Source organism: Kluyvera ascorbata, from assembly GCF_023195735.1.
Classification (GTDB): Bacteria; Pseudomonadota; Gammaproteobacteria; order Enterobacterales; family Enterobacteriaceae; genus Kluyvera; species Kluyvera ascorbata.
On the sequence record NZ_CP096201.1, the window covers coordinates 2,641,668 to 2,698,999 of the forward strand.

The window sequence follows — 57,332 nt, forward strand, 5'->3', positions numbered from 1 at the left end:
GTTTTCCTTTCGATTTTATCAGGGGCAGGCCAGGGTCTGGAGTGAAATGGAATGGCAACTATTAAAGATGTAGCGAAGCGCGCAAACGTTTCCACTACAACCGTATCACATGTAATTAACAAGACGCGTTTTGTTGCTGAAGAGACGCGTGAAGCCGTCTGGGCGGCAATCAAAGAGCTGCACTACTCGCCAAGCGCCGTTGCCCGTAGCCTCAAGGTTAACCATACCAAATCGATTGGTTTACTGGCGACCAGCAGCGAAGCGGCCTACTTTGCCGAAATTATCGAAGCCGTTGAGAAAAACTGCTTTGAGAAAGGCTATACCCTGATTCTGGGTAACGCCTGGAACAACCTGGAAAAGCAGCGCGCCTACCTGTCAATGATGGCGCAAAAGCGCGTCGATGGCCTGCTGGTCATGTGCTCTGAGTACCCAGAGTCGCTGCTGTCGATGCTGGAAGAGTACCGTCACATCCCGATGGTCGTCATGGACTGGGGCGAAGCCAAAGCAGACTTTACCGACTCCGTTATTGATAACGCATTTGAAGGTGGTTACACCGCGGGCCGTTACCTGATTGAGCGCGGACACCGCGATATTGGCGTGATCCCAGGCCCTCTGGAGCGTAACACCGGCGCAGGCCGTCTTGCGGGCTTTATGAAAGCCATGGAAGAAGCGCAAATTAACGTGCCAGCCAACTGGATTGTGCAGGGTGACTTTGAGCCAGAGTCAGGTTATCGCGCCATGCAACAAATTCTGTCACAGCATCCGCGCCCTACCGCTATCTTCTGCGGCGGGGACATTATGGCGATGGGTGCCCTGTGTGCGGCAGATGAGATGGGGCTGCGCGTGCCGCAGGATATTTCGCTCATCGGCTATGATAACGTGCGCAACTCACGTTTCTTCACCCCAGCGCTGACCACCATTCATCAGCCGAAAGATTCACTCGGCGAAACGGCCTTCAATATGCTGATGGATCGCATCGTCAGCAAACGCGAGACGTCTCAATCGATTGAGGTGCATCCGCGCCTTATCGAACGTCGTTCCGTGGCCGACGGTCCGTTCCGCGACTATCGCCGCTAAGCATGACCCGCGGACACCCTACTCGGGTGTCCGCAGCCACTCTTCATTTAACGTTTCGCTATCCCCCAGATACTCCAGCAACCAGTTAAGCGCCGGCGACGCTTCGCTTTGCTGCCACGTCAGACAACAGGCGGCATCCGGGAACGGGTTCTCAAGCTGTAACACGACCCACTCTCCGCTTTCCAGCCACGGCTGCGCCTGATGTCCTGGCACCATCGCCGCACAAAGCCCCGCCGAGATACAGGTTTCCGCTGAGGCCCAATCCGGCACGACCACGCGTTTTTGGTTATCGAGCAGCCAGGTCGTTCGCTTCGGCAGAGATCGCGACGTATCTTCACGCACCAGCGACGGCCAGTTGCGCAACACGTCGTCGCTCAGTGGACCGTCCATTCGAGCCAACGGATGCGTACTGGCGACCACGCAATGCCAGTTGAGCATCCCCATATCACGGAAAGCGAAACGGCCACCGACCGGAATCGCCTGGGTTGCGCCAATCGCCAGTTCCACACGACCGTCCGCCAGCGCATCCCAGACGCCGTTGAATACCTCCTGGTAAACAATCAGTTCCACATCGCTGAAATGACGATAGAAATCGACGATCAGCTGGCGAGTTCGCTGGGGCTTCACGATATTATCGACCGCAATCGCCAGCTGCCCTCGCCAACCGTTAGCAATTTGCTGGCACTGCTGACGGGTGATCTGCATTTTTTTGATAACAGAACGTCCCTCTTTCAAAAACCATGCCCCCGCTGGGGTCAGTTCTACGTCGCGATGACGACGTTCGAACAGCGGCACGGCTAGCCACTCCTCTAGCTGGCGTACCGTGTAGCTCACCGCAGAAGGCACACGGTGCAGTTCCTGCGCCGCGGCGCTAAAGCTGCCGTTGCGCGCCACCGCATCAACGACTTCCAGAGAATATTCAGACCACATTTTTTGCCTTCAAATATTTTGAATCCATGGCGCAAATATTAGCGTTTCACAAGCCGTTATGCACTCTCTACACTCAGCGGCATTGTTTACTCATGATAAAAAGGGCGAAGTTTATGCAACCTGGGAAAGGATTTTTAGTCTGGCTCGCGGGATTGAGCGTATTAGGCTTTCTGGCCACCGATATGTATCTCCCCGCTTTTGCCGCCATTCAGGAAGACCTGCAAACGCCGGCTTCCGCCGTCAGTGCGAGCCTCAGCCTGTTTCTGGCAGGCTTTGCCGTCGCGCAGCTTTTGTGGGGACCGCTGTCAGATCGCTATGGTCGCAAGCCTATTTTGCTGACTGGGTTAACCATTTTTGCTATTGGCTGCATTGGTATGCTGTGGGTGCGCGATGGCACCACGCTGCTGGTGCTGCGCTTTGTACAGGCCGTTGGCGTCTGTGCGGCTGCGGTGACCTGGCAGGCCATGGTCACCGATTACTATCCGGCCCAGCGTACTAACCGTATTTTCGCCACCATCATGCCGCTGGTTGGGCTATCACCGGCGCTCGCCCCGCTGCTGGGTAGCTGGCTGCTGGCACACTTTGACTGGCAGGCTATTTTCGCCACGCTGTTTATTATTACGCTGCTCCTGATGCTGCCGGCATTCCGCCTGAAACCGGCGCACAAAAAGCACGCCGCGAGCGAAGAGAAGCTCACCTTTATGCGTCTGTTACGCAGCAAAGACTATCGTGGCAACGTACTTATCTACGCCGCTTGTTCGGCAAGCTTCTTCGCGTGGCTTACCGGTTCGCCGTTTATTCTGCATGAGATGGGCTACAGCCCAACGGTGATAGGCCTAAGCTATGTACCGCAAACCATCGCCTTCCTGATTGGCGGCTACGGCTGTCGCGCGGCCTTGCAGAAATGGCGTGGCGCACAAATGCTGCCATGGCTTTTGGTTATCTACGCGCTGAGCGTGGTGGGCACCTGGGCAGTAGGTCTGGCTGAGAATGCGTCGCTGACTGCCCTGCTGATTCCATTCTGCGTAATGGCTATTGCGAACGGTGCTATTTATCCGATCGTCGTCGCTCAGGCTCTGAAGCCTTTCCCACAGGCTACGGGGCGCGCCGCAGCGCTGCAGAACACCCTGCAATTAGGACTGTGCTTCCTCGCAAGCCTGGCGGTCTCTACGCTGATTGCGACGCCGCTGTTGACCACTACCAGCGTAATGTTGGTCACCGTGCTGCTTGCTGGCGTCGGTTACAAAATTCAGCTGGCCGCGCGCCGCGCTGAACGCGATATGGAACACGCCACTTCCCACGCCTAAACATCACCGATATCAATATCTCAGGAAATGATTAGGGCGCTAAGATTTTTAGTTGAATCAACAAACTTAGCGTCCTATACTGGATCCGCATCACATAAATAATATAGATTTAACTTATTAAGCGGGAGCAGGATAGCTTCCCGTTGGACCATGGATAGGCTTTCGGCAAGGGATACTTCCCTTCCTCTGTGCTACGTCGGATAGCAGGCTCACGAATTTCGTGAGATTTCTCACAAACCCATAAAAAGCGTCTACGCTGTTTTAAGGTTCTGATCATCAGGTCGGGATGGAGAAGCTATGAGCTCATCGTGTATAGAAGAAGTAAATGTACCGGATGACGACTGGTATCGTATCGTTAGCGAGCTGCTAAGCCGAGCAGGCATTGAGATTAACGGCAATGCTTCCTGCGATATTCAAGTCAAAAATCCGCGTTTGTTTAAACGTGTTTTACAAGAAGGTTCGCTGGGTCTTGGCGAAAGTTATATGGACGGTTGGTGGGAATGCGATCGTCTGGATATCTTTTTCGACAAGGTACTGCGCGCCGGATTAGAAACGCAACTCCCTCACAATATTAAAGATACGCTTCGCATTGCCGCCGCGCGTCTTTTTAACCTACAAAGCCGTAAGCGTGCCTGGCAGGTCGGTAAAGAACACTACGACCTCGGCAACGATCTCTTTAGCCGCATGCTCGACCCGTTTATGCAGTATTCCTGTGGCTACTGGAAAGATGCGCAGACGCTGGAAGCAGCTCAAGAAGCCAAACTGGACCTTATCTGCCAGAAATTACAGCTCCAACCCGGCATGAAAGTACTGGATATCGGCTGCGGCTGGGGCGGTCTGGCCGAATTTATGGCCAAAAATTACGGCGTGAGCGTTAAGGGCGTGACCATTTCAGCGGAGCAGCAAAAAATGGCGCAGGCGCGCTGTGAAGGGCTGGATGTCGAAATACTGCTGCAGGATTACCGCGACCTTAACGATCAGTTTGACCGCATTGTTTCCGTCGGGATGTTCGAGCACGTTGGTCCGAAAAACTATGACACCTATTTTTCCGTCGTCGACAGAAACCTGAAGCCCGACGGACTGTTCTTACTGCACACTATCGGCTCGAAAAAAACGGACAATAATGTCGATCCCTGGATCAATAAATACATCTTTCCGAATGGCTGTTTACCCTCAGTACGCCAGATTGCGCACGCCAGCGAACCTCACTTTGTGATGGAAGACTGGCACAACTTTGGCGCTGACTACGATACGACGTTGATGGCATGGCATGAACGCTTCCTCGAATGCTGGCCGGAAATCGCGGACAACTATTCTGAACGATTCAAACGCATGTTTAGCTACTATCTCAACGCCTGCGCGGGTGCGTTCCGTGCACGAGATATTCAGCTATGGCAGGTGATGTTCTCACGCGGCGTAGAGAGCGGTTTGCGCGTCGCCCGATAAATAAAAAGCCCGGAGCACACAGCCCCGGGCTTTTTTTTCTGCCTATTCCGCTTCAGCTTGCTGCTGTGCCGCTTCTTTTGCCGCCATCACACGCTCAACGGTATCGACTACCGCCTGCGTTTGCGGATCAATTTCAATGTTGACGCGGTCGCCCAGGCGTTTTTTGCCAAGCGTAGTGCGCTCCAGGGTTTCCGGGATCAGGTGGACGCAGAAACGCGTCGCCGTCACTTCACCGACCGTCAGGCTGATGCCATCAATACCGATAAAGCCCTTGTACAGGACGTACTTCATCAGCGTCGGGTCCTGAATTTTAAACCAGATCTGCTTATTATTTTCAGAGGTCAGGATTTTAGAGACTTCCGCCGTGGTCATAATATGACCGGACATTAAATGACCACCGATTTCGTCACTGAATTTCGCCGCGCGCTCAACGTTCACGAGGTCGCCCTCTTTCACATCGCCAAGATTAGTGATGCGCAGCGTCTCTTTCATCAGATCAAAGCTTATCTGGTCGCCGTTAATTTCCGTCACCGTTAAGCAGCAGCCGTTGTGCGCAACCGATGCGCCCGTCTCAAGACCCGCCAGCATGTGTTCCGGCAGCGCCACAACGTGGGTACGGAAGTTCGGTTTCTCATCAATGGACACGATTTTTGCCGTGCCCTGCACAATACCAGTGAACATGCAGTTAACTCCTGTTGATAATCATTACGGTACGTCTACCGATTCGTCTGCTACGCACAATAGCAGTTGATAAAACAGGTTGCTACCTTCCCCGCCGCTCCACCTATTTTTTGACTAGATTAAAAGCAAATCCTCGCTACAATGATGGAGCAAATCCTCTATTTATTCTTCTTGCTGCCGGTTAAGGCGGCTTTTCTGTCTCCCGTACCCAGCGTACGGCGAGAATAAATAACAACAATACAGGTGTTCACGTGCAGAAGTACTTTAGTGAAGCGCGGCAGTTATTAGCGCTGGCTATCCCAGTTATCCTCGCGCAGGTTGCCCAAACCGCGATGGGCTTTGTCGATACGGTTATGGCAGGCGGCTATAGCGCTACCGACATGGCTGCCGTCGCCATTGGTACCTCTATCTGGTTGCCAGCCATCCTCTTTGGTCACGGCTTACTGCTGGCCCTCACCCCGGTGATTGCCCAGCTCAACGGTTCCGGTCGTCGCGACCGAATCGCACAACAGGTGCGCCAGGGATTCTGGCTGGCGGGACTTGTCTCCGTGTTGATTATGGTGGTGCTGTGGAACGCGGGATACATCATCCGCTCAATGCATAACATTGACCCTGCGCTGGCGGATAAAGCGGTCGGCTACCTCCGTGCCCTGTTATGGGGTGCACCGGGCTACCTCTGTTTCCAGGTTGCACGTAACCAGTGTGAAGGCCTTGCCAAAACCAAGCCCGGAATGGTGATGGGCTTTATTGGTCTGCTGGTGAATATTCCCGTGAACTACATCTTTATTTACGGCCATTTTGGCATGCCGGAACTCGGCGGCGTGGGCTGCGGTGTCGCCACCGCATCGGTCTACTGGGTGATGTTCTTCAGCATGTTCTACTACGTTCGCCATGCGGGCTCGATGCGCGACATCCGTAACAAAGAACACTTTGCCCGCCCAGATACGGCCATCCTGAAACGACTGGTCTCTTTAGGGCTGCCCATCGCGCTGGCGTTATTCTTTGAAGTGACTCTGTTCGCCGTGGTGGCGCTGCTCGTCTCTCCGCTGGGAATCGTCGACGTCGCCGGCCACCAGATTGCCCTGAACTTCAGCTCGCTGATGTTCGTACTGCCAATGTCGCTGGCGGCGGCGGTTACCATCCGCGTCGGCTTCCGCCTTGGGCAGGGCTCTACGCCGGATGCGCAGGTTTCCGCCCGCACCGGGCTCGGCGTCGGGGTGTGTATGGCAATGTGCACGGCGATTTTCACCACATTGATGCGCACGCACATCGCACTGCTGTACAACGACAATCCGGAAGTGGTGACGCTTGCCGCTCAGTTGATGCTGCTGGCAGCGCTGTACCAGATTTCTGACTCGGTGCAGGTTATCGGTAGCGGTATTCTGCGTGGTTATAAAGATACGCGGTCGATCTTCTTTATTACCTTTATCGCGTATTGGGTTCTCGGCCTACCGTGCGGCTACGTGCTGGCGCTGACCGATATCGTGGTACCGCGAATGGGCCCGGCGGGCTTCTGGTGGGGCTTTATTATTGGTCTGACATCGGCCGCGGTGCTGATGATGCTGAGAATGCGTTTCCTGCAACGCCAACCGGACGTGGTGATTCTTCAGCGCGCCTCGCGTTAACATTTCCAGGCGGCATTTCGCCTGGCCGGGCTACACTCAAAGGTAGCCCGGCCGAGGTGCAACGCGGCGCTACCGCTTAGTGGTGTAGCATCTCGTCTACCACCTGCTGTTTCGTTAACTGGAACGGATAATAGGTCGGCCAGTTATCCATTTCTGCCAACAGCGCTTCCTGAGACTGATTCCCCATAAAGATATGGAAATGACTGGACTTGCGCGGGCCAATAATATGGTCGCTGAACTGCACGAATTTCGGTGCCTCGCTCTTCGCGTCCTGGCATTCAAATAGATAGCGCACGCCCTTCTTGCCGGAGGTGTAAGTCAGGATTTTGTGCCCCGCGTAACGGTACTGGCAGGCACTCACCTTGTCACCCACGTGAAACTCCATGGTGCCGTTTTCGATACCAATCATATTCACATCGGTAGCATAGCCTTTACGGTAGTATTCTTTAATCTGGGCAAAGGTTTTACTCTTGTCTTTATTAGCCTTTTGCTGGAAAACCGGGTCGAGATCGCCAGAAAGCAGCAGTGCGTTTACCGACTCCCAAACGCCATCCCAATCTTTCAGTTCACGATCCTTAACATCGCTATTGCTAAAAACCCCCTCTGCCGCCTTTTGTTCTACTGCCGTGAGTGGTTGACCGTGGTCATGATGCCCGTGTGACAGCGCCTGCCCGCTGACGACCAGCGCGCCAACTGCCAGCGTTACTTTTCCCAGAAGTTTCATTGCTATTTATCCTTATATGATGTGAGAAAAAATGAGATGTTATATTATAACAATTCATTTCTCAACCACACAGACCTTCCTGTTTTGTCTATGCGTTCGGTCTTCAGGGTCGCGCCGTTGGATAAATAAAATGCAGACAGATCAATGAATTTTATCAACCGCGTTAAAACGCGAGCAATGTGGGCAAAAGTTCTCCAGTCGGGTGAAATCACACATTTTCCGCTTGCCACCGACCGCCGCTGCCGCTAATATTCGTCCCCGTTGTCGCAAGCAACAATGCGTCTGTAGCTCAGTTGGTTAGAGCACCACCTTGACATGGTGGGGGTCGATGGTTCGAGTCCATTCAGACGCACCATTAATGCGTTTATAGCTCAGTTGGTTAGAGCACCACCTTGACATGGTGGGGGTCGTTGGTTCGAGTCCAATTAAACGCACCATTATGCGTCTGTAGCTCAGTTGGTTAGAGCACCACCTTGACATGGTGGGGGTCGATGGTTCGAGTCCATTCAGACGCACCATTCCGCTTTATCTCCGAATTTTCTTACCGCTATCCCCTATCGAGTTGATTCATCACGCAGCAATCTCGCGTCATGACGTGGGAAGATATTTTCACCTCCCCACTACAACGATTCGCTACTCCGCTGTTTCAATACGAATTGTGCTGTTGTCGAAATCTGTAGTCACCGTTTCAGGACTTACCACCATCACATCAATCTCGTCGCAGGGAACCACTTTGTAGCGGGCCACCTGAGACATTTTTTCTGCCGTGACGGCGACAATGACCTCGTTACTCTGCGCGATAACCTCTTTCTTAAAGCACGCATCTTCATAGTACACGGCACTCAAGCCAGCCTGCTGATCCAGACCGCACACCCCAATAAAAGCCTGGTCGAAGACCATTTCGCGTACCAGATTTACCGTATCTGAACTGAGCGTACTGCCGGTTTTCGGATTCACCTTACCGCCGAGAAGTATCAGTTCTCCGTTCGTTCTGGCCCCTAATGCCGCGGCTATCTGCGGGCAGTTAGTGACTATCGTCAGTTCAATATCCTCGGGAATAAACGCCGCCATCGCCAGGTAGGTCGAACCTGAATCAATAAAGATGCAGGATTCCGGCTTCAGCAGCTCGGCACATTTTTTACCCACCAGCGACTTTTCACTGACGTTCTGTTCAATCCGCGTGGCCAGCGAACTTGACGCAATAAGCTGACTAACAGCGCCGCCGTAGACCTTCTTACACACCCCTTTTCTGGCGAGTTCCTGCAGATCACGGCGAATAGTGTGTTCCGAGACCCCGAGCTGCCGCGCAACATCAGCGCCAATCACCCGACCGGTGGTCATCAATAGCTGATGAATAAACGCCTGTCTCTGGTCAGGTAAAGCATCATAATCAATCAAGAGAACCTCCAATGACCGAGCAACATATTGCACAATCTATCACAATGTATCATAGTGGCGCTATCTTTCAGGCCGTGCTGAAAAGCTTAGCCGGACAAAACTCTCCCGATAACCAGGAGCATCGCGTGCACATCACCTTATCTCAGGGTCTCAGCGCTTATCTACAGCAGCTTGAACAGCGAACGCATACCTGGTTTATCGCCCAGGATATCAACGCAACGGAAGAGATATTTATCCGCTATTACTACGAAGCGCGACGCGGCAGCCTGAAGCCGCTGTATGCGCAACTGATGCAGCATGCCAGTGAACATCAGCTTGCCGTTCAGCCCGCAATCACTGACTGTCTGACCCGCGTGGTCTCTGGCATCGTACCTGCATCAGGGCGCGCCATTCGCCTGATTCTGGGGATGCTGACCTACTGGCTCTCGCAATATCACTGTGGCCAACATCGCGAGTTACCCGAGGCACGAGAGGCTCGCGATATCATCGCGGGGATCTTACACAACCAGGTGATTTCAGTAGGCTGACCCTTTATCTCAGCGCTTATCTTTACCGACCAGGAGTTCAAATGAGCAATCAACCTATTGGCAAAATTATCCTCGATGAAGCCGCCATTGCCTCCGGCGTGCGTCAGGTCGCCGCACAGCTAAACCGTGATTTCAGCGATGCGGTCGTGATAACCGTGGTTCCGGGCGGAATACTGTTCACCGCAGACCTGACCCGGCAGTTAGATTTTGATATCAGCATGGACTATATTTCATGCCCTCATACCCCCGGTGAGCGGCATAACGACTCAACCATCGTCTATCACCAGAATATTGATATCACCAACCGGCATGTCATCGTTATTGACGACGCGATTGAATCCGGCGGCACGATGAAGCGGCTGGTCGCGCACCTGGCAGACAACTATCACCCCGCTTCCGTTTCGGTTGCCGTACTTTTTGTGAAGCCCGGCCGCGTCGCGATCCCGGTCAAACAATACTACGCCTATGAAATGGAAAGTGACTGTCTTCTGGTTGGCTACGGGATGCCGTGGGAGAATAAATACCGTAACCGGCCGAATGTCGCCCGACTGATAAAATAGATCCCGTCTGAGCGTTGGTTTTCTTTACCCATTAGAAAGACGCGTGGCAAAGACCTTTTGCCACGCGTCATTTAGGTTGGCTTTAGTCAGTCTCATCAAACTGCAATAACCGGCCGGTATTGAGCAACACCAGCAACGTGCTCAGGTTATGCAGCACCGCCGCAATCAGCGCCCCGGCGGCACCCAGCAGGCCCATGGCTGCGGCGGCGACAATCAAAATTGTCCAACCGAGCCCGATAAAGACGTTTACCTGCAGCGTGGCGCGGCATTTGCGGCTCAGCCGAATCGCCGTGGGTAAACGCCTGAGATCGCCACCGGCAAGCACCACGTCTGCCGAAGCCAGTGCGATGTCAGCACCGTTACCGCCCATCGCAATACCGACGGCCCCCGCTTTTAATGCAAGCGCATCGTTGATACCGTCGCCCACCACCATCGGTCGCCAGCCTTCATCCACCATGTTCTGAACCTGGCGCAACTTTTCTGCTGGCAGCGCTTCACCCGCAAGTTCATCAATGCCCGCCTGCTGCGCCACGCGCTCAGCAACGGACATCCGATCGCCGGTCAACAACTGCACACGGCCAATACCCAGCGATTTAAGTTCGTCAACGACCGCGGGCGCTTCGGCACGCAGCGTATCATCCAGAAGGAACCAGCCGAGGAACACGCCGTTCAGCGCCAGGCCAACGACCGGCCCTTCATGCGCTGGCAACGGTGTCGTCTTGACGCTGTAGCGCGTAAAGAGCGCCTGTCGCCCCAACAATGCGATGCCGTCATCGGTCGTCGCCACAATCCCCACGCCCTGAATCTCTTCGACATCACGAAGTGCGTGCCCGCCGGTATCAGATAAGGTTTCGGCCAGTACCCGGCTAACCGGATGGTTACTGGTCGCCCCCAGCGCCGCCGCAAGCGCAAGCGCCTGCTCGCGAGGCATCTCGGTTACCAATAGCGCATCGACAAAACTGAGTCGGCCCTCGGTTAAGGTACCCGTTTTATCGACAATCAGCGCATCAACATCCGCCAGTTCTTCAAGAAACGCCGCGTTGCGGATCAGAATCCCGTGACGCGCGGCCACGGCAATGCCCGCCATCGCCGTGGCGGGCGCTGAGAGCACCAGCGCGCAGGGACATGCCGCCACCAGCACCGCCAGCATCGCCTGGCTGTTGTAGGTTAAAAACCAGGTGGTCGCCGCAATCAGCAGCACCAGAATAAGATAGTGACCGGCATAGCGCTCAAGCATACGGGTGATCGGCGGTTTTGCCTGCTCAGCGTCCTTCATCAGCGCGATGACTTTGCCGAGCGTCGACTGGTCGCCCGTGTGGGTCACTTCAACGCGCAGCAGACCGTTCAGGTTAATACTGCCGGCAAAAACGTTCATACCCGTTACGGCTTCAACCGGCACCGATTCACCGGTGATGTGCCCCACGTCCAGACTGGCCTGCCCGGAAAGTATGCGCCCGTCAGCAGGGAGCCGGTCACCGGCTCTCACCTCAACCACCTCTCCAGCACGCAAATGCTGGCTATCGATCAACTCCATCTCGCCGTCTGCCCGCACGCGCCGCGCCTGGCTATGCGTCAGTTTACTCAGCCCGGCGATCGCCTGCCGGGTTCCCATCACGCTTCGCTCTTCGAGGATATGACCGAAAATCATGATGACCGGCAGCAGCGCAGCGGTCATTAAATCCCCCAACGCCCACGCCCCCAGCATGGCCAACACCACCAGCAGGTCGGTCACGCCATGCAGGTCAGGGTGCAGCAAACTGTGCCATCCGGCACGGAAAACCGGCACCGCCACCAGCAGCCAGGCCACCCCGGCGAGAATGTCGCTAATGCCGGGCTGATCCGGCGCAATGGCTCGCCAGAGCAAGCTGAGCAGCAGCAGACCAATGGTTATCATCGTAAGCGTAAGCTGGCGCTGCATCCGCCGCTGTTCCTCGGGGGTTTGCAGATTGCCGCTAAAATGGATATGCCCGTGGCTACACTGATGACTCATGGTTGTTTCTCGCTATTGGTCGGCGTGGCAGGCTGAGCCGGTAGCCCCTGCAAAATCAATCGACTATCGTCACCGGGTGCGACGGTAATCACCTGTCCCGCCTGGGCCAGAATACGGGTCACTTTATCGCGCCAGATACGCTGCAACAGCCCGCCATCGAGCCCCGCACGGCGAGCGTCGGCCAGTTGTGTAATGGTTTGGGTATCCACGTTGGCCTGCGCCAGTATTTCTTGACGGCTAGCCTCAGCCTGCTGGAGCGTGCGGTCCGCCTGCTGCTGCGCCTGTTGGGTTCGCAATGCCGCGGTGGTGCGGGCGCTGGCAACGGCCTGCTCCGCCTGCTGCCCGGCGGCCAGCACGGCGTTAAACGCGGCGACGGCATTTTCCGGTAGCGATGAGGTGATATCCACGCGTTCAATACGAATGCCCGGATCGTTGCCCCCATCAGCCAGCTTCAGCAGGCTTTGCGTCATGGCCTGTTTAAAATCGCTGCGCAGCTGGATGCGTTCCTGCCCGCATGGCTGTCATTTTGTAAGGTCTCCGGGCGAGTAACCAGAATGGAGTCGAGATCGCGCCCCACGCAAACCACTGCCGCCGCCCGCTCCGTCAAACGGTCGATCAGCGGGTCAATATGCGGTTGCTGTAGCGCAAACTGTACCGGGTCGCTCACGCGCCAGAACACCCGCACATTAAGCTGCACTACGCCCGCATCGCCGGTTAACAGATAACCGGCCCCCGCCCCAGCGTCGTTGTCACGATCCCAACTGTTAATCTGGCTCAGCTGCTGCTCGCGCTGTAATGCCAGCACGTCGCGTTCCAGTATGCGCTCTGCGCCCGGTACCCGTTCTACACGTTCAATGGGATACGGCCACGCAAACAGCAACCCGGCACCTTCAACCCGAACGGGCTTGCCGAAGCGATAGACAATCGCTCTGCTGTCAGGCGCAATCTGGTAAATACTGGAAAACAGCCACGCGCAGGCCGCCATTATCGCCGCTGCGTAAAGGGTGAAAAAAGCTATCCGGTACGACTGCCCCCAGGGCGTCGCCTTTGGCGATTCGCGCATCATGGTTTGGCGCTCTCTTGTAACTGCTCCGGCCCTTGCACCAGTGCCTTAAACGGTTCTGCGTCGGTACGCAGCACCAGCCGCGTGTTGCTATTCACGATGGTGCTCAGCGTATCCAGTGAACGCAGCAGGCTATACAGCTGCGGGTCGCTGGCCCAGGCTTTACCATAAATAGAGGCCGCGTCGCGTTGCGCATTGGCCATAATCGTCGCCGCTTTTACCGAGGCGTCCGCTTCCACAATACGCCCATCGCGATCCGCCTGAGAATGAATCTCCGCCGCCAGACGCTTGCCTTCCGCCGTCCGCTCTGCGGCGATGGTTTCACGTTCAGCACGCATGCGATCGACGGTAGCGTTTAGGGTGACCGCCGGAAGCGTCAGCCGCTCGATGCCGGTCTGAATCACCTCAATACCATAGCTGTTGAGCAATTGGCTTTTCAGCTGCGCTTGCAACCCCTGCTCGAGCTGGTCAATTTTGACCTTGTTACGATCTACGTTGACGATATCCGCCAGCGCGTAGTTACTGGTGGTGGTTTCCAGCGCAGAACCAATAAAAGTCCGTATCTGACGCGCCGCTTCATCCGGCTGATTCTGCACGGCGCGAATAAAGCGCAGCACATTGTTATCATCCGGCTTCACCTTCCAGATAACCCACGCCTGCACCAGTACGCGCAGACCGTCCCGGGTTCCCACATCCTGCAAACCGCTGGAGGTCGAGCGCACGCGCAGGTCGACATTAATCGGCGTTTCAAACGGTGCCGGTAGACGCCATGCCAGACCCGGCGACAGCAGCACACGCTCCGGGTTACCAAAACGCGTAACAACCGTCGCACTGCCGGCGCTCACGTTGAGCAGACAGGCCGTCAGGACGGCAAGCGTCAGCAAAAAGGCCGCAATGCCGAGGCGCAGCGCCCGCTTATGCCGCAGCGGCTGGGGCGACGGTATCTGACGCACGCCAATTTTTTCCGTCGGTTGCGGAGGAACGATTGAATGGATCTTCATGGTTTGCTGGCCTTCTGTGGTGCGGTGCTATCCGTAAGCGCGGGATACTGGCGCATATCGAGGACGGGTTCATTCGTGCCCTGGAGATGGCTATCCAGGATTAATAACGGCGTGTGCGCCAGCGTCTGGCTAAGAATGTGGTAACGACGCTCAAGAATAAAGGCCTGACCGGCCTGCTGCCAGGACTGGCTATCCGCGGCAAACTGCACCGCAGCGGCCCGGGCGCGCGACAGGTTTTCTGCGGCAAAGGCCTCGGCGCCATTCTCGCGGGTTTGCGCATTTTGGCGGGCGTTGATGGTCATCGTAGCCGCATAACCCCGTTCACGGGCTACTCGTGCGCTGGCGGCAATTTGCGCCGCCTGAACGCCGTGATAGGCATCAGCGGCCCCCGCTGGCGGATGAATAGCTTCAATACGGGTAGAAAGCAACTCGACACCGGTATGCAGCGCCGTTAAACGCTGCTGAATTTGCTGATTAAGCGCGGTTGCCAGGCTTGCACGTTGCTCATTAAGCAGTTCATCGAGCTGCTTACTGGCAAACTCAGCCACCAGCACCTGGCGGGCAATGCTGCGCACCAGTACCGGGAGATCCTCTGCCTGATACTGGCTGTTTAACGCATCCTGATTGCTCAGCCCTACGCGCCAGATAAGACGAATATCCATATTCACTATCTGAAAACTCTGGTTATCCGCCGCCTGGCTGGCGATCACCTGAGATTGATCGGTCAGGTGGCTGCTGTCCCATAGACGCCAGCTGTTTTGTGGTGCCGGGCCTTCTGCGGTATCGGGCTCTGCTCTGCTTGCCTGTTGCTCTGGTTCGTCGCTCAGCCGTAGTTCATGTACCGCGCCGAATTCCACGGCACGCACCCGACCAAACGGCCAGGGCAATCCGGCATGCAGCCCTGGAGAAAGCACCGCCATCGGTCGGCCAAAACGTTCGTAAATCCCCCGCTGATGCAGCGGCACCTGCGTCAGACCGCTCAATAACCAGCCGACAATGGCCAGACCGAGCACAACCGGTAACAAGGTTTTCCCCATCAGGCGAAAGGCCTGAACCTGGCGAAGATCGATACCGAAACGTTGCTCAAGGGTATTCAGCACCAGAGTCAGGGGCCGCAGCGGCCAACGATACTGGGCGGCAAACAGACTACGGGTCAGGAGCCGCGGAGCAAGGTCTGCTGAAAGCGGCGACGCCATCACCATTATCGTGCGCAGGAAATACTCCAGCGCCACCAGCAGAATCATCAAACAGCCCAGCTTGATAAGCCACAGCGTCAGCGTCGGCGAATAGGTGACCAGCAGCAGCGCAGAAGCAAGCAAAACCAGCAGGCTGAGCATCATCCGCGCCAGCCCGACATACTCCTGCTGATAGCGCCAGTGACGCAGCGCTTTAAAGCTAATCGTGCGCTCAATCACCAGCAGGCCAAAGCTTAATGCCAGCAGCACGCCGGGAATGACGCGGCTAATTGCCGTATCGGCTTCGCTGGCGGGACTGCGGTCGGCAAGGCCCGCGATAGCAAACGCCATCGCCAGTAGCGACAGCACGGCGGGCATCGCCAGATTTTGCTGGAAATAGGTCCACCAGGTCTGGAGTGCTGGCGGTATCGGCAACCACTTGTTTGCCACCGTCGCGGGTTCGCCCTCCGGCGTAGGTGGCGGCGGGTTTTCAAAACGAATAGCGTTATCAATGAAAGCCAGTGCGACCAGCACCACCGCCAGCAGCAGGCGAAACGCGGGCAACCAGATGCCCGTGCCGGCAATCATCGAGAGAAAGGCGTAGATCAAACCGACCAGCATCAGCAGGCCAGCGAGAGAGATTTTGATGATGGTAAGACGCAGAAGCAGGCGGCTACGTTGAGCGCCCTTCGGCAATAATGGTGGTAATGACACCCTGATGCTCCCAATGGGCTCGCCTGACCGGCTGCAACACATAAGGTAATAGCAGGAATGGCAAACCGACGCGAATTTTTGCGTTACGATATAACATCATGGCAATATACAAAACAGAATATAATTAGCCGTCGGAATCATTTTGGTATCAATATGTAACCGGATGTTCCGTACGGCTTTTCGTGTCTGAATTCGCAGGCCCTACCCGCGCTTTCCCTTCATCACCATCACAAAACACAGCAGCGTGAACGTCATCATAATCCACGCCATCGCCCACGGTGTGCCATCGCTAAAGATAGATAACAGCAACGAAGAGACAATCCCGCTGCCGTACTGTAATGAGCCAATCAGCGCTGAGGCGGAGCCCACCATGTTTCCGGGTACGGTATCCAACGCCGCGGCGGTAGAAGCAGCGGCAACAATGCCGTTCATCGAGAAGAAGATAAAGATGGTCAGCACCATCATCAGCATCCCACCGAGGTGCATTTTCACCGACAGCGCCAGCACAACGGTCGCCAGCGCGGCCACGCAGGACGCTATGCGCAGCAAAGTATGCAGCGGGTGACGCTGCACCAGACGGCGGTTCACCGAGCTCAGCGCCATCACGCCGACAATATTCACCGCAAACAGCCAACCGTAGTGCTGCGGGTCAACGTGGTAGTAGCGGATATACACAAACGGAGAACCGGCAATAAACGCGTACGCCGCCACGTAGAAAAAGCTTACGCACAGGGTGTAACGCATAAATTCGCGGTTTTTTAGCAGCGTACCGTAATTGCCAAAGGCGCTGCTGATTGGCGTCGTCAGCCGCCTTTCCACAGGCAGCGTTTCCGGCAGCCACCAGAGGGCAATAAACATCGCCGCCCCCATCACCACCAGCAGCCAGAACACCATTCGCCAGGAGGCAACGGTAACAATCTGACCGCCCAACAGCGGGCCGATAACCGGCGCAATTGCGCTGATAATCACCAGTGTTGAAAGCATCTGTGCGGCGCGTGTACGCGCATAAAGGTCGCGAATCATCGCGCGCGCCAGCATCGGCCCGGTACAGGCACCAAACGCCTGGAACACGCGCCAGAACACAATCTGCGGCATATCACTCGACAGCGCACAGCCCGCAGAGCCAATCACAAACAGGACCATCCCGATAAACAGCGGAATGCGACGCCCGATACGGTCGCTTATCGGCCCCCAGACCAGCTGAGCAAAGGAGAAACCAATCAAAAAACCGGTAATCGTCAACTCGACATTACCCTGAAGCTGCGCGGCCATCATTGGCATCGCAGGCAGATAAATGTCAGTAGAAAGGGAAGTAAACGCCATCAGCGCGCCAAGAATGACGATGAAAAAGACGCCGGAAGTGGCAGCACGTTTATTCGGTGCGGAATGTTCTGTTCGACTCATAATATCCTGGAAAAAGAAGAAACCGGCAGTGTGTCGCTGCCGGTGATCGACGAGGGCTAAGGTATGGAGATATGCACCAAATAAAGCGTCAAACGCCCTCACCGTTACGCTTAAGCGGACGGTATCTCATCAAGAAATTGCGCCAGCATCGCATTAGCGTTTGCGGCAATATCCGGTGCACATTTTGCCACCAGCACCGCAATAAACGCGTGGAATTGTTCCGGGCTGATGCCGTTATGCTGGCTGATAGCAAAGTGGCTTTTGAGCTGGCTTTCCGCACCGGGAATAGCAGCCAGCGCGGAAATGGTTGCCAGTTCGCGCGTCTGCCAGTCCAGCACGTCACGCTGGAAAATATCACCGAACAGATGCGCTTTCAGGTAGGTATCGATAGCAGGAGCAAAATCGAACAGCGGCCCGCTGACGGTTCTTCCCACTAGCGCAGTCTGCGTATCACGTCCGGCAGTCAGGCTATCCCACCCCGCTGCGGCCAGGGTGGCTTCCTTCCCTGCTTCATCCACAATCCCTTGCGCCTGACGGGTGTTCATCACCGACATAAAACAGCCAAGGCCATTCAGGCTGCGCGGGAAACCGCAGTAGGCGTAAAGCTGAACCAGCACTTCTTTGATTTCATTGACGGTCAGACCGGCATCGAGGCCTTCGTGAAGCGCGGTGGTGAGCCGGGCCATATCGCCGCAGGCGGTCAGTGCCGCAATCGGGATAATCGCCTGCTGGCAGGTATTCAGTGGGTTTTGCATCGTGGCATCTCCGAAGGGAGCCCTGAGGCTCCCGTATAAACGAGTAAATGGGAAAAGTATAGGGCGTTGGTATTAGGTTGATTAGGGCGTAAATTCAGAACTGAGCTATGAATCAATTTCATTAATACCCTCACTTTTTCATGCTGCCTTTCCTCGTGTTATGCCGCACGCAGCTCGGCGGCAAACCGTGTCTGGAACTCGCTGAGTTTGTCTTTATTGCGCGCCGCCACCTCATAGAACGCCAGCGGTTGACGGTAGCGCATGCCCACGTAGCGGGCGCTGGCTTTCATTGGCGTCAGAACCTCTTCCATCGTGCTGTTGAGTAGCCCATCGTGGGAGTACGTGAACTCACTCGCTCCCGCCGTGGTCACGATTTGCAGCTGTTTATCTTTAAGTGCCTCACCGCTGGGGCCAAACGCCCAGCCGTAGGTCCAGACCGCATTCAGGTACGCTTTGAGCATCGGGGTCAGGTTGAACCAGTGCGTGGGATAGAGAAATACCACCCGATCGGCGTTGGCATACGCTGCTTGTTCTGCCGCGACGTCGATGGCATCCGGGGAGTCGCCATACAACGTTTCCAGATTACGTACCGTTACGTTTTCCGCTGCTTCGGCGGTTTCCTGCAGGGCGTGAATCGCCCGGGACTGAGAGAAATAGGGATGTGAAACAATCACCAGCGTTTTCATGTATCGATAACCTTGTCGTGTTTATTGCGAATGACAAGCAGTATGCGACGAGAGATTGATAACTTTAATAGCGCCTATAGTTGATACACTTTCAACTCAAGGTTAATAATAAAGATTATTTACCCGAGACCGGAGTTACATATGGATCTCTCACAGCGCGTGCGCGCCATTACCTCTTTCATCGATGCCGCCGATGCGGGCAGCTTTGCCGCCGCCGCAAGACTTCAGGGGGTGAGCGCGGCCGCCATCAGTAAAAACATCGCCGGGCTGGAGCAGGCGCTCGGGGTACGACTGATGAACCGCACCACCCGGAAGCTCAGTCTGACCGAAGAAGGCACGCTCTTCCTCCAGCAGGCGCGAATCGCCGTAGAAGCGCTGGATACCGCAGTAGATACGGTGGTTGCCGGGAAAATGGAGACGCGAGGCCACGTGCGTATCTCTACCAGCGCCGCTTTTGGCCGTGAGCAGCTTTTGCCCGCCCTTCCGGGACTTCGCCAGCGCTATCCTGGCCTTTCCGTTGAAGTTGATTTCGACGATCGGGTGACGGATATTGTCCGCGACGGTTACGACCTGGCCATCCGCGGCGGGCGTATCGTCGATTCGTCGCTGATTTCCCGTCCGGTGTGCCTGCTGAATATGGTGCTGGTGGCCTCACCGGCATACCTTGCTGAATATGGCGTTCCGACCACGCCCGAAGCGCTTAAACACCATCATCTGATTGCCCGCCGTTTTCTCGGCGGCAAAGTGTCCCCCTGGAACTTCCACGGACCCGACGGCAGCCTGATAACCCTCGAACCGGATGCCGCCGTTGTCACGTTGTCCGCCCCGGAAGCGCAGCTTCAGGCCGCCCTGCTGGGGCTTGGTATCGCGCAGGTCGGTGTACATCATGCGCTCTCGCATCTGCAAAGCGGGCAGCTAAAAACGCTGCTTTTTGGCCAGCACGATACCGGCAGCTACGAGATGGTGATTCAGTATCCGCATCGGGCGCTGGTGGCACCGCGGGTTAAGGCGACCGTTGAATACCTGTTGGAAACCTTTCGTCAGGACAGTAGGTTGCATTTCCCCGTTGCCAGACTGGCAGAGTTTGTAGCATAGTTCAGGGACCATGCATTCATCACACAAATAATGCATTTCATGCCGTATTTTCGGCATTTCATGCCCATTTTCAGGCCGTTAATGCCGGGAACCGCCGTCGAGCGACAAAAAGACCTACAGTAGCGTTTATTTGCAGGTGTAACCTATGCCGAAGTCTCTGTATCATCGCGAAAACCTGTTATCCGGTTTTCAGTGGTTCTTCTTTATTTTCTGCAATACCGTGGTGGTGCCGCCGACGCTAGTCTCCGCCTTCCATCTGCCGGACAGCAGCCTGCTGATGCTGACGCAGTATGCATTTCTCAGCACCGCCGTGGCCTGCCTGTTACAGGTGTTTTTCGGCCATCGCCGCGCCATTATGGAAGGCCCAACCGGCTTGTGGTGGGGAACGATTCTGACCATCACTCTTGCGGAAGCCTCGCGCGGTACGCCGCTTAACGACATCGCCAGCAGCCTGGCCGTCGGTATCGCGATTTCTGCCGTGCTGACCATCCTTATTGGCGTCAGCGGGCTTGGCAACCGTCTGGCTCGCCTGTTTACCCCAACGGTAATGGTCGCGTTTATGCTGCTGCTCGGCGCGCAGCTTACCGCCATCTTCTTTAAGGGCATGTTGGGACTACCGTTTGGCATCGCTAAATCTGACGTCAGCCTTCAACTGGCGCCGTTCGGCGTTTCCGCCGCGGTGATGTTCTTCGTGATTGGCCTGATTGTCTTTCTGCCTCAGCGCATTTCCCGCTATGCGCTGTTGATTGGCACTGTGGTGGGTTGGCTCGTCTGGCGTCTGTGCTTTGGCGCATCAACGGTCGCCTTTGGCGAACTGCATTGGCAGCTGTTCCCCTTAGGCAGCCACGGTACGCTCTCGCCGGGGATTATCCTCACGGCGGTCATGACCGGGTTGGTCAACATCAGTAATACCTACGGTGCCATCCGTGGCACCGATGTGTTCTACCCGCAAAGTCCAGCAACCGGCGTCCACTACCGCCGGAGTTTTGTGGTCTCCGGAGTCATTACGCTCATCACCGTCCCGCTGGCGGTGATCCCGTTTTCACCTTTTGTCTCTTCTGTGGGTTTATTAACCCAGACCGGCGATAGCTCCCGAAGGTCATTTTTCTACGGTTCGCTGCTGTTTCTGCTGGTGGCGATTATCACCCCGCTCTCGCGCTTCTTCTGCGCCATCCCATTAGGGGTCAGTAGTGCAGTCATGCTGGTTTCTTATCTGCCGTTACTTTATTCCAGCCTGGTATTCAGCCAGCAGGTGAAGTTCACTTCACGCAATATTTATCGTCTGGCACTCCCGTTATTTATAGGGTTATTTTTAATGGCGCTGCCTCCCATGTATTTACAGGATGTTCCACTGACTATTCGCCCGTTGTTAAGTAATGGCTTATTGATGGGAATTTTGCTGTCCGTATTGTTAGATAATATTATTCCTTGGGACCGTTTTAAATAATTCCCATTTCGCTTCCTGTGCCGTGGGGAGCATGCCCTTCCGCTTCCCACGCTGACCGCTTTACATACCCTCATAATGTGCTATTAATAACGGTGTTGTCTGGCAAGAGAATAATACAACACCCCTTCACGCAAGCGTTTCCTGTTGCATAAGAGAGAACGGTAAGAAGCTTTTTATCCCTTCCATAAAGATGTGAATAAAGTGTTTCCTTACGTAACCAAATAATAGGCAAATCGTAATGAAAAAACGTATTGATAGCGATAAAATAACAAAAACATTTCTCGAATATACCTTAATCAACACCACTTCCGTCCCAACCAGTCAGAATTTACCGAGCAGTGAGAATCAATTTAAACTCGCCCAACACGTTGTCAGTCAATTTGCCCACCATGCCGGTGTCTCCGTTGAGATAAAAGACAACGCTATCACTACGATTACCCTTCCCGCGAATATTTCCAACGCCCCGTCAATCGTATTCTTTGGCCACCTCGATACCGCGCCGGACCACACCGGTGATACCCATGCGGTGCGCGTAAACCATTACGACGGCAAAGCCATTGTGCTGCCGGGAAGCGGCGAGGTGTTCTCCCCGGAAAACCACCCGGAGCTGCTGGACTACGTTGGCCAGGATCTCATTACCACCGACGGCACCAGCCTGTTAGGTGCCGATGATAAAGCAGCCATCGCCGCAGGAGCCGAAGCGCTGCAATATCTGATTGCTCACCCGGAAGTGCCGCACGGCGATATCCGCCTGGTACTGTTGCCGGACGAAGAAATTGGCATTCGCGGGGCGAAAGCGCTGGATGTAGCTGAGCTAAACGCCGACTTCGGTATTTGCCTCGACTGCTGCGGCGTGGGCGAATACGTTGTTGAAAACTGGTATGCCGGCAGCGCGCAGATTACGGTGAAAGGCATGACGGCCCACCCGATGAGCGCCAAAGGCAAACTGGTTAACGCGCTGTGCATCGCCACCGAGGTGATTACCGCCCTGCCGCCAAAAGAGCGCCCGGAGCACACTGAAGGTCGCGAAGGTTACTACTGGCCACACAAGCTAAGCGGTGATACCGCCAGCGCGACGCTGGATATTGCCATCCGTGATTTTGAAATCGACGGCTATCAGCAACGTAAAGCCACGCTGCAAGCGATTGTCGCCGACCTCAAGCAGCGCTGGGGCGAAGAACGTGTCTCCATCACGCTGAATGATATTTACGACAACGTGAAGCCAAGCCTCGACCGTTCGCCGGAAATTCTCGAGAACGTGAAACGGGCAATGCATAACCTCGGCATTACGCCAAAACCGCTGATTATGCGCGGCGGATACGATGGCAGCGTGATTACGCCAAAAGGCCTACCAACCATCAATATCTTTACCGGCGCCCACAATTTCCACTCCACCAAAGAGTTTTTACCCGTTGAATCTCTGCGTCTGGCAAGCGAGATGCTGCTGGAGATGGTTGAACTGAGCATCAGTGAGGCTCGCGCGTGAAAAAATGGACCATTGAATTTGTACTCTACGCCGTCTACATGGTGTTTGGCGCAGCATGGGCCACTACCGGCTCGGTGATGCCGCAGATCATGCATGACTTCAACGTCGACGTGTCGCACGCGGCGCTGATGTCGAACGTGATTCTGTGGGCCAAAATCGTGGGCGCCGTGTGCACCGCGGTGCTGGTTGCCCGTATGGGCACCCGCAGGTCATATCTGCTGGGCTGCGTGATGATTGGGGTATCGGTATTTATTCCGTTTATTGATAACTTCACGCTACTGCTGATTATCCGCTTTCTCGGCGGCCTCGGCGGTGCGGTATGTCTGGTCTCCCTGGTGCCGACGGTGGCCCGCTTCTTTGATAACAAGATGGCCGCCACGCTTAACAGCATCAACTGTACCTCGAACATCATCGGCACCATTATTGCGCTGACCCTGGCAGGCTACCTGTCTACGCTGTTTGGCGGCTGGCGCAATCTGCTAGCAGGCTATGGCGTTATCACGCTGCTGCTGGGCGTGGTATGGATGCTGTGCTTTACCGACGAAGAGCGCAGTGAGGAAAATGCCGCGAGCCAGAGCCGTGAAAGTAAAATGGCGGTGCTGAAAGAGGCCATTTTCAGCCGTATCGTGTGGGGGATGATTGCGCAGTATGCCGGAGCGATGATCATGATGGTCTTTATGTTCACCTTCTTGCCGCTCTACTACGCCAAATACGCGCATCTACCGGCGGATTCGCACGCGCATCTTAGCGGGACGGTAAACCAGGTGGGGATCATGCTGGGCGCACTGGTGGGGCCTTACTTTAAGAACCGTGGCTATCACTATAAAAACTGGCTGTTTATCTCCAGTATTTTTATGGCGGTCACCACCTTTGCCATGCTATTTGCCACCAACGACATCGTGATTCTGGTCTGTTCGTTCCTGACCGGCGGTATCTTCGCGACCTGGTTTGCGTTTATCTTCTCGATTCCTAAAGAGGGGCTCAAAAACGCCACCACGCAGACCGTCACCTATGCCATGTCAACCTTCTGGGTCTGCACCTTCCTGCTGGCAACCATCAACAGCCAGCTCATCGGCTGGTCGGTTGACCTGACGGGCGGCTTTAGCGTGGGCTTTACCTACGTCTTCGCCCTGATGGTGGTTTCACCGATTGTGGCGCTGCTGGTCTTTCCTAAAAAAGCACGTTAATCAGAAACAACAACGGGCACGTTTTGTGCCCGCTTACCATCAAAAACGGGCCACCAGGCCCGTTAACGATCAATACACTTCAACTACCTGCTGCTTTGCGCTTTCTGCCTGTGTTCGGTAGTACTCATACCGCGCACAGAACCATATTCTCTGCTGCTCGTTCATATTGCCGGTTACCGCGCAAATATCGACAGGGCGGCCTCGCGACTGCATTTGGGCAAAACTGCGGGCCAAGAAATCAAAACTCATTAACGTTTGTTGATCCTGTTGTTGCATTGCATATCCCTCCGGTCTGATACTCGTTTTCAAGGCTATATGCTCTACTGTTTCCAGTATTCGCCTGTTATCAGTTACTTTTTGAACACTGCGTGCGCATTCCTGTTGCGCGCCGTCACACTTCAGCCATCTCTCTCTTTTTTCATCACGAGCGGATCGTGCTGAATACGCGTGCGGGTCCAGATGCGGGTACATCAATCAACATTTTTGCAATATACTGTGACAATTGTAGAACAGAGTGAGCACAGGTGAGCGATGGAAATGGAAATTGATCTCGATAATCTGGTCTTTGACGGACTGGAAGAAGCGCAAGAACGTAACGCGGAGCGTCTTGATGATGCAGACAAGAAAGCGCAGGCGATTGTTGCCGACGATGATTGCGGCGATGCCTGCAAAATCTAATGAAAAACCGGCCTGATGGCCGGTTTTTCATGTTAGTGGGGAGTCTGTCCCGGCGTCGCTGCGCTCGGCCGGGCTACAACTGACTTTAAAATGTGACAACGTCACTTATTATCAACTTCTTTCGTCAGCGCCAGCAGATTTGTAATCACCGCCATACGCTCGCACTTTCGATGCAGTAACCACAATACCGAGGCAATTTCCTCCCCGGCTATATCCCGGTAACAGATGCCCGGCAGACTCACCGTCTGCGACAATATTGCCGGAACAACCGCCACGCCGTTACCCAGTAAAACCTGCGCCAGCACTTCGGTCAGACTTCCCGCCCTTTGCGTGCGCTCCAGAGTGAAACCACCGCGTCGCGCCACCTCCAGCGTTCCGGAGCGCTGCTCAGGCAAAATAAACGTTTGCTGACTCAGACTCTCCGGGCGAATCGCCTCATGCACGGCAGACAGCGGGTGGTTATCGCTTAACGCCAGACAGAAATAGTCATGATGCAATACCCGGTGCGCCACCTCCGCGGGCAGCGCTATCGGGCCACGGACCAGCGCCACGTCGAGCTTTCCCGCAACCAGCAGTGCCGCCATGCCCTCCATCGCTATTTCACTGACGGTCACGGTGACATCGGGATAACGCTTACGATAACGCGTAAACAGCGTGCCGAGTACGCCAGACATCAGCGTCGATGACACGTACCCAACGCGTAGATACCCCTGCTCGCCCCGCGCCACGCTCTGTACCCTCGCCTTTGCCTGCTCGGCCTGGCGAATGGTGGCTTCTGCTTCATCGCGAAGCATTTCCCCCGCCTGCGTGAGCGCTACACGTCGCTGAGTGCGCACAAACAGCGGCGTACCCAGTTCTCGTTCTAATTGGGCTATCTGCACGGAGAGCGTCGGCACAGCTATATCCAGCGTTTGCGCCGCCGCGCCAAAATGCAGGGTATTCGCGACTTCAAGAAAATAACGGAGATGTCGAAGCTCCATGACCGCTCCTGATTGTTAGGTTTTACCTAATAATAAACTCAGGATAAAGAATTGAACATGGGTGCCGGAACGCCGATGCTACAGGCATCTTAGAGGTTGCTGGATGAATACCATGTGTAGCCGTTTTGCCATTTTTAGCGATGTTCACGCCAATCTACCGGCGCTCAACGCTGTGCTTGCCGATATTGACCGCCACGGTATTACCCGCATTTATTGCCTGGGTGACGTGGTCGACTTTGCCCCCTGGCCTAACGAAGTGATTGCGCTGCTGCGCGAGCGTCAGATACCGGTTTTGCGCGGTAATCACGACCAGCGCATTGCCGGCAACGAACCCGTAACGCCGATGGCAAAGCACAGCCCCGAGGAACGTGACGCCCGCGCCGACGCCATTGCGCTAAGCAAACGGACGATCACAGCGGAAAACCGCCGCTGGCTGCGGTCGCTTCCCGCGTCGATACTGCTGGAGCAACCGCTACGCATTTTGCTGGTACATGCGAGCCCACGTTCGTTGTCGGAATACCTCTACGCCGATACCCCCGCGAACACGCTGCTGGCCTTCCCGCAGCTACAAACCGTTGATGCGCTGATTTGCGGGCATACCCATTTCGCCCACGTCAGAACCATTAATACGCCAGAAGGCAGGCCGCTGGTGTTCGCCAATCCCGGCGCCGTTGGGCGCATCAAACCGGGCCAACCGCCGGCGAGTTGGCTATCTGGAGACGTTCAGGAAGGAGCGCTCTCGCTCACCATAAAAACGGTGAATTACGATGTCCAGCAGGTTGCCATCGCCATTCGACAAAGCAACGTCCCGGATTTTTATGCCGATGAACTGACCCGGCGCATCGCGCAGTGGTAAGCGCCGTTACGCACTGAACGGCGCAGTACCGCCGCAATGGAGTGAACCCCACCGCGCACAATGCGCTGTTCTAACGGGCTCAAACGGAGATTCAGCATCTCCTGCGCCCAATCCGGCAGCAGGTCTATCCCAGCTTTCATCAAAATAGCGCCCGCGGGCTGCGCCATCCTTCCCGGCAGCCGAGTGGTCATCAGCACGCGAGCCACCTCCTGCGTGCGCTCATCGCAGCGCAGTTGAGGCCGCATGTTCTGCAGGTAATCGGCTACCGCCTGCGGCGTTTTCGGTACGTTACGCGCGCCCAGACGCTCGGCGATACTCGCGGACTCAATAAAATATTGGGTCTGTCTTGCCGGGCTCACCACCACCCGGCGATAGCGCAGATGAGAGGCCATAAACGAGCTGCATTCAGCGATATGAACCCAGGTGAGCAAATCAGGGTCGCTGGCAGCATACGGCGTACCGTCGACGTCGACGCCGTTTATCCGCTCGTGAATAGCTTTCACTTTGGCAATCAACCGCTCAGCATCAGATTCGGTGGCGAACGTCGTGGCGGAAATAAACTGGCTGGTGCGGCGCAGGCGACCAAAGATATCCTCGCGAAAGGAGGAATGGTCCCACACGCCAGCCAGCGCCAGCGGATGCAGCATCTGCAAAAGTAATGCGCTGATGCCGCCGCACAGCATAGAGGTGAAGTCGCCATGCACCGGCCAGATAGCCGACTGCGGGCCAAACAGCCCCGGTTCGCCTGCTGGGTGCTCAAAATCAATTTCGTTGAGCGCCATCCCCGTCAGGCCAAGCACCTGATGTTCAATGCGCTGGCGTAGCCACTCCATGCTTCATCTCCCTGCTTATTTACGCCTTGCGCGAGTTATCAAGCCAGGTATAAACCGCCGCCAGATCTTGCTCGGCCAGCCCACCCTGTGAAGCCTGCGACCACATGTCGACTATCTCGTTCATCACCGGCATGGTGCCCTGCGGGGCGTTTGCCAGCGCCAGACGCGCATCCTTCAGCGCATGCTGAAGCTGCATTTGTGGGGTGTAGTCTTCTTTGCGGATCATCTCAAGCTTACCCTTCACGTACGGCGCAGCCAGCGGCCCGCCGTCCAGCGTTTCCCACAGTTGTCCCGGCGTGAAGCCAAACTGTTTGGCTAGCTGCATGCTTTCGGCGACCCCCTGCATCATTGAGATCAGCCAGGCATTAATGACCAGCTTCATCTTCTGGCTGTTACCTGCGTCGCCGTACCACTGCGTACCGCGAGAAATGGCATCGAAGACCTGCTGGGCTGCACCCGCACGCTGTTGGTCACCGCTGGCCATCACCAGAATCTGGGCGTTTTCCGCCGGAGCTTTAGTGCCGGAAACGGGCGCATCAAGGTAGAGCATATCGGGGCGAAGTGTTTCGAGCAGCGCGATAGCGTCGGCCGTTTCCTGAATGCCGATGGTGCCCATCTGGCAGAAAGTCGCATTCTGTGGGCAGGATGGCGCAATTGCGCGGATTGCCGCCAGCGTGGCGTCTCCGTCGGTGAGCATGGCGATAATCACCTGTGCGTCGCTCACCGCCTGCGCGGCAGTTTCACGCTGAACCAGCCCTTCTGAGACCAGGTCATCGCCGCGACCCGGCGTGCGGTTCCAGCCGTATACCGTGAAGCCTTTTTTCAGCAGGTTGGCGGCAAATGCATGCCCCATTGCGCCTAAACCCAGTACCGCTACCGCGGGCAGTGCGTTCATATATCTCTCCTCAGATGGTCGGCCTTTTTGGTAGCGTGATGATTATTCGGCAGAAAAGCAACTGGTTAATGGTTGAGGTTGTTGAGCTTTGGATCTTGTGCGTAAATTCGCGGGACAGAATCACGTATGCCAGTCTGGCAAAGGGTTCCGTTCACTTTACGTCAGGTGAAATATGGAATCTCTTCACCGGTGAACGGGTTAAGGGGAGCTTGCCGCGCTCCCCTTAACAATCCCCGCGGCCCCACAGGGAAATCGGTGCTTCGCACTGCGCTCGCCTACGACTCCAGCCTGCGGCACGGCGAAACTCGACATCCTGTCTCGGTTCGCCTCAGTCCGCCATCCATGGCGTCCTGACCTTGTCTTCCATTCTCCGGCTCGCCGATTTCCAGCGGGGACTCATCGGTTTCAGTGACATTTGTGTTGTTTTTTGCTGTTAACTGAAAGACCGCACGGTTTTTGGTGGCGTCTAAATCGCCGAAGCGTTTCCCGTAGGCCGGGTCAGCCCACAGGGATGTGGGCTGAGGGCGCAGTTTACAGGGATGTAAACTTGCGCCCGACCCGAAGCCGGAGGGAATAAGCTGAGGGAACCACGAAGTGGCGATTTTGCCGCCAGAGCCCGGGGGTGCAGGGGGAGGCGGCGATTGGCCTCCCCCTGCGCGCTCCCTGCGCCAGCGCAATTTATATGGCTAGCATTGGAAGGGAGCGCAACGGAGTGATAAACCTGAATGAAACTCAGAACGTAAAAAGCAACGCTCAAGCTACCCCCCTTTCCGCCCCCCAGACTTCCCAATCGCCTTATGCAAATCGTTAATCCGCTTCATCGACCGCAGCGTACGCTGCGAATGGGTGGACGCCACCGACAGCACCAACATCTCCAGACACACCATCACCGTTCCGTGCAACGGCACCCGCCCATTCTCTCCGCGTGGAACGTGGATCACCACCTGCGCCATATCGCTAAAGCGCGAATCGGTAGCCTGAGTGAGCAAAATCGTCGGAATCCCCAATCGCTCAGCCTCACGCAGCGTCGTCAGCCCTTCCCGGTGCGGCGATTTTTGCCCCATCATAATCAGCACGTCGCCGCGCTGTAACGAAATAATCTGCTCGGCCAGGCTAAAGCCGGTACGGTTAAGTACGCAGGACGGCAAACCAATACGACTGAACAGTCTCGCGGTGTACTCGGTCAAAATTCCCGATGCACCAATGCCAAACAGCGCCACCTGCCGCGCATCGCCAAGCAGCGCCACCGCCTGGGCTATCGCCGCGCGGTTGCTGGTGCTGGCGAGCATTTCACAGGCGCGCTGATGCCCTTCCAGCACAAAATCGATGCTTGAATTCACATCGCTGGTCAACGCTCCAACCGTCGAGGCCATTTTTTCCGACGAGGTGATGGTCGGACCAAACCAGTGCTGCATGGTCTGCTTGAGGTCACGCAGGCCCGCAAAGCCCAACGCCTGAATAGCCCGGACTACGGTGGCATCGGAGGTTTGCGTCGCGGCAGCGATTTCCATTGCTGTATGGTCGAGCACCGCTTCACGGTTATCGTCTATCCAGTGTGCGACGGCCAGCAGCCGCGGTGAAAGCTGGCTGGTACGGCTGCGCAGGCGCTCGCCAAACAGGTCGACCCGGCGTTTCTCTTTACGGATCAACGTCTGGCTCATTTCGGTTCCTTAGGCAACGGACGCCCGGCAATTTGCGACTGCACCTCCGCCACCAGCAGATTTAACGAAGCATAAGAGTTAGAGATCACCTCATCGCGCGGCAGCAAAATGTAATGCCCGGTGCGGCAGGCCCGCATAAAATCACACCAGCCCGGCATCACTTTTTCCATATCGTTGAGCTCATCCTGCGGCTTGCCGCCGGTATCCGAGCGCCAGGTGGCAAACAGGAAATCGGCGTCCAGCTCCGGCAATTGTTCAGCGCTTACGTCGATGCGCTGGCCGTCAGGAATGCCTTCAATCAGCGGCGGAAAGCGGAAGCCCGCATCGCGCAGCACGCGCCCCAACGAATGATAGGCGTGATGTACAGTGACCTTGCCGTTATTGGCCTGAATCACCGAGACGGTGATTTTATGGGTATCGATGGTCTGTTTGAGCTGCTCGATTTGCGTCTGATAGCGGCGGTTGAGGATAGCCAGCCGTGCCTGCGTTCCGGTCAGCTCAGCCAGTTTGCCGTAAATGCGCGGTGCGCTGCCCAACAGATGGTCAATGCTGACCGTCGGCGCAATTTTCGCCAACTGCTCTATGGGTACGTTGCGGTTGGGTTCGGTAATGATCAGGTCGGGCTTAGCCGCCGCCACCGCTTCGAGATCGATATCGGCGGTGCCGATAAACTTGATATCGCTGTTGTCAAAATCAACGCCGGTCAGCATCGCGCTGGAGCGCAAATAGTGGCTGCCATCCGGACGGGTTCGTCCGTGACTGGCAACCGGCGGCACGCCAAGCTCAATCAGTGGAATGGTAATATCGAGATCGTGCATCGAAACAATGCGTTTAGGATTATCGGGAACCTGAACCACGCGGCCCAGATCGTCGGTAAACGGGTGCGTTTGCGCGAACGCGGAAACGCTACACAGGCACAACAAAGACATCAGCCCACGAAGGGTCATCCTGAACCTCACAAGGCGTCGCGGCGACGCCACAGCAGTAAAATAAAGAAAGGGCAGCCAATCAGCGAAATGATGATCCCTGCCGGAATTTGTAGCGGTGCAAAGGCCAGACGCCCGATGGTGTCGGTCAGCAGGACCAGTAACGCGCCAATCAACGCGCTGCCGGTCAGCAGCGCCACCTGGCCGCCGCGCAGCATAAAGCGCGCCATATGCGGGGCCATCAGGCCGACAAAACCCAGACTGCCGACGCAGGACACGCTCGCCGCCGTCAGTAGCACCGGTGCGATAAATCGCAGCATCGTCAGACGCGATAACCGCACGCCCAACCCGTTGGCAACCTGATTGCCCATCAGCGCAACGTCCGCCGCCCGTGCGGTCAGATAAAGAATCACCACGGCCGGCAGTGCCCACGCCATGGCGACTGCCAGCAGCGGCCAGGTCGCGGCGTGCAGGCTACCCGCAAGCCAGGTCATCGCCGTTTGTACATCGCGAATATCGGCGGTAGTGATAAAGAGCCCCATCGCCGCCGAGAGCGCCCACGACACGCCAATACCAATCAGAATAAAGCGCGGGCGCGAAAGGTCACGGGCCAGCACGATGACCAGCAGCGCCACCAGCACACCGCCGAGCATCCCCGCCAGCGGCCGCCAGGCAAGGCTGACGGCGGGGAATGCGAGGATCAGCGTCAGCACAACCACGCTGGTCCCCTCTTTCACGCCAATCAATCCAGGGTCAGCCAGACCATTGCGGGTTATCGACTGCATTGCCGCCCCGGCAAGTCCGAGCATCCCGCCGCAGAAGATAGCCATCAGCAGCCGCGGCAAACGAATATCACGGACGATAAACACCTGCTGCGCGCTTAACGCCTCTGGCATAAACAGCGCCCGACCGATTGCGCCGGTGGGAATCGGCAGCGAACCTCGCGTGACGCCAAAAACCAGCAGCAGCACAATAACGACCAGCAACGCGGCGGCGATTTTCAGCAGCCGTGGACGCAGCAGAATGCGTAACGGGCCAAGCGCGACGGCGCGAAACCCCGCGCGGGTGACTACTCGCGTCATTTAAAGAACCTCACCGCAATCGCAATAAACACCGGCGCACCCACCATGGCGGTCATCACTCCAGTCGCCAACTCCTGTGGTGCCAGCAGCCAACGAGCAAGAATATCCGCGGATAAGAGCAATAGCGCACCGGTCGGTAGCGCCAGCAGCAGCCCAATGCGAATGTCCTGCCCCGCCCAGCGGCGAATCACATGCGGCACCACCAGGCCGATAAAACCAATCGGCCCCGCGACGGAGACAGCCGCCCCGCATAGCAGAGCGATAGCAATAACCCCGAGTACACGCGTGCGCGCCACCGAAACGCCAAGACCGCTGGCGACCCGGTCGCCCAGGGCCAGGATATTGAGTCGGGGCGCGAGGATTCCCGCCAGAAGTATGCCTAGCAACGTCGGAATGGAGGCTATCTGTAAGGTGGTCAGGCTAATACCGGAGAGATCGCCCGCAAGCCAGGTGCGCATGGCCTGTAATGTCTGTTCGTCAAGGATCAAAATGGAGGCGGTAATGGCTGACGCAAAAGCCGAAAGCGCCACGCCGCAGAGCGTGATTTTCATTGCCGTCGCACCAGCACGCCCCGCGGAAGCCAGCATCATTACCAGACCAAACAGCGCCGCCGCGCCTAAAGCGGCCGCCAGGGGTCGGCTCACACCGACGGTTATCCCGGCGGCAGAACACACCACCACGGCAAGCGTGGCTCCGGCGTTAAGGCCAAGAATATGCGGCTCGCCCAGTGGATTACGGATAACGGTTTGCAGCAGCAGACCCGCCGCCCCAAGCGCCGCGCCGGTCAGCAACGCCGCCAGAAGACGCGTCAGACGCAGGTTGACGATAATGCGGTGATCGAAGTTGCGCGGGTCGTAGTGCAGCAACGCTTCCACCACAACGCGCGGCGCAATGGTCCGCGCGCCGAGCCCCAGGTGGATAATCGCGCCTATACACAGCAGGCTGCTCACCAGCAGCAGCGCCCCCAGCGGGCGTATGCGGTGCGGCCGTTGAATAAGACTTTGCGTTACCATCAGACCTGCTCCGGGCGCGCGCAGAATGGCATGAACAGCGGTTTACCGGTTTGCGGGTTAGGCAGCATCAGTACATCGACATCAAAAACCTGTTTGATGATTTCCGCCGTACAAGGGGACGTCTCATCCACGATGCTGGCAATACGTCCCTGCTTCATGAAAATCAGCGTATCGGCGTAGTTCACCGCAAAGTTAAGGTCATGCAGCACCGTCACCACGGTGCGCCCATGCTCGCGCGTGAGTTGCTGGAGCAGTTCGAGAATTTCAACCTGATAGCGTAAATCAAGCCAGGTGGTCGGTTCATCCAGCAGAATGGTCGGCGTTTGTTGCGCCAGCGCCATGGCTATCCAGCAGCGCTGACGCTGGCCGCCGGACAGACTGTCGACCGGCAAATGGGCAAACTCCAGCGTACCGGTCAGGCGCAGCGCCGTCTCGACCGCAGCTTCATCTTCCGGCGACCATTGACGAATCAGCCCCTGCCACGGATAGCGCCCGCGCGAGACCAGTTCAAACACGGTGAGCCCTTCCGGGGTCAGCGGCGATTGTGGCAGCAGGCCTAGCTGGCGCGCTACCTGTTTGGTTGGCTGCTGATGAATATCGCGACCATCAAGGCGCACGCAGCCTCCCAACGGTTTCAGCATCCGCGCGATAGTGTTGAGTAAGGTAGATTTGCCTGAACCGTTGGCCCCCGCTAATACCGTCATTTTACCGACGGGTAGCGTCAGATTGATGTTATCAACGATGCGCTGATTGCCATATCCAGCACAAAGGGACTCCAGCACAATTCCGCGTTCCTGCGGGGTATTTTGCCGCTGTGGCATGTTTCTTTCTCTCCGGCGGCAACGACGTGGTATCGTTCTGCACTATAAATAAATCTCATTCTCTTTTGATCATGCAATGTCGTAATGTAGTAGTCAAGATCGCTACATTAACGCTTCACTTCATAAGGTTTTAGTGAGATTCCGTGGTTTTAGCATCTGACGACAATTATTAATATTATTTAAATTCAATAAATTATGAACACCACTCCTCATTCCCCACGTCTTGTAACAGCCCTTTGACTGCCGCTGATAAATTTATCACCAACTGCATTTACTACTACATTTTTGCATGTTTGAATGATTCTCAATTACACATCCTGAACACCACCTGGCGGTGTGAACGGATGATTTTCGCTATTCAGGGCAATGATTTTTATCAATTTTGACTGCCATCCTTCGGCGGTTTTTTTATGGGAAACAGAGAGATGAAACAATTACTCCCGACGTTCACGGGAACGTCCGGACGCGCACTTTTTTCACTGCTTTTTCTGGGGGCAGTTGCCTCCCCTTCGCTGATGGCGGCCGAAAACACGACAAGTGGGGATACGGCGAAAAAAGAAGAAGCCATGACGGTGATTGGCACCACCGCGCAGGCCGATGAGACCGTCACCGACGGTTATCAGCCAATCAGCAGCTCTACCGCTACGCTCACCTCTATGCCGCTGTTGGATATTCCGCAGGTGGTGAACACGGTGAGCGACAAAGTGCTGGAAGACCAGCACGCGACGTCGCTTGATGAAGCGCTGTATAACGTCGCGAACGTCGTACAAACCAACACTCTCGGCGGCACTCAGGATGCCTTTACCCGCCGTGGTTTTGGCGCGAACCGCGATGGATCTATTATGACCAACGGTCTGCGTACCGTACTGCCCCGCAGCTTTAACGCGGCCACCTCGCGCGTTGAGGTCCTCAAAGGGCCAGCCTCAACCCTCTACGGGATTCTGGACCCAGGCGGCCTGATTAACGTCGTGACCAAACGTCCGGAGCGCACCTTTTCCGGCGACATTTCGGCCACCTCCAGCAGCTTTGGCGGCGGCACCGGGCAGATCGATGTCACTGGTCCTATTGAAGGCACCCGACTGGCGTATCGCCTGATTGGCGAATATCAGAATGAAGATTACTGGCGTAACTTCGGCAAATCGCGCAGCAGCTTTATTGCCCCTTCCCTGACGTGGTTTGGCGACGATGCGACGGTGAATCTCTCCTGGTCACATCGTAACTACAATACGCCATTCGATCGCGGCACCATTTTCGATCTTGATACCGGGCATGCGGTGAACGTCTCCCGCAAGGAGCGTTTTGACGAGCCGTTCAATGTCACCGACGGTAACTCCGACCTGGCGCAGCTCAACGCGGAATACCGCCTGAACAGCCAGTGGACCGCGCGTTTCGACTATAGCTTTAGTCAGGACATGTATAGCGATAACCAGGCGCGCGTCATGGCTTACGACTCGAAAACGGGCAACCTGACCCGCCGCGTCGATGCCACTCAGGGTTCGACCCAGCGTATGCACTCCACCCGTGCCGACCTGCAGGGCAACGTGGTGATTGGTGGCTTCTATAACGAGCTGCTGACCGGCATCGCCTATGAGAACTATGACCTGCTGCGTACCGACATGATCCGCTGCAAAAACGTCAAAAATGGCTTTAATATTTATGATCCGGTTTACGGCTCGCTCAGCAAATGTACCAGCGTTTCGGCCGCCGACAGCGACCAGCGTATTCAACAGGAAACTTACGCGACCTACGTGCAGGATGCGCTCTACCTGACCGATAAATGGATTGCCGTCGCCGGGGCTCGCTACCAGTATTACACCCAGTATGCGGGCAAAGGTCGTCCATTTAATGCCAATACCGATAGCCAGGATGAGAAGCTGACGCCGAAGTTCGGTATGGTTTATAAGCTGACGCCAAACGTCTCGCTGTTTGGTAACGTGGCGCAGTCGTTTATGCCGCAGTCATCCATTGCCAGCTACATCGGCGACCTGCCGCCGGAAGAGTCCACGGCGTATGAGATGGGCGCGAAGTTTGATCTCTTCAACGGCGTAACGTCGAATATCACCTTCTTCGATATTCATAAACGCAACGTGCTGTATACCGAGACTATCGGCGACGAAACCTACGCTAAAACGGCGGGTAAAGTACGTTCTCGCGGGATTGAAGTGGATGTTGCGGGCTCGCTTACCGACAATCTGAATGTGATTGCCAGCTACGGCTACACCGATGCGAAGGTGATTGACGACCCAGACTACGCAGGCAAACCGCTACCAAACGTCCCGCGCCATACCGGTTCACTGTTCCTGACCTATGATATCAACAACGTCTACGACAGCAACACTCTGACCCTCGGCGGCGGCGGCCACGCGTTGAGTCGTCGTTCTGGCACCAACGGCGCGGATTACTACCTGCCGGGTTACGCAGTGGCTGACATCTTTGCGGCCTATAAGATGAAGCTGCAATATCCGGTCACGCTTCAGGTGAACGTCAAAAACCTGTTCGACAAGACCTACTACACCTCGTCCATCGCCAGCAACAACCTGGGCAACCAGATTGGCGACCCGCGCGAAGTGCAGTTCACGGTGAAAATGTCCTTCTAACCGCCAGCGGCCCCGTCTCCGGGGCCGCGTTTACATACTCTTTCAATCCCTTAGCACTTCCCTACAGTTCCCTTCCGCATAATAGTCGCTTTAACTTTTAGGCAACACATTCGGACTTTGGGGATTATCGTCATGAGACAAACACTGCAACTTTCACGCTGGTTGGTGGGATTATTCCTCGCTGCCTGCGTGGCGCTGCCCGCCAGCGCCAATAGCTGGCCGCTTCCACCGCCGGGGAGTCGATTGGTGGGCGAAAACCGCTTTCACGTCGTCGAGAACAACGGCGGTTCGCTGGAGTCGATCGCCAAAAAATACAACGTGGGATTTCTGGCTCTCTTACAGGCCAACCCGGGCGTTGACCCCTACGTTCCGCGCGCCGGAAGCGTATTAACCATTCCGCTGCAGACGCTGCTACCGGACGTGCCGCGCGAAGGTATCGTGCTGAACCTGGCAGAGCTGCGCCTCTACTACTACCCTCCGGGCAAAAATACGGTCACCGTCTACCCTATCGGCATCGGCCAGCTAGGCGGTACAACGGTAACGCCAACCATGGTGACCACTGTATCCGATAAGCGCGCCAACCCGACCTGGACGCCAACCGCCAATATCCGCGCACGCTATAAAGCCCAGGGGATTGAACTTCCTGCGGTGATGCCAGCTGGCCCTGATAACCCAATGGGCCATCACGCTATTCGTCTGGCCGCTTACGGTGGCGTCTACCTGCTTCACGGCACCAACGCCGATTTTGGTATCGGCATGCGCGTGAGCTCTGGCTGTATTCGTCTGCGCGATAACGACATCAAAGCACTATTCGAGCAGGTTACGCCGGGGACGAAAGTAACCATCATTAATACGCCAATTAAAACATCGGTAGAGCCAAACGGCGTGCGCCTGGTCGAAGTTCACCAGCCGCTGTCTGAGCATATTGATGACGATCCGCAAACCCTGCCTATCGTCCTGAACGCGAGCATGAAGGCGTTTAGCCAGGATGCCAATACGGACACCGCCGTGATGAATAAAGTGATGGATGTGCGTTCCGGGATGCCGGTTGATGTCACCCGTCATCACGACGTCGCTCAGCAAAATATGTAACCGAAGCCACAAAGTAAAAGGCCCTGAGCGGGATACGCTCAGGGCCTTTTTTATAGCAGTGACATAAGCATTATGAGGGTTTTAACGCTTATTTATAGATGACTGCGGTGCCGTGCAGGTTATTTGGACCGCTAACGGAAGTGATACGGAATGATTTCGCACCCATGTCATCCGCTTTCTGAGCCAATTCTTGTTCCAGAGACGCCAGGTTAGGGCCTGCGGAAGCAGAGATGCTACCGACTTTATGCTGGTCTGCCGGAGTAGATTGCACTTCAACGGCGGCAAAGCTTGCAAATGACAGGGAGCTTAGTACGGCTGCGATGGCCAGAGTTTTTACGTTTTTCATGATTATTACCTTTGCAGATGATTTTTGTAGGTCAGGCGTTATTAACTTAACGATCGATAGGTTAATCATAATGAGATCTGCGTCACACGTCAACGGATTTTTATAACGATCGTTTATTTAATAAAGATTCATATATTTTTCATATGAATATGTTCTTTTTATTTTTCGTTACGGAAGCGCTAGCCCCTTTCGTGGAATATTTTTATAATGAACGTTCATTAAACACCGACTAAGGTAGGCGGCACGATGACAACTGACACGCAAAGTTGCGCGAAAAAAGGCCGCGGTCGACCTAAAGTATTCGACCGGGAAGCGGCGCTTGATAAAGCGATGACGCTATTCTGGCAGTATGGCTATGAAGCAACATCCCTCTCCGACCTTGTCGAAGCTACGGGTGCAAAAGCGCCGACGCTATACGCCGAGTTTGTGAATAAAGAGGGGCTGTTCCGCGCCGTTCTCGATCACTACATCACGCACTTTGCTTCCAAAAACGAAGCCTGTCTGTTCTGCGATGAGCAGCCGGTTATAGAAGCGCTTCGCAACTACTTCACCGCCGTTGCGACCTGTTTCACCAGCAAGGATACCCCCGCGGGCTGCTTTATGATCAATACCTCTGCGGCGCTGGCGGCATCGTCAAAAGAAATTGCGAAAACGATTAAGTCTCGTCATGCAGTACAGGAACAGACGCTGAATCAGTTCCTTTCGCTGCGTCAATCGCGTGGGGAAATTCCGGCAGGGAAAAACGTCACCGAGGTGGCACAGTTCTTAAGCTGTATTTTGCAGGGGATGTCAATTAGCGCCCGCGAGGGGGCAAGCTTTGAGACGCTGATGCAAATTACCGACACCACGCTGCGCCTCTGGCCGCAGATGATTGCCGAGCAGTAAAAAAACGCCCCTCACTCTGAAAGAATGAGGGGCGAACAGCATATTCACGGCTATTTTAGGCTTTATTCAGTACCAGCTGACCATTGCTATCCAGCGGTATCTGGCTACCAGGCTGTTTATCCATACGGATTTTGCCCTGCTGGTCGCCGATTTTGTAGGTCACATCATAACCGAGCGTTTTCTCAGACTTGTCGTACACCGTCTTACAGCGCTGCTCGTTGGTGGTGTAGGTGTCATTATTCTGCATTGCACCCTGCACCTGATTACCGGCATAGCCGCCGCCTAAAGCGCCGACCACGGTAGCGACACTTTTACCGTGCCCGCCACCAAATTGATGTCCAATGACGCCGCCCGCAACAGCCCCCAGCACAGAGCCTGCGATACGGTTTTCATCCTGTACAGGACGACGATGAGTGACCGTCACGTTACGGCACTCCTGACGCGGATTTTTGACGGTTTCCTTGATTGGTGTAGCGGAGATAACCTGCGCATACTGCGGGCCACGGTCGAAAACGTTCATACTCGCTACGGCGGCAACCCCAAGTGCGGCTGCAACGCCAATACCAATACCCGCCAACATTGATTTATTCACGGGAGATCCTCCTATGTTGCTATTGCTAACAATTGTGCAACTGATCGTTAGCAGTGCCTATCAGACAAAAGCGCAAAAGCAGGATTTAATGTGGCGTGCTGGGTGTTTCGGAGGATTCTGAGGAGGGGATTTCCCGGCGTCGGCGTGAACGCCGACGCCGGGAACAGCGCGATGATTAATGCAGCTTCAGACGCGGACGAATCACGCGGTTAATGCTGCCCACCAGCATCATCAAGCCGGTTTTCACGTACCCGTGCAGCGCAATCTGGTGCATACGGTACAGAGAGATGTAGACCATACGCGCGATGCGCCCTTCAATCATCATCGAGCCGCGCATCAGGTTGCCCATCAGACTGCCGACGGTGGAGTAGTTAGAGAGCGACACCAGAGAACCGTGGTCTTTATAGCTATAGGCTTTCAGCTCTTTGCCCTTCATCTGCGCCAGAATGTTGTTCAGCGCCCAGGTTGCCATCTGGTGGGCAGCCTGAGCACGTGGTGGCACAAAGCCGCCTTCAGGACGCGCACAGGACGCGCAGTCGCCAATCGCGTAAATATCCTGGTCGCGGGTGGTTTGCAGCGTTGGCTCCACTACCAGTTGGTTAATACGGTTGGTTTCCAGCCCGCCAATCTCTTTCATAAAGTCTGGTGCTTTAATACCGGCAGCCCAAACCATCAGATCCGCTTCAATATACTCACCGTCTTTGGTGTGCAGGCCGCCTGCGTCAGCGCTGGTGACCATCGTCTGAGTCAGTACGCGTACGCCCATTTTGGTCAGCTCACTGTGTGCCGCACCGGAGATGCGCGGCGGCAGCGCAGGCAGAATTCGCTCACCGGCTTCCACCAGCGTCACGTTCAGCGCTTCGTTGCTTAAGCCTTTGTAGCCGTAGCTATGCAGCTGTTTAACCGCGTTATGCAGCTCAGCGGACAGCTCAACGCCGGTCGCCCCACCGCCGACAATGGCGATATTGACCTTGCCGTTGGCACCCAGGTTCGCGGAATATTTCAGGAACAGGTTCAGCATTTCCTGATGGAAACGGCGCGCCTGATGCGGGTTGTCGAGGAAGATACAGTGATCTTTTACGCCCGGCGTGTTGAAGTCGTTGGAGGTACTGCCCAGCGCCATCACCAGCGTGTCGTACGCCACTTTACGCTCAGGCACCAGCAGCTCACCCTTTTCATCGCGCAGCTCAGCGATGGTAATGGTTTTTGCTTCGCGGTTAATGTCCATCACCGAACCCAGTTGGAACTGGAAGTGATGATTACGCGCGTGCGCCAGGTAGCTCAGCGCATCCACGCCTTCATCCAGAGACCCGGTGGCCACTTCGTGCAGCAGCGGTTTCCACAGGTGGCTATGGTTACGATCCACCAGCGTGATTTTTGCTTTTTTACTGCGGCCAAGCTTTCTACCCAGTTGAGTAGCCAGTTCCAGGCCGCCAGCACCACCACCCACAATTACGATTTTTTTCATTGGCGTAGTCATGTGACCCCCTTAAAATTTATTAACCAATTGTTAATTAAAAGTTATTAATATAGCCTTTAATTAACAACAAGTTACTTGTGTGAAACCATTCAGCTGCAATGAGAATAACATGAATGGTGCATTGGTCATACCAAAATTGATGTGCATCAAGTTTTATCGCACAGAAGTTGAGCGAACGGTATTTTTAATAGCGGATAAACGCGTGGCGTGGTTAAAAATTAACAAAAAAAAGCCCCGACAACGCAACGTTGCCGGGGCCTCTTCAAGCCGATTTAGCCTAGTGTTTTAAAGGCTTTGATTCGCTGCAAATGCGGGGAGATATTCTTGAACTTATGTCCCTGCTCTTCATCCCAGATAATCTCATAGTAATGATGCAGCATCTCAGCGGAACGCTGGCTATCCAGCGCGTCATCATGGCGAGAGAGAATAGCCAGACAGCGGTCACGGTTCTTCTCGCGGAAGTTATTCACGCACTTGGTGGCGATATCGGCATACTCTTCCGGGCGATCAATCTTGCCGTCCATGTTCTCATTCGGGAACAGGTTCGGGTTGAACATCACCTGACGAATATCACACAGGAAGCCGATACGCTCCGCCCAAAAACCGCCGAGCCCTACGCCGCAAATCAGCGGACGTTCATCGGCGCTCAGTTGCAGCATCTTGTCCACTTCCTTGAGCAAATGCTGCATGTCATGTTTCGGGTGCAGCGTACTGTAGCTAATCAACCGCACGTCCGGGTCGATAAACTGCAGTTGCAGCACTTTTTCATGGTTGCCTGGGCTATTCGAGTCAAAACCGTGTAAATAGATAATCATTTGATCCTCACCACACCATTACTCCCACACCGGGAGGGTTAATGACCAGCCTTCTCTTCCTGCCAGCGTTCGTGGAGTTGCTCCAGCTCTGCGCTAACCGTTTTCCAGCGGGCGGAGTCCATCAGTTCCTGACGGCTAAATGAACCTTTATGATACAACTTCGTAACACGCTCAGCGTTGATCGGCGACAGGTTATCTAACACGCTGACGGCCCCTTTACGATTATTGCAGACGAGGATCATATCGCAACCTGCATCCAGCGATGCCTGGCCACGTTCGGCATAGCTGCCCATAATCGCCGCGCCTTCCATCGATAAATCGTCAGAGAAGATAACGCCGTCAAAGCCCAGTTCACCACGGAGCACCGTTTTCAGCCAGTGCGGCGAACCGCTGGCCGGGCGTGGGTCCACATCATCATAGATGACGTGCGCGGGCATAATGGCGTCGAGCGCGTTTTCAGTAATCAACGTTTTGAACACCGCCATATCTTTGGCGCGGATTTCAGCCTCTGAGCGCAGGTCATGCGGCGTCTCTTTATGCGAGTCAGCGGTGACCGCACCGTGCCCGGGGAAATGCTTCCCGGTGGTTTTCATTCCGGCGCTGTGCATGCCGTCAATGAAATGACGCGCCATCGCCAGCGCTTTGTGCGGATCGGCATGATAGGAGCGCTCGCCGATGGCGGTGCAGATATGGCCGACGTCCAGCACCGGCGCAAAGCTGATATCGATGTCCATGGCAATCATTTCGCTCGCCATCAGCCATCCCGAATCGCTCGCCATGCGACCGCCCGCTTCTTCACCCAGCACGGCAGCAAAAGATTGCGCCGCAGGCAGCCGGGTAAAACCTTCACGGAAACGCTGGACGCGCCCGCCTTCCTGATCGACCGCCACCACCAGATGGTTACGGGACGCGCTACGAATCTGACGTACCAGCTCGCGAAGCTGCTCGGGATCGTGATAGTTCCGGGTGAAGAGAATTAAACCGCCCACCAGCGGATGCGCCAGAATCTCACGTTCTTCGGCATCCAGCTCGTAGCCTTCAACATCCAACATTACTGGCCCCACACGGCCTCCTTTTTGTCGCTAAGCTGGCGCCATATTTCATCCGCCAGCGAAATAAATTGTTTGTCACCGCTTTGCTGCCAGCGACATTCGAACCAGCCTGCCATTAGCATCAATACCCAGGGTCGCCAACGCTTAACCTGTCTCCAGAGGAGATCGGGGGAGATTTTCGCCCGTTCAGCATAAGCTTGTGAAAGCCGGTAGCGCTGTTCATTATCAGGTGTCCAGACGGCGGCCAGTTCCAGCGCCACGTCCCCGTCTCCGGCATACTCCCAGTCGATGAGCCGCAGCCCCTCCGGGGTATGGACGATATTACCCGCATGAACATCCATATGCAGCGGCGCCAGTCTCAACGCCAGCGGTTCACCCTGTTTTTTCAACCGCTGTAATTCACGTAGCCACAGCGGCGTGCGTCGCGCCGGGTCGCACTGCTGCCAGTAGTATTCAAGCAGCGGCTTAAGCGAAAGCGCCCAACCAAATCGATGCTGCTGGTGCAAATCATACAGGAGAGCGGCCAGCGGACGATGCGCCGGGAGCACGCTTTTGATCTCACCGGCTAAAAATTCAACCGCCATCCAGCCAGGCGTATAAAAAATAGGCTTTGGTGCCAGCGTCGGTGGAAGCCGTCGCAGGGCATGATACTGTCGGAGGAAGTCGCTTTCAGGTGCATCCGGGTCGTGGTGCTGTCGAAGCACCAGACGTCGTTCACCGTTTTGCAGAATACAGCTACTGCCGCTCAGCCCCGCGGTTTCGGGGCTGGCGACAATGTGATAGTGCGGGAATTCGCGTGACAGAAGTGCGTCACGCGTGAGCTTATTGTTGCGCAACCGCACCCTTACCTGACCAGACAATTTCCCCGGTCTGAACCAGCATCAGCTGCATTTGCAGCACCGGCGAGTTAACGTTGCCGGTGGCGTTGGAATAAAGCACATACTGTGCGCCAACGTTGCGGGCAATCCCCATCGCTTTGCTGCGAGAGCCAAGGCTATCCTGCGGCGACAGGCCTAACTGCTGTTTCGCTACCGCCAGCTGTTGGGCTGAAACCAGGGTGAATTTACCGTTGCCCGCCAGCGCATTGCGCAGCGCGGTGGTCGCCTCACCGGCGTTCAGCGAACCGTTGGTACGGTTGTTGACGCTATCAACCAGCAGAATGCTTCCTGCATTGACGCCGCCCGCCTGTAACATCTGGCCGACCAGCGGCTGCGCGGCACCGTTCCAGTCATAGTGACGTACGCGAGGCGTTGGCTGCGCTGACGTATCACCACCGTGTTCAATCGGCCCCGGCTGCTGCGGGATCGTCGGCACGCTCGGTACCGTTGGTACCGGCTGCTGCGGTTCGGTTGGCTGCTGCGGCTGCTGTGGATTGGCCGTGTCGACCGGTGCCGGTTGTTCACGCACCGCACACCCAGCGAGGAACATCGCCAGGGAAGCAATTAACGCATAGCGACCCAATTTACTCATTCCAGTTTACCCCTCAGAGATAAAGATAAAGCCGGGCTTTATGCGCCCCAAGACCGTCAGCCGTCCCGTACAGCGTGACCGATCCCATCGGAGGAACCGTGATGCTGCGCGGCGCTTCGAGCGGGTGCATTTCCAGCCCTCTGGCGTCATACCAATAAAAACGATAGTGAACGGTGACTGGCTCTCGCCTTTCGTTATACAGCTTCGAGCTGGCGGTAGCCTGGATATCTGACGAATTCAGCTCCGGTTTTTCCGCGCTGACCCCCGCCGCCAGGACGTTGGATTCCATCACCAGCGTTTGCTGTTCGCTGACCGCAATTTCCGGGTGCGAATGGCATCCGGCAAGCAGCGTCGCGCAAAGTACAAGACCCAGACAGACCGGTTTCATAGATTAGCCTTTATGCGCCAGCATTGGCCCCAGCGGGCGACCGCCCACCAGGTGCATATGGATGTGGTAAACTTCCTGCCCACCGTGACGGTTGCAGTTCATGATCAGACGATAGCCGTCTTCAGCAATCCCTTCTTGCTGCGCGATTTTCGCCGCCACGGTCACCATACGGCCCAGCGCCAGCTCATGCTCGGCGGTCACGTCGTTGGTGGTGGCAATAAGCGTATTAGGGATGATTAAAATATGGGTCGGCGCCTGCGGAGAAATATCACGGAAGGCGGTCACCAGTTCGTCCTGATAGACGATATCTGATGGGATTTCACGACGAATGATTTTGCTGAAAATCGTTTCTTCTGCCATTGGGAGTTCCTTTATTATTCTCATGTACAGCCGGTAAAATCGTTACCGGCGAACAGGTTACATGCCGAGAGTATGAGCGAGTTTCCACTCCTCTTTCAACCGTAATGCGTTTTTTCTTATACGTTCCGACCGTTACTTGCTCACCCACTGGCCGTTAATGCCCTGGACGTATTCCCCCGGCTGCGCTTTTTCAATCAGCTTCTTCCCGGCAAGCCTGGCGACCTCCTGCTGCGGCAGATTGTTGCTCTGCGCTAGCTGCTGGTAGCTTTGGCTGCGCGCTTGGTTGATTTTTTTCACCAGGGTCAGGGTTTCGCTATCCTGGGCAATGGCCGCCAGATAGCCGCCCTGCGTCTCACCGACGCGCCCCTGCTGACGCGCTTCGGGAAGCGTAAGCGCCAGCGCCTGAACGCTGAAGAGACTGAATGCCAGCACGGCGATAATCCGCATTTTTCTCATCATGGCCTCAGAATAGATCGCTACGAGATTTCAGCAGATCCTCAACGTCCTTATCGGCCTTGATGCGGATCTCGTGCTCAATTTTCACGTTCATATTGATGGTAATCGGCTCTTTCGGCGCTGCCACCTCTATGCGCGGCACGCATCCTGATAGCAGTCCCGTTGCCATCAATCCCAGAACGGCGATGGTGAATTTCATTGTTGCTCCTTACATTCCGTGCCACTGCGACACGGCACACCGGGAAGGGTTGCGTGTTGCTCAAGCCATGACTGAAGTTTGTCGCCAAAGCGCAGGCTTCGCCACAAATCAAAAACATTCTCCTGGTGCGTATAGTTCAGCCGCACCGTGCTTCGTTTATTATCCATCACCCCGGTACCGGTCACCGTCGCCTGTAAGGTCAGTTGACCAAGACTATCGAGGTTGATTCGCGTCCATGAACGCGAGATCTCCATATAGCGTAACCAGTTAATCGCCGCCCCGGCGGCAATGTTGTCGTCGGCGACGGCATCAGCGGTGTCTTTATCCAGCCTCAGCGTCATCGGGCCGGGGTTATGCAACCAGCCGTCTTTGATTATCCATTTGCTGTCGTTCAGCCACAGCGGCAGCGCACCGTCGACCGGCCCGGACATCGCGAACTGTTTCGGGTTTACCGCGCTAATCAATTCGCTGGTTGAGATATGCTGCAAGCGCAGCAGCGCCGCATCGTGCTGCGGCATACGTAGCTGCTGCATCGTCACTTTGCCACCGAGCACGTCGACGCTGACATCGCTCAACTGTAACGGGCTCTCTTCGGTCCAGGGCCAGGTTCCCTGGAGGTCAGCCGTCACGTTTCGCGCCGTCACCTGGTTGACGATTTCCGCAATGCGCAAAGAGACCGGGCGACGGGTGCCAAACTGCCAGACTCCCGCTTTCAGGCGGAATGGCAGGACAAAATCCACGCCGTTAACTTCGTTATCCGGCATCCAGGCACTGCCGTTACGCAGCACGCCGTGACCGCCCGCTTCAAAACCTTGCCCTGCCGCCGCAGAGAACGCCACCTGGGCATAAAGCGAGCCATCACGCAGCTTCATTTTCCAGTCTGGCGGGACCAGAGGCTGGAACACCGTCAGCGACTGTTTCGGCCACCAGGCCTGCCCGCGCAGACGTTCACCGTCCCAACGGCCGTTCACGCGAATCGGGCCAATCTCCTGCGCTGTCAGGTCGCCTTTAAACTGGAAGAAGGTCGGGTCACGCCCATCAACGCTGAAGTTCAGCGCCGACGCAGGCAGCACGCTACCGCCGGTAAAGCGGGTTTCTTTGGCATCGAGCGCCAGCGCGCCGGTAAATTTAGGATGCTGTTCATCCCGAATCCAGTGGATCGGCTGCTGTAGCGTCAAACGCGGCTGGTCGATAGTCATCGTGCCGTACTGCAATTTATCAAAGCCGGTGGAAAGCGCGTTCAGCACAATGGCGCTATCGCGCCATTCGCCGGTGCCGGTGACATCCCAGCGCGCCTGCATCGGCGTGAAATGGCCGTCACCCCAGTAACGCCACTGCCAGGTGCCTTTATCCGGCAGGAAGTTATCAGCCTTACCGTCCAGGTGCAGCACAAAGTCACCGGTTTGTCGTTCATGGGCGCGAAGAATCGCCTGCAGACGACCATCAATACCCTGGGTCGAAATTTTCACCCCGGCCAACGGCCAGCGGACGTCGTCGATATTCAGTGCATCAATAACTCGACCCCGAGATCGCAATAGAGAGCCGGGCAAAAAGGCAAGCGTTGGCGACGTCAGGGAGCCGCTCAGTTGGGCTGGCAGTTTGGCATAAAAGATAAGATCGCCCTGCTTAGCTTCACCGACCAGATGCAGCGGCATATCGCTGTTATCCATGCTCAGCGTGCCCGGCCCCACGTTCAGCACCGCCACGCCCTTCCCGGCATCACCTGAGGTCAGTACGCTCAGACGGCCGGTAATCTGCGTTTTATCTATGCCCTGCTGCCAGTTATCAAGCTTAACGCCCACACGTCCGCGCAGCGGTATGCCCGCCTGGTATGGCCAATTCCAGCGGCCATCGCTGATAACAAGCTGCTGCTCCGTTATCTGCCACGGAAAATCGGCAAGCGGGTCATCTTCACCGCGCGCCATCATCACCAGTTGCCCCTGATTACCGTCCCAATTCAGCTCGGCATCGACCAGTGACGGCACCTGCGGCACCTGGAACGTGGATTCGAGATGGCCTTTTACCGGCAGACCATCCGGCACCAGCGGCATGGTAAATTCACCGAGCAGCTTCACCGGCGGTTCGCCATCAAGCAGGCTGGCGTGAAACTCACTGACGGTCAACGCCTGTCCTTGCAGGCGCGCATGTAGCGTGACCTGATCGCCCTCGTACTCTAGCTCCTGACGTTTTTCAGTAAGCGACACCTTGAGTTTACCCTGCCACTTTTCCCACGGAGAGATACTCAGCGAATCAATGGTCAGCCACGTTTTCGGCAGCATCGCTTGCCATTCAGCAAGTGTGCGCGGCGCGCCCGGTACCGCATCATTTTGCGGCAGCTTATTAAAGCAGACGGAGTTCAGGTTGACCGCGGCAGCATGTAATTGCCAGCGACTGGGATGTGACAACGTCACATCTTTCAGCTTAGCGAGCTCACAGTCGCCCACCAGATAACGTAAATCAGGAATGCGCAGCGACGTGTGGGTAAAGCGTGGACTTTCATTTAGCGAAATGCGGGTGCCAGCCGGAAGCCAGATGCCCACCAGCGTAGGAACCCAGTACCCCAGCGTCATAACCAACGTTAACGGGAGGAGCACTAATAACAGGAGTAGCGCAATAACGGCTTTGTATTTACCCTTCATGGGTGCAGTAATATCCAGATTAAGCAGGCAGTCATGCCGTGAACGCGCAACGGGCGATCCAAAGGAGCATATTGTGGCATGTCAGACCTGTGAGTGAAAGCCGCTGTGATGGATTAAGAATAGCTGCTGCAAAATAAAATGTGAGGGATTTCAGTTGATTCTGATTGAGCAGGCCATTTCGTTCCCCTCTTCAAAACGCGTATACTGGTGATAGTTTCTTTACGTAACCTTAGCCTTCAAAACATTTTTATATTTTGTAAGATTTTTTGAATTATGCTAAATTAACGCTAAAATCATTGGAGAAAAGTCTTATGAAAATCGCCGTTTACAGCACCAAGCAGTACGACAAAAAGTACCTGCAAAATGTTAATGAGACATATGGCTTTGAACTTGAATTTTTTGATTTCCTGCTGACGGAAAAAACCGCGAAAACCGCTCACGGCTGTGAAGCGGTGTGTATTTTCGTCAACGACGACGGTAGCCGTCCAGTTCTGGAAGAGCTGAAGAAAATCGGCGTGAAGTACATCGCGCTGCGCTGTGCAGGCTTCAACAACGTTGATCTTGATGCGGCCAAAGAGCTGGGCCTTCGCGTCGTGCGCGTTCCGGCCTACTCACCGGAGGCCGTTGCTGAACATGCGATCGGTATGATGATGACGCTCAACCGTCGTATTCACCGTGCTTATCAGCGTACTCGCGATGCCAACTTCTCTCTCGAAGGCCTGACCGGTTTTACCATGTTCGGCAAAACCGCCGGGGTCATCGGTACCGGTAAAATCGGCGTTGCCGCGCTGCGTATTCTGAAAGGCTTCGGGATGCGTTTGCTGGCGTTCGATCCGTACCCAAGCGCTGCGGCGCTGGAGCTCGGCGTTGAGTACGTTGACCTGCCGACGTTGTTTGCTGAGTCAGACGTTATCTCGCTGCACTGCCCGCTAACCGCGGATAACTATCATCTGCTCAACGCGAGCGCGTTTGAGAAAATGAAAGATGGCGTAATGATCGTCAACACCAGCCGCGGTGCGTTAATTGACTCACAGTCGGCGATTGAAGCGCTGAAGACGCAGAAAATTGGCGCGTTGGGGATGGACGTCTATGAGAACGAGCGCGATCTGTTCTTTGAAGATAAGTCTAACGATGTAATTCAGGATGATGTGTTCCGTCGTCTGTCGGCCTGTCATAACGTGTTGTTTACCGGCCACCAGGCGTTCCTGACCGCGGAGGCGTTAACCAGCATTTCGGAGACAACGCTGGAGAACCTGCGTCAAATTGATGCTGGAGCGGACTGTCCTAACGCTATTGCTTGATGCGTTTTGCCTGCCTGGCTTCGGCTATGGTAAGTGGAGATTTATTTAGATATCGCTCCGTTGCGCTCTCTTCCAGCACTAGCCATATAAATTGCACTGGCGCAGAGAGCGCGCAAGGGGCGGCCAATCGCCGCCGCCCCCTGCACCCCCGGGCTCTGGCGGCAAAATCGCCACTTCGTGGTTCCCTCAGCTTATTCCCTCCGGCTTCGGGTCGGGCGCAAGTTTACATCCCTGTAAACTGCGCCCTCAGCCCACATCCATGTGGGCTGACCCGGCCTACGGGAAACGCTTCGGCGATTTAGACGCCACCAAAAACCGTGCGGTCTTCCAGTTGACAGCAAAAAACAACACAAATGTCACTGAAACCGATGAGTCCCGCTGGAAATCGGCGAGCCGTAGCACGCAAGACAAGGTCAATCCGCCAGGGATGGCGGATTGAGACGAACCGAGACAGGACAAAATTGCCGGGAGCAATTTTGAACAACGCTTGCGTTGGCCCCGAAGGGGCGAGGCCCATGGATGGGCCGAGTAATCTCGAGTTTCGCCGTGCCGCAGGCTGGAGTCGTAGGCGAGCGTAGTGCGAAGCACCGATTTCCCTGCGGGGCCGCGGGGATTGCCAAGGGGTGTGCGGCAAGCACCCCTTGGCCCGTTCACCGGTGAAAAATCCTCATATTCCGACTGACGTAAAGTGAACGGAACCCATCACCGCACTGGCATAAATTCAGTACTACCCTACTAATTTAGCCAATACAATAAGGGCTGCACTCCCCTCGGGAGCATTTTCCGCAAAGCCCCACAACCCGCTCCCGCTGTACAGTAACCCCTCAGTAGTATTCACCTGATCAATATTTTTATAAGAAGTCCAGAACAATGAAGAAAGTGTTTTTCCTGCTGGCTGCAGCCGCCCTGCTTTCAGGCTGCGTCTATAACAGCAAAATGTCGACCGGCGGCGATCAGCTACAGCATCACCGTTTTGTGCTTGAAAGCGTGAATGGCAATACCGTCAATAGCAACGGCGCGCCGCTCGAAGTGAGCTTTGGTGAGAAGCAACCGCTATTAAATAGAATTTATCTCTCCGGCGAGATGTGCAACCGCTTTTCCGGCACTGCAAAAATCAGCAATGGCGAGCTAAAAGCCTCCGACCTGGCGATGACCCGTAAGCTCTGCAGCGACGCGCAGCTAAACCAGCTCGACGCGACGCTCAGCAACATGCTCCGCCAGGGAGCCCAGGTCGATTTAACTGAACATCAGCTGACGCTGGCAACCGCCGATCAAACGCTGACCTTCAAACTCGCCGACCTGGTGAGTTAACACTCAATAGCTACCGCAGCTTCCTACCGCCAGAGATTGCTCGCTGCAACGCTTACCGTTTGGCAGCGCGCACATCCCGATGCTGGAACCGTCCAGCTGGCGGGCAGCGGAAAGCGTTCCGCCAATCATCGCGCAGTTTGCTTCGCCTGAGCTGGACATTGCCGCTCTCATCCCTGGCGTAACGTGTGCCGCGGTGGCCTGCTGTTCAGGTTCACTGCTGCACGCGGACAACAAAAGCGCCGCACACCCCACAAAAAAAGCAGCTCGCATCACTTCCCTCCGAATCGCAAAAATAGGAACAAACCTATGCATCATAGGCACCGAGCGCACGTACGTCGAGAGAGGAAGCGCGCATTTATGCACCTCAGAAACATTTTCTGTCAATTTTGTGGCGAAAAACATTCACATCATTGATGTAGACGCTCCCCAAGGACACAAAAGCAAAAATGATTCAGCGCGGGGTTTGCTAAACTTCACCTAACATCATCGACAAGAGCGATGAGTCTATTAAGGATAAATTTCCGGTCTGCGGCTATGCCCATGGACCACTTTTCTGCGCAATGTAAGGTGTCATAACCCATGATCACAACTGACGGTAATGGTGCGGTCGCCTCGGTGGCGTTCCGAACCAGTGAAGTCATCGCCATTTACCCGATCACGCCGAGTTCAACGATGGCCGAGCAGGCCGATGCCTGGGCGGGAAATGGGCTTAAAAACGTGTGGGGCGATGTTCCGCGCGTGGTCGAAATGCAGTCCGAAGCCGGTGCGATTGCCGCCGTGCACGGCGCGTTGCAGACCGGTGCGCTGTCGACCTCTTTCACTTCATCGCAGGGTCTGCTGCTGATGATCCCGACGCTTTATAAACTGGCCGGTCAGCTGACCCCGTTTGTATTGCACGTCGCGGCGCGTACCGTAGCAACCCACGCGCTCTCTATTTTTGGCGATCACTCCGACGTCATGGCTATCCGCCAGACCGGTTGCGCAATGCTGTGCGCCGGTAGCGTGCAGGAAGCGCAGGACTTTGCGCTGATTTCGCATATCGCCACGCTGAAAAGCCGCGTGCCGTTTATTCATTTCTTCGACGGTTTCCGCACCTCGCACGAAATCAACAAAATCGTGCCATTGGCGGATGACACCATTCGCGGGCTGCTGCCGCAGGATGAAATTGCCGCACATCGCGCCCGTGCGCTGAACCCAGAGCATCCGGTCATTCGCGGCACCTCCGCAAACCCGGATACCTACTTCCAGTCTCGCGAAGCCACAAACCCGTGGTACAACGCAGTATACGACCACGTTGAACAGACAATGGCTGACTTCGCTGATGCTACCGGCCGTCACTACAAACCGTTCGAGTACTACGGCCACCCGCAGGCTGAACGCGTTATCGTCATCATGGGCTCCGCGATCGGCACCTGTGAAGAAGTGGTGGATGAACTGCTGACCCGCGGCGAGAAAGTCGGCGTGTTGAAAGTGCGTCTTTATCGCCCGTTCTCCGCGCAGCATTTATTGCAGGCGCTGCCGGAAAGCGCGCGTAGCGTCGCCATACTTGACCGCACCAAAGAGCCGGGCGCCCTCGCCGAACCGCTGTATCTTGACGTTATGACCGCGCTGGCGGAAGCTTTTAATCAGGGTGAACGTGAAACCCTGCCGCGCGTGATTGGCGGCCGCTATGGTCTGTCATCAAAAGAGTTTGGCCCGGACTGCGTGCTGGCTATCTTTAATGAACTTTCAGAAGCGAAGCCAAAACCGCGCTTCACCGTCGGCATTTACGATGACGTCACCAACCTCTCCCTGCCGCTACCGGAAAATACGTTGCCCTCGCGCGCGCGCCTGGAAGCGCTGTTCTACGGGCTTGGCAGCGATGGTAGCGTCTCGGCGACCAAGAACAACATTAAGATAATCGGTAACTCCACGCCGTGGTTCGCACAGGGTTATTTTGTCTACGACTCCAAAAAAGCCGGCGGCCTGACGGTCTCTCACCTGCGCGTCAGCGATACACCAATTCGCTCCGCTTATCTGGTAGCGCAGGCTGATTTCGTCGGCTGCCACCAGCTACAGTTTATTGATAAATACCAGATGGCAGAGCGCCTGAAGCCCGGCGGTATTTTCCTGCTCAATACGCCTTACAGTGCTGATGAAGTCTGGGCGCGGCTGCCGCAGGAAGTGCAGGCCGTACTGAATCAGAAAAAAGCGCGCTTCTACGTGATTAACGCGGCGAAAATTGCCCGTGAATGCGGACTCGCCGCGCGTATTAACACCGTAATGCAGATGGCGTTCTTCCATCTGACGCAGATCCTGCCGGGCGATAGCGCGCTGATGGAGCTGCAAAACGCCATCGCCAAAAGCTACAGCAGCAAAGGTCAGGGCCTGGTTGAACGTAACTGGCAGGCGCTGGCACTGGCACGCGAGTCGCTGTTTGAAGTCCCGCTGCAGCAGGTCAACGCCACCAGCCCGAACCGTCCGCCGGTAGTGTCCGATGCCGCGCCAGATTTCGTCAAAACCGTGACCGCCGCGATGCTCGCTGGGCTAGGCGATGCGCTGCCGGTCTCCGCGTTGCCGCCGGACGGCACCTGGCCGGTGGGCACCACCCGCTGGGAGAAACGCAACATTGCCGAAGAGATCCCCATCTGGAAAGAGGAGCTCTGTACCCAGTGTAACCACTGCGTCGCCGCCTGCCCGCACTCGGCGATTCGTGCCAAAGTGGTGTCTCCAGAAGAGATGGAAAACGCCCCGGCCTCCCTGCACTCTCTGGACGTGAAATCCCGCGATATGCGCGGCCAGAAATACGTGCTGCAGGTCGCGCCTGAAGATTGCACCGGCTGTAATCTGTGCGTTGAAGTGTGCCCGGCAAAAGATCGTCAGGATCCAACCATCAAGGCCATCAATATGATGTCCCGCCTGGAGCACGTTGAAGAAGAGAAAGTGAACTACAACTTCTTCCTCGACCTGCCGGAAATCGACCGCAGCAAGCTGGAGCGTATCGATATTCGTACCTCGCAGCTGATTACCCCGCTGTTTGAATACTCCGGCGCCTGCTCCGGCTGCGGCGAAACGCCGTATATCAAACTGCTGACCCAGCTGTACGGCGACCGCATGCTGATTGCCAACGCCACCGGTTGTTCTTCTATCTACGGCGGCAATCTGCCTTCTACGCCGTACACCACCGATGCCAACGGTCGCGGCCCGGCATGGGCCAACTCGCTGTTTGAAGATAACGCCGAATTTGGTCTGGGCTTCCGCTTAACGGTCGATCAGCATCGTCAGCGCGTAATGCGTCTGCTGGACGGTTTTGCCGAGCATATTCCAGCTGAGCTGAACGAAGCGCTGCATGCCGACGCCACACCAGAGGTACGTCGTGAGCAGGTCGCTGCGCTGCGTAACGCACTGAAAGGTGTTGAAGGTGCCGAAGAGCTGCTGACCGACGCCGATGCGCTGGTAGAGAAGTCTATCTGGCTGATTGGCGGCGACGGCTGGGCCTACGATATTGGCTTCGGTGGTCTGGATCATGTGATGAGCCTGACCGAGAACGTCAATATTCTGGTGCTCGATACCCAGTGTTACTCCAACACCGGCGGCCAGGCTTCAAAAGCGACGCCGCTCGGTGCGGTTACCAAGTTTGGCGAGCACGGCAAGCGCAAAGCGCGTAAAGATCTCGGCGTCAGCATGATGATGTACGGTCATGTTTATGTGGCGCAGATTTCGCTCGGTGCGCAGCTTAACCAGACGGTGAAAGCGATTCAGGAAGCGGAGTCCTATCCGGGGCCGTCCATCATCATCGCCTACAGCCCTTGTGAAGAGCACGGCTACGATCTGGCCTTAAGCCACGATCAGATGCGCCAGCTTACGGCAACCGGCTTCTGGCCACTCTTCCGCTTCGACCCACGTCGCGGTGATGAAGGCAAAATCCCGCTGGCGCTGGACTCTCGTCCACCGTCTGACGCGCTCGCCGAAACGTTGATGAACGAACAGCGTTTCCGCCGTCTGAACAGTCAGCAGCCAGAAGTGGCCGAGCAGCTGTGGAAAGACGCGGCGGAAGATTTGCAGAAGCGCTATGACTTCCTCGCGTTAATGGCAGGGAAAGCCGAGAAGCCCATTCCGCAGGAATAACTTCTGATATCGACAACCGCCTTCATATTGAAGGCGGTTTTTTATCCAGTACGTGGTTAATTTCACCTATACGATTATTCCAATGCGTCATCATATTGATTCATGTAAATCCGAACCGGATGAACAAATATCAGAAACATTTAGTTTTATGCTGTCGATCACATTATCTAATCCGTCACGGGTAAATTTCCACCTTCCAAGTTTAGAAACTCACTCAACCATCATTTTATTATCGACATTCAGTATCGTCGCAACGGCATTGATTTTTCGGCCTGCGCCCTTCTATTTTGCATTCTTGTCTAATATTGCCTCAGTAATCACACTATTGAAACAGCGTAATAATTGCGCAGAAGAGAAATCCATTACATCGGCTACACGACCTGTTGATACAAGCCGCCACAGCTGACAACCCATTCAAAAACAAAGAAATAAAAAAAGCCCGAATGAGGGTTCGGGCTTGTCATTTCATATGACGAAGAAGTTAAATGACACACGGCAACATAAATACGTTGTGTGACAAAAAGGCATATAACGCAGGTAGATTACGTCAGCGAATATTATTTGTATAATTTTTATTTTATATAATTAATGACAATTCATTCATGGTATTTATCATCATTTCATTTGAATCATATACTTTAGATTTTACTCATGCTGTAACAAATGTTATTTACCATCTCAGAAAGGTCTCCTTTAGGATTGCCTTACTTCCTCTATTTGAGTGGAAGTGCGCGAATAAAAAAACTAAAGGAATAATTTCAATGAACAGAAAAGTACTGGCCCTCGTTATCCCTGCGCTGTTAGCAGCAGGCGCAGCTCATGCCGCAGAAGTTTATAATAAAGACGGCAATAAATTAGACATCTATGGCAAAGTAGATGGTCTGCACTATTTCTCCAGTAATTCCAACAACGATGGCGATCAGACCTACGTTCGTTTCGGTTTTAAAGGTGAAACTCAGATTAACGATATGCTGACTGGCTACGGTCAGTGGGAATATAACGTCCAGGCGAACAGCGAAGAGAGCGATACCGGCAACGCGTGGACCCGTCTGGCTTTCGCTGGTCTGAAATTCGGTGAATACGGTTCATTCGACTACGGTCGTAACTACGGCGTGCTGTACGACGTAGAAGGCTGGACCGATATGCTGCCAGAATTCGGCGGTGACTCTTACACCTACACCGACAACTTTATGGCTGGCCGTACCAACGGCGTAGCAACCTATCGTAACAACGATTTCTTCGGTCTGGTTGATGGTCTGAACTTTGCGCTGCAGTATCAGGGTAAAAACGAAAACCAAAGTGGCGAAGGCGACGTTGGCACCAACAACCGTAGCGGTGATAACGCGCGTAAAGATAACGGTGACGGCTTTGGTATTTCCACCTCTTACGATTTCGGTATGGGCGTAAGCGCAGCAGCAGCGTACTCCACATCAAATCGTACACAGGATCAGAAAAATGGTCAGGTAAATGCATCTGGTTACAACCAATATGCTAAGGGCGACACCGCTGAAGCATGGACTGCTGGCCTGAAATACGACGCGAACAACATTTACCTCGCGACTATGTATTCTGAAACTCGCAACATGACCCCGTACGGCAACGACGGCATTGCTGATAAAACTCAGAACTTTGAAGTAACAGCTCAGTACCAGTTCGATTTCGGCCTACGTCCAGCCATCTCCTACCTGCAGTCCAAAGGTAAAGATCTGATCAATACCAACGGCACCAACGCTGGCGATCAGGATCTGGTTAAATATATGGATCTGGGTGCAACCTATTACTTCAACAAAAACATGTCCACCTATGTTGATTACAAAATCAACCTGCTGGATGGTAACAAGTCCTTCTATCAAGAAAACGGTATTGCTACCGACAACATCGTTGCTCTGGGCCTGGTTTACCAGTTCTAATGCAACAAAAAACCCGCTGGCAACAGCGGGTTTTCTCTTTTACCACATCAACACAGCCTTACTGCACCGCGCTTTCTCCGTGAATCTCACCTTTAAACCCGGTTTTGGCAATCGCCGCCAGCAGCTGCTGGTTATCGAAATTCTCCGGCACCACCACTTCAGCCTGACGCGTTTTCAGCGACGCTTTCGCCTTGATAACGCCGTCGGTCGTCCGCAACGCCTGGTTAATCGAAATCACGCACAGCGGGCAGTTCATTTCACCAATATCAATGGTCACCAGCTTATCGGCGGCCCAGCCTAGCGGCGTGA

54 protein-coding genes and 3 tRNA genes (1 of these 57 only partly in view) are annotated in these 57,332 nt (G+C 55.4%); 22 read left to right on the top strand and 35 right to left on the bottom strand.

Annotation, left to right across the window (positions count from 1 at the left end):
- Nucleotides 1-51: 51 nt before the first annotated feature.
- Nucleotides 52-1,077 carry an HTH-type transcriptional repressor PurR gene (purR, locus tag MY052_RS12505; RefSeq protein ID WP_035896304.1) on the top strand — a complete coding sequence of 342 codons (1,026 nt, stop codon included), beginning with the start codon at nt 52-54 and terminating at the stop codon, nt 1,075-1,077.
- A gap of 18 nt (nt 1,078-1,095) precedes the next feature.
- Here the strand turns inward: purR and punR are convergent, their stop codons facing one another.
- Complete coding sequence (punR, locus tag MY052_RS12510; protein WP_123650429.1) at nt 1,096-2,007, bottom strand: DNA-binding transcriptional activator PunR; 912 nt, start codon at nt 2,005-2,007, stop codon at nt 1,096-1,098.
- Nucleotides 2,008-2,120: 113 nt separating this feature from the next.
- Here punR and punC point away from each other — a divergent pair, with 113 nt between their 5' ends.
- Complete coding sequence (punC, locus tag MY052_RS12515; protein WP_248537082.1) at nt 2,121-3,314, top strand: purine nucleoside transporter PunC; 1,194 nt, start codon at nt 2,121-2,123, stop codon at nt 3,312-3,314.
- 297 nt (nt 3,315-3,611) lie between these two features.
- Nucleotides 3,612-4,760, top strand: a complete 1,149-nt coding sequence (gene cfa, locus MY052_RS12520; RefSeq protein ID WP_202215793.1) for a cyclopropane fatty acyl phospholipid synthase — start codon at nt 3,612-3,614, stop codon at nt 4,758-4,760.
- A 42-nt stretch (nt 4,761-4,802) separates the two neighbouring features.
- Here the strand turns inward: cfa and MY052_RS12525 are convergent, their stop codons facing one another.
- Nucleotides 4,803-5,441 carry a riboflavin synthase gene (locus MY052_RS12525; RefSeq protein WP_035897539.1) on the bottom strand — a complete coding sequence of 213 codons (639 nt, stop codon included), beginning with the start codon at nt 5,439-5,441 and terminating at the stop codon, nt 4,803-4,805.
- 251 nt (nt 5,442-5,692) lie between these two features.
- On the opposite strand from MY052_RS12525, the gene mdtK reads away from it, so the two are divergent.
- Nucleotides 5,693-7,066: an MdtK family multidrug efflux MATE transporter gene (mdtK, locus tag MY052_RS12530; RefSeq protein ID WP_202215794.1), complete on the top strand. Its 1,374-nt coding sequence runs from the start codon at nt 5,693-5,695 to the stop codon at nt 7,064-7,066.
- A 76-nt stretch (nt 7,067-7,142) separates the two neighbouring features.
- Here the strand turns inward: mdtK and zinT are convergent, their stop codons facing one another.
- Nucleotides 7,143-7,790, bottom strand: coding sequence for a metal-binding protein ZinT (zinT, locus tag MY052_RS12535; protein WP_248537083.1), 648 nt, complete (start codon nt 7,788-7,790; stop codon nt 7,143-7,145).
- Nucleotides 7,791-8,068: 278 nt separating this feature from the next.
- Here zinT and MY052_RS12540 point away from each other — a divergent pair.
- The 3 genes from MY052_RS12540 (at nt 8,069) to MY052_RS12550 (ending at nt 8,308) form a co-directional block, all read left to right on the top strand.
- Nucleotides 8,069-8,145 (top strand) — tRNA-Val (locus MY052_RS12540).
- Nucleotides 8,146-8,150: 5 nt separating this feature from the next.
- Nucleotides 8,151-8,227: transfer RNA gene (locus MY052_RS12545), tRNA-Val, on the top strand.
- A gap of 4 nt (nt 8,228-8,231) precedes the next feature.
- A tRNA-Val gene (locus tag MY052_RS12550) sits at nt 8,232-8,308 on the top strand.
- A gap of 115 nt (nt 8,309-8,423) precedes the next feature.
- Here MY052_RS12550 and MY052_RS12555 read toward each other — a convergent pair.
- Nucleotides 8,424-9,188 (bottom strand): DeoR/GlpR family DNA-binding transcription regulator, encoded by a 765-nt coding sequence (locus MY052_RS12555; RefSeq protein WP_202215795.1) that lies wholly within the window; start codon nt 9,186-9,188, stop codon nt 8,424-8,426.
- Between the two features lie 11 nt (nt 9,189-9,199).
- Between MY052_RS12555 and MY052_RS12560 the strand changes: the two genes are divergently transcribed.
- A complete protein-coding gene (locus MY052_RS12560; protein WP_248537084.1) occupies nt 9,200-9,715 on the top strand; it encodes a hypothetical protein in 516 nt (171 codons plus the stop codon).
- Nucleotides 9,716-9,756: 41 nt separating this feature from the next.
- Complete coding sequence (locus MY052_RS12565) at nt 9,757-10,275, top strand: phosphoribosyltransferase (RefSeq protein ID WP_248537085.1); 519 nt, start codon at nt 9,757-9,759, stop codon at nt 10,273-10,275.
- Nucleotides 10,276-10,357: 82 nt separating this feature from the next.
- Here MY052_RS12565 and MY052_RS12570 read toward each other — a convergent pair whose 3' ends face one another.
- The 8 genes from MY052_RS12570 to MY052_RS12605 form a co-directional block, all read right to left on the bottom strand.
- On the bottom strand, nt 10,358-12,265 hold the full coding sequence (locus MY052_RS12570; protein ID WP_202215798.1) for a heavy metal translocating P-type ATPase: 1,908 nt from the start codon (nt 12,263-12,265) through the stop codon (nt 10,358-10,360).
- A complete protein-coding gene (locus MY052_RS12575; RefSeq protein ID WP_248537086.1) occupies nt 12,262-12,735 on the bottom strand; it encodes an SPFH domain-containing protein in 474 nt (157 codons plus the stop codon). Before MY052_RS12575 ends, MY052_RS12570 begins: the two co-directional genes overlap by 4 nt.
- Nucleotides 12,732-13,331: an SPFH domain-containing protein gene (locus tag MY052_RS12580; protein WP_248537087.1), complete on the bottom strand. Its 600-nt coding sequence runs from the start codon at nt 13,329-13,331 to the stop codon at nt 12,732-12,734. The genes MY052_RS12575 and MY052_RS12580 overlap by 4 nt, the downstream gene beginning before the upstream one ends.
- A complete protein-coding gene (hflC, locus tag MY052_RS12585) occupies nt 13,328-14,329 on the bottom strand; it encodes a protease modulator HflC (protein WP_248537088.1) in 1,002 nt (333 codons plus the stop codon). The genes MY052_RS12580 and hflC overlap by 4 nt, the downstream gene beginning before the upstream one ends.
- Nucleotides 14,326-16,218: a protease modulator HflK gene (hflK, locus tag MY052_RS12590; protein WP_248537089.1), complete on the bottom strand. Its 1,893-nt coding sequence runs from the start codon at nt 16,216-16,218 to the stop codon at nt 14,326-14,328. The genes hflC and hflK overlap by 4 nt, the downstream gene beginning before the upstream one ends.
- A gap of 201 nt (nt 16,219-16,419) precedes the next feature.
- On the bottom strand, nt 16,420-17,622 hold the full coding sequence (locus MY052_RS12595) for a multidrug effflux MFS transporter (RefSeq protein ID WP_248537090.1): 1,203 nt from the start codon (nt 17,620-17,622) through the stop codon (nt 16,420-16,422).
- Nucleotides 17,623-17,732: 110 nt separating this feature from the next.
- A complete protein-coding gene (locus MY052_RS12600) occupies nt 17,733-18,377 on the bottom strand; it encodes a carboxymuconolactone decarboxylase family protein (RefSeq protein ID WP_248537091.1) in 645 nt (214 codons plus the stop codon).
- A gap of 158 nt (nt 18,378-18,535) precedes the next feature.
- Nucleotides 18,536-19,063 carry an NAD(P)H-dependent oxidoreductase gene (locus MY052_RS12605; protein ID WP_248537092.1) on the bottom strand — a complete coding sequence of 176 codons (528 nt, stop codon included), beginning with the start codon at nt 19,061-19,063 and terminating at the stop codon, nt 18,536-18,538.
- A 141-nt stretch (nt 19,064-19,204) separates the two neighbouring features.
- On the opposite strand from MY052_RS12605, the gene MY052_RS12610 reads away from it, so the two are divergent.
- The 4 genes from MY052_RS12610 (at nt 19,205) to MY052_RS12625 (ending at nt 24,278) form a co-directional block, all read left to right on the top strand.
- On the top strand, nt 19,205-20,158 hold the full coding sequence (locus MY052_RS12610) for a LysR family transcriptional regulator (RefSeq protein WP_248537093.1): 954 nt from the start codon (nt 19,205-19,207) through the stop codon (nt 20,156-20,158).
- A gap of 145 nt (nt 20,159-20,303) precedes the next feature.
- On the top strand, nt 20,304-21,605 hold the full coding sequence (locus tag MY052_RS12615; protein WP_248537094.1) for a uracil/xanthine transporter: 1,302 nt from the start codon (nt 20,304-20,306) through the stop codon (nt 21,603-21,605).
- Between the two features lie 238 nt (nt 21,606-21,843).
- Complete coding sequence (pepT, locus tag MY052_RS12620) at nt 21,844-23,091, top strand: peptidase T (protein WP_248537095.1); 1,248 nt, start codon at nt 21,844-21,846, stop codon at nt 23,089-23,091.
- Complete coding sequence (locus tag MY052_RS12625) at nt 23,088-24,278, top strand: MFS transporter (protein ID WP_123650449.1); 1,191 nt, start codon at nt 23,088-23,090, stop codon at nt 24,276-24,278. Before pepT ends, MY052_RS12625 begins: the two co-directional genes overlap by 4 nt.
- Before the next feature lie 69 nt (nt 24,279-24,347).
- Here the strand turns inward: MY052_RS12625 and MY052_RS12630 are convergent, their stop codons facing one another.
- Nucleotides 24,348-24,554, bottom strand: a complete 207-nt coding sequence (locus MY052_RS12630; RefSeq protein WP_035896157.1) for a hypothetical protein — start codon at nt 24,552-24,554, stop codon at nt 24,348-24,350.
- 261 nt (nt 24,555-24,815) lie between these two features.
- Between MY052_RS12630 and MY052_RS12635 the strand changes: the two genes are divergently transcribed.
- A complete protein-coding gene (locus MY052_RS12635) occupies nt 24,816-24,956 on the top strand; it encodes a hypothetical protein (protein ID WP_112205122.1) in 141 nt (46 codons plus the stop codon).
- 101 nt (nt 24,957-25,057) lie between these two features.
- Here MY052_RS12635 and MY052_RS12640 read toward each other — a convergent pair whose 3' ends face one another.
- On the bottom strand, nt 25,058-25,936 hold the full coding sequence (locus MY052_RS12640) for a LysR family transcriptional regulator (RefSeq protein ID WP_248537096.1): 879 nt from the start codon (nt 25,934-25,936) through the stop codon (nt 25,058-25,060).
- Between the two features lie 103 nt (nt 25,937-26,039).
- Between MY052_RS12640 and MY052_RS12645 the strand changes: the two genes are divergently transcribed.
- Nucleotides 26,040-26,792, top strand: coding sequence for a metallophosphoesterase family protein (locus MY052_RS12645; protein ID WP_248537097.1), 753 nt, complete (start codon nt 26,040-26,042; stop codon nt 26,790-26,792).
- On the opposite strand, the gene MY052_RS12650 is transcribed toward MY052_RS12645, so the two are convergent.
- The 7 genes from MY052_RS12650 to MY052_RS12680 all read right to left on the bottom strand — a co-directional run bounded on the left by MY052_RS12650 (nt 26,753) and on the right by MY052_RS12680 (nt 34,023).
- On the bottom strand, nt 26,753-27,625 hold the full coding sequence (locus tag MY052_RS12650; protein ID WP_248537098.1) for an oxygenase MpaB family protein: 873 nt from the start codon (nt 27,623-27,625) through the stop codon (nt 26,753-26,755). The two genes, MY052_RS12645 and MY052_RS12650, sit on opposite strands and share 40 nt — an antisense overlap.
- Nucleotides 27,626-27,644: 19 nt before the next feature.
- Nucleotides 27,645-28,520, bottom strand: a complete 876-nt coding sequence (locus tag MY052_RS12655; RefSeq protein WP_248537099.1) for an NAD(P)-dependent oxidoreductase — start codon at nt 28,518-28,520, stop codon at nt 27,645-27,647.
- Nucleotides 28,521-29,278: 758 nt separating this feature from the next.
- Nucleotides 29,279-30,181 carry a MurR/RpiR family transcriptional regulator gene (locus MY052_RS12660; protein ID WP_123650454.1) on the bottom strand — a complete coding sequence of 301 codons (903 nt, stop codon included), beginning with the start codon at nt 30,179-30,181 and terminating at the stop codon, nt 29,279-29,281.
- Nucleotides 30,178-31,128 (bottom strand): iron-siderophore ABC transporter substrate-binding protein, encoded by a 951-nt coding sequence (locus MY052_RS12665; RefSeq protein WP_248537100.1) that lies wholly within the window; start codon nt 31,126-31,128, stop codon nt 30,178-30,180. The genes MY052_RS12660 and MY052_RS12665 overlap by 4 nt, the downstream gene beginning before the upstream one ends.
- An 8-nt stretch (nt 31,129-31,136) precedes the next feature.
- Entirely contained in the window at nt 31,137-32,189 is a 1,053-nt protein-coding gene (locus MY052_RS12670; RefSeq protein ID WP_035895819.1) for a FecCD family ABC transporter permease, read from the bottom strand.
- Entirely contained in the window at nt 32,186-33,202 is a 1,017-nt protein-coding gene (locus MY052_RS12675; protein ID WP_248537101.1) for a FecCD family ABC transporter permease, read from the bottom strand. Before MY052_RS12675 ends, MY052_RS12670 begins: the two co-directional genes overlap by 4 nt.
- Nucleotides 33,202-34,023, bottom strand: a complete 822-nt coding sequence (locus MY052_RS12680) for an ABC transporter ATP-binding protein (protein WP_202215814.1) — start codon at nt 34,021-34,023, stop codon at nt 33,202-33,204. The genes MY052_RS12675 and MY052_RS12680 overlap by 1 nt, the downstream gene beginning before the upstream one ends.
- Before the next feature lie 515 nt (nt 34,024-34,538).
- On the opposite strand from MY052_RS12680, the gene MY052_RS12685 reads away from it, so the two are divergent.
- Nucleotides 34,539-36,620: a TonB-dependent siderophore receptor gene (locus tag MY052_RS12685; protein ID WP_035895814.1), complete on the top strand. Its 2,082-nt coding sequence runs from the start codon at nt 34,539-34,541 to the stop codon at nt 36,618-36,620.
- Nucleotides 36,621-36,752: 132 nt separating this feature from the next.
- Entirely contained in the window at nt 36,753-37,712 is a 960-nt protein-coding gene (gene ldtC, locus MY052_RS12690; RefSeq protein ID WP_123650459.1) for a L,D-transpeptidase LdtC, read from the top strand.
- 88 nt (nt 37,713-37,800) lie between these two features.
- On the opposite strand, the gene bhsA is transcribed toward ldtC, so the two are convergent.
- Entirely contained in the window at nt 37,801-38,058 is a 258-nt protein-coding gene (gene bhsA, locus MY052_RS12695) for a multiple stress resistance protein BhsA (RefSeq protein WP_035895811.1), read from the bottom strand.
- Between the two features lie 246 nt (nt 38,059-38,304).
- Between bhsA and MY052_RS12700 the strand changes: the two genes are divergently transcribed.
- The gene (locus tag MY052_RS12700; protein ID WP_035895809.1) at nt 38,305-38,943 is read left to right on the top strand and encodes a TetR/AcrR family transcriptional regulator; all 639 of its coding nucleotides are present in this window, start codon (nt 38,305-38,307) and stop codon (nt 38,941-38,943) included.
- 55 nt (nt 38,944-38,998) lie between these two features.
- Here MY052_RS12700 and MY052_RS12705 read toward each other — a convergent pair whose 3' ends face one another.
- The 11 genes from MY052_RS12705 to MY052_RS12755 form a co-directional block, all read right to left on the bottom strand.
- Nucleotides 38,999-39,535, bottom strand: a complete 537-nt coding sequence (locus MY052_RS12705) for a glycine zipper 2TM domain-containing protein (protein ID WP_035895807.1) — start codon at nt 39,533-39,535, stop codon at nt 38,999-39,001.
- Nucleotides 39,536-39,710: 175 nt separating this feature from the next.
- Nucleotides 39,711-41,015, bottom strand: coding sequence for an NAD(P)/FAD-dependent oxidoreductase (locus MY052_RS12710; RefSeq protein WP_248537102.1), 1,305 nt, complete (start codon nt 41,013-41,015; stop codon nt 39,711-39,713).
- 272 nt (nt 41,016-41,287) lie between these two features.
- Complete coding sequence (gene ycfP / locus MY052_RS12715; RefSeq protein ID WP_035895802.1) at nt 41,288-41,830, bottom strand: alpha/beta hydrolase YcfP; 543 nt, start codon at nt 41,828-41,830, stop codon at nt 41,288-41,290.
- A gap of 38 nt (nt 41,831-41,868) precedes the next feature.
- Nucleotides 41,869-42,894: a beta-N-acetylhexosaminidase gene (gene nagZ, locus MY052_RS12720; protein ID WP_248537103.1), complete on the bottom strand. Its 1,026-nt coding sequence runs from the start codon at nt 42,892-42,894 to the stop codon at nt 41,869-41,871.
- Complete coding sequence (gene thiK / locus MY052_RS12725; protein ID WP_248537104.1) at nt 42,882-43,724, bottom strand: thiamine kinase; 843 nt, start codon at nt 43,722-43,724, stop codon at nt 42,882-42,884. The genes nagZ and thiK overlap by 13 nt, the downstream gene beginning before the upstream one ends.
- Nucleotides 43,705-44,343, bottom strand: a complete 639-nt coding sequence (gene lpoB / locus MY052_RS12730) for a penicillin-binding protein activator LpoB (protein WP_202218121.1) — start codon at nt 44,341-44,343, stop codon at nt 43,705-43,707. The genes thiK and lpoB overlap by 20 nt, the downstream gene beginning before the upstream one ends.
- Nucleotides 44,344-44,365: 22 nt before the next feature.
- Nucleotides 44,366-44,740 (bottom strand): YcfL family putative periplasmic lipoprotein, encoded by a 375-nt coding sequence (locus MY052_RS12735; protein ID WP_035895796.1) that lies wholly within the window; start codon nt 44,738-44,740, stop codon nt 44,366-44,368.
- A gap of 3 nt (nt 44,741-44,743) precedes the next feature.
- The gene (gene hinT, locus MY052_RS12740) at nt 44,744-45,100 is read right to left on the bottom strand and encodes a purine nucleoside phosphoramidase (protein WP_035895794.1); all 357 of its coding nucleotides are present in this window, start codon (nt 45,098-45,100) and stop codon (nt 44,744-44,746) included.
- 132 nt (nt 45,101-45,232) lie between these two features.
- Complete coding sequence (locus MY052_RS12745; protein ID WP_248538939.1) at nt 45,233-45,556, bottom strand: YdbL family probable chaperone protein; 324 nt, start codon at nt 45,554-45,556, stop codon at nt 45,233-45,235.
- 7 nt (nt 45,557-45,563) lie between these two features.
- Nucleotides 45,564-45,755, bottom strand: coding sequence for a YnbE family lipoprotein (locus MY052_RS12750; protein ID WP_035895792.1), 192 nt, complete (start codon nt 45,753-45,755; stop codon nt 45,564-45,566).
- Nucleotides 45,752-48,394 (bottom strand): YdbH family protein, encoded by a 2,643-nt coding sequence (locus tag MY052_RS12755; RefSeq protein ID WP_248537105.1) that lies wholly within the window; start codon nt 48,392-48,394, stop codon nt 45,752-45,754. The genes MY052_RS12750 and MY052_RS12755 overlap by 4 nt, the downstream gene beginning before the upstream one ends.
- A 311-nt stretch (nt 48,395-48,705) precedes the next feature.
- On the opposite strand from MY052_RS12755, the gene MY052_RS12760 reads away from it, so the two are divergent.
- Nucleotides 48,706-49,695, top strand: a complete 990-nt coding sequence (locus MY052_RS12760; protein ID WP_035895788.1) for a 2-hydroxyacid dehydrogenase — start codon at nt 48,706-48,708, stop codon at nt 49,693-49,695.
- Between the two features lie 870 nt (nt 49,696-50,565).
- Nucleotides 50,566-51,006 (top strand): heat shock protein HslJ, encoded by a 441-nt coding sequence (gene hslJ / locus MY052_RS12765; protein WP_123650467.1) that lies wholly within the window; start codon nt 50,566-50,568, stop codon nt 51,004-51,006.
- Nucleotides 51,007-51,009: 3 nt separating this feature from the next.
- Here hslJ and MY052_RS12770 read toward each other — a convergent pair whose 3' ends face one another.
- Nucleotides 51,010-51,276, bottom strand: a complete 267-nt coding sequence (locus MY052_RS12770; RefSeq protein ID WP_035895266.1) for a putative hemolysin — start codon at nt 51,274-51,276, stop codon at nt 51,010-51,012.
- Between the two features lie 309 nt (nt 51,277-51,585).
- Between MY052_RS12770 and nifJ the strand changes: the two genes are divergently transcribed.
- Nucleotides 51,586-55,113 carry a pyruvate:ferredoxin (flavodoxin) oxidoreductase gene (nifJ, locus tag MY052_RS12775; protein ID WP_248537106.1) on the top strand — a complete coding sequence of 1,176 codons (3,528 nt, stop codon included), beginning with the start codon at nt 51,586-51,588 and terminating at the stop codon, nt 55,111-55,113.
- 761 nt (nt 55,114-55,874) lie between these two features.
- Nucleotides 55,875-57,023, top strand: coding sequence for a porin OmpC (ompC, locus tag MY052_RS12780; protein ID WP_248537107.1), 1,149 nt, complete (start codon nt 55,875-55,877; stop codon nt 57,021-57,023).
- Nucleotides 57,024-57,081: 58 nt separating this feature from the next.
- Here ompC and MY052_RS12785 read toward each other — a convergent pair whose 3' ends face one another.
- Nucleotides 57,082-57,332: the 3' portion of a heavy-metal-associated domain-containing protein gene (locus tag MY052_RS12785; protein WP_035895277.1), read on the bottom strand. 34 nt of this gene lie beyond the right edge of the window; the window shows 251 of its 285 coding nt (coding positions 35-285); its start codon lies off the right edge, out of view — the gene reads right to left on this strand; it ends in the stop codon at nt 57,082-57,084.

Excerpts from the sequence above, each read along its gene's own strand:
- MY052_RS12570 (WP_202215798.1), bottom strand. The coding sequence starts at position 12,265 with ATGAGTCATCAGTGTAGCCACGGGCATATCCATTTTAGCGGCAATCTG.
- MY052_RS12710 (WP_248537102.1), bottom strand. The coding sequence starts at position 41,015 with ATGACTACGCCAATGAAAAAAATCGTAATTGTGGGTGGTGGTGCTGGC.
- nifJ (WP_248537106.1), top strand. The coding sequence starts at position 51,586 with ATGATCACAACTGACGGTAATGGTGCGGTCGCCTCGGTGGCGTTCCGA.
- ompC (WP_248537107.1), top strand. The coding sequence starts at position 55,875 with ATGAACAGAAAAGTACTGGCCCTCGTTATCCCTGCGCTGTTAGCAGCA.
- punC (WP_248537082.1), top strand. The coding sequence starts at position 2,121 with ATGCAACCTGGGAAAGGATTTTTAGTCTGGCTCGCGGGATTGAGCGTA.
- MY052_RS12610 (WP_248537093.1), top strand. The coding sequence starts at position 19,205 with ATGGATCTCTCACAGCGCGTGCGCGCCATTACCTCTTTCATCGATGCC.
- MY052_RS12645 (WP_248537097.1), top strand. The coding sequence starts at position 26,040 with ATGAATACCATGTGTAGCCGTTTTGCCATTTTTAGCGATGTTCACGCC.
- MY052_RS12580 (WP_248537087.1), bottom strand. The coding sequence starts at position 13,331 with ATGATGCGCGAATCGCCAAAGGCGACGCCCTGGGGGCAGTCGTACCGG.
- pepT (WP_248537095.1), top strand. The coding sequence starts at position 21,844 with ATGAAAAAACGTATTGATAGCGATAAAATAACAAAAACATTTCTCGAA.
- bhsA (WP_035895811.1), bottom strand. The coding sequence starts at position 38,058 with ATGAAAAACGTAAAAACTCTGGCCATCGCAGCCGTACTAAGCTCCCTG.
- hflC (WP_248537088.1), bottom strand. The coding sequence starts at position 14,329 with ATGAAGATCCATTCAATCGTTCCTCCGCAACCGACGGAAAAAATTGGC.
- punR (WP_123650429.1), bottom strand. The coding sequence starts at position 2,007 with ATGTGGTCTGAATATTCTCTGGAAGTCGTTGATGCGGTGGCGCGCAAC.
- MY052_RS12600 (WP_248537091.1), bottom strand. The coding sequence starts at position 18,377 with ATGCAAAACCCACTGAATACCTGCCAGCAGGCGATTATCCCGATTGCG.
- MY052_RS12575 (WP_248537086.1), bottom strand. The coding sequence starts at position 12,735 with ATGACGCAAAGCCTGCTGAAGCTGGCTGATGGGGGCAACGATCCGGGC.
- ldtC (WP_123650459.1), top strand. The coding sequence starts at position 36,753 with ATGAGACAAACACTGCAACTTTCACGCTGGTTGGTGGGATTATTCCTC.
- MY052_RS12750 (WP_035895792.1), bottom strand. The coding sequence starts at position 45,755 with ATGAAATTCACCATCGCCGTTCTGGGATTGATGGCAACGGGACTGCTA.
- MY052_RS12685 (WP_035895814.1), top strand. The coding sequence starts at position 34,539 with ATGGCGGCCGAAAACACGACAAGTGGGGATACGGCGAAAAAAGAAGAA.
- zinT (WP_248537083.1), bottom strand. The coding sequence starts at position 7,790 with ATGAAACTTCTGGGAAAAGTAACGCTGGCAGTTGGCGCGCTGGTCGTC.
- MY052_RS12565 (WP_248537085.1), top strand. The coding sequence starts at position 9,757 with ATGAGCAATCAACCTATTGGCAAAATTATCCTCGATGAAGCCGCCATT.
- MY052_RS12700 (WP_035895809.1), top strand. The coding sequence starts at position 38,305 with ATGACAACTGACACGCAAAGTTGCGCGAAAAAAGGCCGCGGTCGACCT.
- MY052_RS12680 (WP_202215814.1), bottom strand. The coding sequence starts at position 34,023 with ATGCCACAGCGGCAAAATACCCCGCAGGAACGCGGAATTGTGCTGGAG.
- MY052_RS12650 (WP_248537098.1), bottom strand. The coding sequence starts at position 27,625 with ATGGAGTGGCTACGCCAGCGCATTGAACATCAGGTGCTTGGCCTGACG.
- MY052_RS12635 (WP_112205122.1), top strand. The coding sequence starts at position 24,816 with ATGGAAATTGATCTCGATAATCTGGTCTTTGACGGACTGGAAGAAGCG.
- ycfP (WP_035895802.1), bottom strand. The coding sequence starts at position 41,830 with ATGATTATCTATTTACACGGTTTTGACTCGAATAGCCCAGGCAACCAT.
- MY052_RS12735 (WP_035895796.1), bottom strand. The coding sequence starts at position 44,740 with ATGAAACCGGTCTGTCTGGGTCTTGTACTTTGCGCGACGCTGCTTGCC.
- MY052_RS12595 (WP_248537090.1), bottom strand. The coding sequence starts at position 17,622 with ATGAGTCGAACAGAACATTCCGCACCGAATAAACGTGCTGCCACTTCC.
- MY052_RS12660 (WP_123650454.1), bottom strand. The coding sequence starts at position 30,181 with ATGAGCCAGACGTTGATCCGTAAAGAGAAACGCCGGGTCGACCTGTTT.
- MY052_RS12670 (WP_035895819.1), bottom strand. The coding sequence starts at position 32,189 with ATGACGCGAGTAGTCACCCGCGCGGGGTTTCGCGCCGTCGCGCTTGGC.
- MY052_RS12605 (WP_248537092.1), bottom strand. The coding sequence starts at position 19,063 with ATGAAAACGCTGGTGATTGTTTCACATCCCTATTTCTCTCAGTCCCGG.
- MY052_RS12665 (WP_248537100.1), bottom strand. The coding sequence starts at position 31,128 with ATGACCCTTCGTGGGCTGATGTCTTTGTTGTGCCTGTGTAGCGTTTCC.
- MY052_RS12770 (WP_035895266.1), bottom strand. The coding sequence starts at position 51,276 with ATGCGAGCTGCTTTTTTTGTGGGGTGTGCGGCGCTTTTGTTGTCCGCG.
- cfa (WP_202215793.1), top strand. The coding sequence starts at position 3,612 with ATGAGCTCATCGTGTATAGAAGAAGTAAATGTACCGGATGACGACTGG.
- purR (WP_035896304.1), top strand. The coding sequence starts at position 52 with ATGGCAACTATTAAAGATGTAGCGAAGCGCGCAAACGTTTCCACTACA.
- MY052_RS12560 (WP_248537084.1), top strand. The coding sequence starts at position 9,200 with ATGACCGAGCAACATATTGCACAATCTATCACAATGTATCATAGTGGC.
- MY052_RS12640 (WP_248537096.1), bottom strand. The coding sequence starts at position 25,936 with ATGGAGCTTCGACATCTCCGTTATTTTCTTGAAGTCGCGAATACCCTG.
- MY052_RS12525 (WP_035897539.1), bottom strand. The coding sequence starts at position 5,441 with ATGTTCACTGGTATTGTGCAGGGCACGGCAAAAATCGTGTCCATTGAT.
- hinT (WP_035895794.1), bottom strand. The coding sequence starts at position 45,100 with ATGGCAGAAGAAACGATTTTCAGCAAAATCATTCGTCGTGAAATCCCA.
- MY052_RS12755 (WP_248537105.1), bottom strand. The coding sequence starts at position 48,394 with ATGAAGGGTAAATACAAAGCCGTTATTGCGCTACTCCTGTTATTAGTG.
- MY052_RS12760 (WP_035895788.1), top strand. The coding sequence starts at position 48,706 with ATGAAAATCGCCGTTTACAGCACCAAGCAGTACGACAAAAAGTACCTG.
- MY052_RS12655 (WP_248537099.1), bottom strand. The coding sequence starts at position 28,520 with ATGAACGCACTGCCCGCGGTAGCGGTACTGGGTTTAGGCGCAATGGGG.
- MY052_RS12615 (WP_248537094.1), top strand. The coding sequence starts at position 20,304 with ATGCCGAAGTCTCTGTATCATCGCGAAAACCTGTTATCCGGTTTTCAG.
- MY052_RS12630 (WP_035896157.1), bottom strand. The coding sequence starts at position 24,554 with ATGCAACAACAGGATCAACAAACGTTAATGAGTTTTGATTTCTTGGCC.
- hslJ (WP_123650467.1), top strand. The coding sequence starts at position 50,566 with ATGAAGAAAGTGTTTTTCCTGCTGGCTGCAGCCGCCCTGCTTTCAGGC.
- MY052_RS12675 (WP_248537101.1), bottom strand. The coding sequence starts at position 33,202 with ATGGTAACGCAAAGTCTTATTCAACGGCCGCACCGCATACGCCCGCTG.
- MY052_RS12745 (WP_248538939.1), bottom strand. The coding sequence starts at position 45,556 with ATGAGAAAAATGCGGATTATCGCCGTGCTGGCATTCAGTCTCTTCAGC.